This window comes from Arenibacter sp. 6A1 (assembly GCF_012272855.1).
Lineage (GTDB): Bacteria > Bacteroidota > Bacteroidia > Flavobacteriales > Flavobacteriaceae > Arenibacter.
Genome location: NZ_JAAXCQ010000015.1, coordinates 57,672 through 111,384, shown reverse-complemented (window position 1 = coordinate 111,384; position 53,713 = coordinate 57,672). Strand labels below are relative to the sequence as shown.

The window sequence follows — 53,713 nt, the reverse complement described above, 5'->3', positions numbered from 1 at the left end:
AATTACAGCTTTTTAAACAGTTTTCCTATTTTAAATCACCTCAAAACACTAGCAAAATCAATACTTCAACAGTTATTCAACTCTTTTTTCAGGGGATGGCTAAATTATTTTTAAATTATATAAAACAGAAAATAGTTTCCGATACTATTTCAGTTATAATCTATTTGGCAAGCACTTGATTGGAACTTAATATTTCGTCTATCTCATTTAATGAAGATGACCCACCCCGAAATATGACTTTATTGTTCTCATCTAATAAAACTAATGTAGGGTAGCTTTGAATGCGCATTCCCATTACTATACTGCCATTCCTATTACTTCGGTCCACAAAAGCATGATGCCAATCCATTTTATTCTTTTTTACATACTCCTTAACTTCATTAACGTCCGTATCCAAAGCAATACTTAGAAAATTTAGGTTTTCCGAATATTTATTATGAATGCGCTTAAGCTCTGGGGTCAATTCTTTGCATGGAGCACACCAAGTACCCCAGAAATCCAATAACGTGAACTTTTTATCTTTCCCAAGTATATTATATAACTTCACATTTTTCTGGTCTAATAATTTAATTTCATAGTCGGCTACCGTAGTCCCGATCCTATGTCCAAAAAATGAGTCAGGCACGTCTGGTAATTTTTTAAGATACAAGGTGTTTAAGCCCGTTGAAACACCGTCTAATTTGTATAAACCATCAGGGAATTCTATAGTGTCTGTTGCCCTGAAAGTGAAGTTGCGTTGAAACTCTAAATCATCTTTTTCATAAACTATTGTGTCTGGTTTTATCACAATACTCAAATCATTGTTGTAGATGCCTTGGAGCCCAACCGTATAGGTTACATTGTTAATACTAAACCTCCCTTTTCTATAATCCTTTAAATGGAGCATTAAAGTATATTCGTTTGTTAAGTTGTCCAACGTTCCATTTTGAACCAAGTAAGCATGGGGATGGTTTACATGTGGGTATAATTGTATTTTTCTATCAATATCGAAATGTTTATTATTCAGGTAAATACGATAGTTGAAATTCACTATTGGTACATCGATAAGATCTGGAAAGCCCTCATGGGAATATCTGAAATCCTTATTAAACTCGATAGGTACATCATCGCTAAAGTCACCATTGCTGTTGGCATCTATTAGCACCACTTGTTTATCACCAATAAAACCTGAAATTGCATTGATTCCATAATATACACTTGGCTTTTCCAAGGCCAATGTATCAGCTAACAGGTACTCGCTTCTTTCAAGAAATTCTCCTAGGGATAGGTAACCGCTTTTATAAAGTTCGAAAGAATGTCCACCCCATTGCAATGTGCGGGAAACTACTTGAAAACTATCCAATTTAGGAATTCCTGGAATATTAGCTTTGGTATTGTTGTATAGTTTAGGATACCTTGTCGATAACGAATATACCGGGAAGTCACTATAATTTAAGCTTTCAAATTGAATCTCTTCATCTAAAGTAGAATTAAGATTGATTTCTATATCCCCTTCCTTGTTAAAACTATAATCATTTTGAGGTTTGTTTTTACAGCCTAAAAATAGCCCAAAAACGAGTATAATTATAACAATTTGATTTTTTAAACTCATAATAATTAGAATGTGATTTCATTAAAAATGTCCAGAGCAAGTTGGAATTTATTGAATTTCCTTACCTTGGACATTTATTTATTATATGTTCTTAGTCACGCATCTAGCAACAGGTGAATTTATATCCCTGCATGCAGCCACATCAAGGCACATACATTCTTGATTGGTTAAGCAATCTGAATCACTTGAGCACGAATCGGCACAATTCCCAACATAACCACCGCCCATAATCGCCTTTAAACTTCCTCTTTGAAGGACATTATTCTTATCCAATTTAAGTATTTTTAAATCTAATTTTTTCATAATATTATATTTTTCAAGTTTCAATGTATTTTAAGAAAAACTAAGAACGCATCTTTTAGTTATACAACCGTCAGGAAATTTTATGTTAACACAAATTTCATCGGTTTGTGGATAACCGCAATCTGCATTGGAGGAACATTCAGGATGACAACTACCATTTCCGTACCCACCTACAATGGTCTTTAATTGCTCCCTAAGGAGCAGGTCGTTTGTTTTTAAATTCAATTTCTTTAAATTCAGTTTTTTCATAATTTCATAGTTTTAAGATGTATATTTTCCATGGACGATTAAGGACACCCAAGGTTTGTGTCCGTGCTTCGTTAAAGTATTTTAGTTCATCACTAATTTCTCTTATCTACCCATTTTTATTCTCAAATTAGTACTTCATTCAAATCTTCCACACTGTATTACCTTGGAAGTTCATACCCGTTTATGAATATCGTGGGTGTATGGGTAATATTTTCATCATCGCACCATTGTCGCATGGCTGCTATTTTTTTATTTTGTTGCTCCAGTTCGCCATTCTTGGGGTACTTATGGGCAAAAACTTTATAATTCTTATTTTCGACCCGGTACCATTCATCCAATATCAATTGCGTTCTTTTTTTATCTCCCATCTCATCTATGGCTAAAAAATGACGTACTGGTCTTGCCATAAGATCTTTGTTATCTGCTCTTGCAGTGAATAGTATCTGTAAATTAATCTTGCCTTTGTTCAAGAGTTCCTCCAAAATAGGATGCGCTTTTGCACAGGGATCACAATAAGGGTTACAAATTTTGAGAACATTATATTTAGCGTTCTTAGTTTTAAAGGATATACCTAAACCCTCGGTCTTTGAAGTTATTTTTCGGGTCTTGGTCAATAGCCCTTCTAACACAGTAGGGTTATACTTGATTTTTTTAAGATGCCTTCTATATAGGTTCGCTTCCTTTTTTGCTTCTATTAGTGGTTTTGTCAATTTCCATATCAGTACTGGAAGTAGCGACAAGGATAAAAGAATTGGCAATGTTCCCCATATAATGGGTATTTCATAAAACCATCCATAAAATGCCGTTAACATTTCAAGCACTAATACGGCCTGGACAACTATTCATGGCAGTGGCAGTTTATATAGCTTTTCTATATTCACTTTTACTGCAAGGCTCTCAATACCATATTTTTCTAGAGTATCAGAAATACATAATAAGCTCGGGTGCTCCGGGTGGGATAGGATGCAGTCCTCGATAAAATCTTCAGTGATTTTAACCATGAGATGTCCATGAAGTGCCTTTACGGAAATCGTACAATTACCCATTGTATTTTGAAGATTTTTGCAATTACCTATTAAATATATACATTATTGTAGGAGTAAACAAGTTAAGTTCGTAAAAAACGTATACAGAAGTAAGAATTCACCTCCTAGAATGTGGGCTTCAAGGAATCTGGGGGTAGTGACAAGTTCCAGGCCCTACTAAACAAGTGATTGAAGAAGTAAATCGCAATAACATCGTGGATTCAGGCACTGCCAAAAGAATATGACCACTCCAATAGAAGGTGGTTTATAAGGAGAAATAAATGTCAGTTCGTGTTAATATGTCAAACGTTCAATGAATTTTGGAATCTGTTCCCTATAGAACAGTGCGTGGCCTAAAACACATAATCATAATCTATGAAAAATAAATAAACGTATTTTTTAATTGGGCCAACTACTCGTGGTGGAGTATCCAATAAGAAACCAAGATTATCTCGATATGGCCTAATGGAGATGAGCAACCGTTTCTTACTGAAGAAAGGATATAACACGTTTTTTTCAGTGCCTAAATTATTTATTACACTATTACCAATAGTGTAACAGATTTTCCCGAAATTGGGTCTATTCCAAAAACAGGACAAAATTTCCGATATAAACCGGTTATATATTGATTTTCAATATTTTAAACTGTTATCTTTAAGTCAAATACTTTTTGAATATCGAACGGTAATTTTCGTCCCTTAATCTCAAAATTATACTCGCCAAGCATATAAATATGCACGGAGAGTACGATTTCGCCTTATCCAATAAAAAATTATCGTTTGATTTGGACAGAATTATGAAGTTAAGAATTAAATCACAATCAACTGTATTTCAGTTGCATACATCTTATGAGTTGATGATCTAAGTGCTCTGACTCATTTAATATATAAGCATATCAATCCTTACGGGAAAATCGAGATTGATATGGAGAAAAGGATCTCTTTTGATTTGAATTACTTCTAGTTGGCGGTTGGTGACAGCTACCCTTCCACTGGGCCATTAATAACAGGTTCAAAAAACCATTTGCTCAAAAAAGATTCCTTTATGGATAAATCTAATGTTAGTTTTTTTCGCATAGATTTTGTTTTGATTTTCGTGCGGTGTGTACCAAGCGATTTAGAATCACACCTGTTAAATAACTCTAGATAATTTGGAACTCTCGCAAAATCCGGAGATTATTTTCAAAAGGTATGATTCAAGATGCAACGTGCTGTCGATATATATTTTGGTTACTCATTAATCCCCAATTTTATGCGCTTGTTGACCTTAGATATTGTATGTCTAGAGCAACCCAAAAGGTTCTGGATGTAATTGTAGCTCTTACTGTCCCTTAGTAGTCCTTCGATCTTGTTCTGTAATTCGATGTTCTCAGGACGACCTTTATATTTTCCTTGTTGCTTGGCTTTTTGAACCCCTTGTGCCTGTCTGCGCCTCCTGTCCTCGTAATCTTTACGGGCAACCGCAGCTAGCATATCGAGCAACATGGAATTGATTGCCGACAACATCCTTTCGGTAAACTCGTCCGAACTGTCGATAAGCCTATGGCTTGTTGGAAGGTCCAATGAGACAATTTTGATACCCTTGTCCGATATGAGCGATTTCAAGGAATCCCAATCCTTAGCGTTTAATCTACTTATCCTGTCAATCTGTTCTACAAGCAATACATCTCCTGGCTCCGTAATTTCCAACAACCTAAATAGTTCAGGGCGGTTTAATTTGCTACCAGTCTCGTTCTCCATAAACCAGAAAGAGACCTTGATGCCCTTTTCATCGGCAAAGTCAGTAAGTTCGTTCTTTGCCCTTTCCGCATCTTGATGTTTGGTCGATGCCCTCAAATATCCATATATCCTCATAAGTGCACTATAAATGGTTTTGTAATGATAGTGCAATATACATTGTTTTTAAATATTATTGCACCAGCAAATTGATGGTAGCAAAAAGGTATACCCAAAATGCACTCTTTTAAATGATAAGACTTTATTGAAAAAATAACTTAACCATCACCCAATGTCCAATGAAATTTTAACTCAAGAGCAGAAGAAAAATTATGGGAAATTCCCAGAGGTTCTAAACGAAAATCAGATTTCCAAATATTTTACATTGGACAATTTAGATTTAGAATTTATTTCCAAACGAAGAGGTAATGCCAATAAGTTTGGAGTAGCACTACAATTAACCTGTGTTCGGTTTTTAGGAACATTCCTAAACGAGCTTTCTGAAGTTCCAACTGCTATAAAAGAATTTGTTGCAGAACAAGTATCAATGGAAAACATAACAATTTTAAAATCATATGGGAAAAGGGAGACTACCAAACGGGAACACAGAGCATTAATTAAAAAACAATATAACTATCGCGAGTATACCAAAGGCTATTTGTCATTTAGATTGACCAGGCTAATTTATCTTAGGGCATGGATTAGTGATGAAAGACCCAATCTTTTGTTTGATTTGGCAACATCTTGGTTAGTGAAAAACAAAATTTTACTTCCTGGGGCTACAACCCTTACTCGGCTGATAGGGGAAATTCGTCAAAGAGCATTCGAAACCTTATGGGAAAAACTGGCAGACCTTCCTTCTTTATCCCAAAAATCAAGACTAAATGATTTATTGGAAATTTCCGAACCAATGCAAACATCTTGGTTTGATTATTATCGAAAAGGTCCTGTAAGAATAAGTAGCACATCTTTTATAAAAGCGTTGAAACGTTATCAAGGTCTACGTTCCTTTGGAATTGGGGAATTGGATTTTCAAGGAATACCGCCGATAAAAATCAGACAACTTGCAAATCATGCATCTATTACATCTGCTTATAGAATCAGTAGAATGCCAGAGCAAAGGCGTTTAGCAGTTCTTGTAGCCTTTGTGAAAGTATATGAAGTTATGGCATTGGACGACGCATTGGATGTTCTAGAGCTGTTGGCAACTAATATTGTCAATGATGCAAAACGAATAGGCAAAAAGAAAAGACTACGTACTTTAAAGGATTTGGATAGGTCTGCGGTTATTTTGGCCAAAGTAAGCAAGCTTATATTGGACGAAAAAATATCGAATTCGAAACTGAGAAAATCGATATTCAAGATTGCATCTAAAGATTTGATTGCAAATTCGATGGACACGGTTAACGAGCTGGCACGTCCAGAAAACAGCGATTATTTAGAGGAGATGATAGCACAATATGGGAAAATTAAAAAGATACTTCCTAGATTATTCGAGGATATTGAGTTCGAAGCTGCACCTTCTGGTGAAAATCTACTTGATATATTCTTTTTTCTTGCAAGTCTTCAATATGATAAAAACAAATTTCTTGATAACCCTCCAACGGATATCATCACACCTTTATGGAAAAGATTAATTACCGACGAGGAAGGTAATATATCGAAAAAAGGGTATACCATATGTTTTTTAAATCATTTTTTAGATGCTCTCAAACGCAGGGACATCTATATCAAAAATGGAGATCGTTGGGGTGACCCAAGAATGAAATTACTAAAGGAAAATTACTGGAGAAACAATAAAAGTCAAATATGCGCTTCTCTGGGACATATTGAAAACGGAAAGGAGTCTGTAGATAAACTAGTAAAAGAACTTGACACTACTTATAAAAAAGTAGCTTCTAATTTTCAAGACAACGATTCAGTCTGTTTAGATATTTCAGGAAACCAGCCTTCGTTGACAATTAGGAAACTTGATGGACTTGTCGAGCCCGATAGTTTAAAATCTTTAAAAGAATCTATCCGGAGCTTATTACCAAAAGTTGATCTTACAGAACTCCTATTGGAAATTCAGGGTCATACTAATTTTATTGACTCCTTCAGTCATGTGAGTGAGTCCGGTTCCAGAAGTAAAGATCTAACAGTTAGTATATGTGCTGTACTCATTGCCGAGGCATGTAATATAGGAATAGAGCCTTTGGTTAAAGATACTATTCCTGCTTTGACCCGACATCGTTTAAATTGGGTGAAACAAAATTACTTTAGGGAAGAAACGTTGACCATGGCAAATGCAAATCTCGTTGATTACCAGTCCACACTTTCATTGGTCAATAAATGGGGAAGTGGTATGGTAGCATCCGCTGATGGTATGCGTTTTGTAACGCCTGTTCAAACAATCAATTCCGGGTACAATAGAAAGTATTTCGGTGCTAACCGAGGAATAACCTGGTACAACTTTGTATCAGATCAATTTTCGGGATTTCATGGTATTGCCGTCCCAGGAACTTTGAGGGATTCAATGTTTATTTTGGATGGCTTGTTAGAACAGCAAACAAGTTTGGTTCCTACAGAGATTATGACCGATACTGCAGGTGCAAGCGAAATGGTATTTGGTCTGTTTTGGTTGCTTGGCTATCAATTCTCTCCTAGATTGGCAGATGCCGGAGAAGCTGTATTTTGGAGAATTGATAAAGATTCAGACTATGGGCCTCTCGACGATATTTCAAGAGGTATTGCCAAAGCGGCGCCAATAGAAGATAATTGGAACGATATGTTACGTATGGCAGGTTCATTGAAATTAGGAACGGTCAGGGCTTCTGAACTAATGAAGACCCTGCTCAAAAGTGACAGACCTTCAGGTTTGGCCAAGGCCATAAAAGAAGTTGGTCGTATCAACAAAACCCTTTACCTTTTAAATTATATTGATAGCCAAGAGTATAGGCGCAGAATACTTACCCAACTTAATAGAGGGGAAAGTAGGCATAACGTTGCTAGGGCCATTTGCTATGGGCAACGTGGGGAAATTAGAAAACGGTACAAAGAAGGTCAGGAAAATCAACTTGGAGCTCTTGGACTGGTAACGAACGCTGTCATTTTGTGGAATTCCATCTACATGCAAAAATCAATTGAACATCTAGAAACAAAAGGTGTTACATTAAATGATGAGGATTTGGAAAGATTATCTCCACTTATATTTAAACATGTAAATATGTTGGGACATTATTCTTTTGAAATCGAAGAAAAATTCTTGAAAGGGAAATTACGTAATCTAGGAGCTCTTAATGAAAAGTTAAAAATTATTCCTTAGCGTACGTTTTGGTAGCGTTGTAACCTAAATTTCTCCAAATGTGCTGGTTTAGCACCTGTTGATGTGGTTTACAGAGAGAAAAGTTGGTAAAACTAATTAAAATAATATTATTTAAAACATTGATAACTAGTCTAGTAATTCCCTTAGCGTACGTTTTCGCACCGGTGGGCTTCATACCCCTAATAACACGATGACGGCAAGGTCTTTCATGTTTCGAAAATACTGAAGTTAGTTTTGAAGGGAGATTTTTTTAGACAACATCCTATATATCATGAAGGGCTGCAATAGGATGGGAAGGCTTATACGAGGTAATATTTTGGTAAGCGCATAACCAATAATACCCCTGTGATTTTTTATAACTGGAAATTGAGAGTTGATCTTCTGTATTTAATGTAAAAACCTCTTAGTTTCCTATAATAGGGACACTAAGAGGTTTGATAATACCCTTTGCTTTTTTAAGGAATCGGTCTTCAAAGACACCTCAACAAAAGCTTTCTAAAAAATAGATTAAATCTTCTTAGCTATTTCTTTTTTTCTTTTTAGATTTTTCTAATGGTTGGCTAGCAGCCGTAGTTTCTGCAAGGTGATTTGCCAATATTTTCTCTACCAATTCTTCCTTGGTTAGATGATGGAATATGGTGCTTATTTTTTCCTTGAATTCTTTAGAAACAGTGCGGTTTGGTTTTGTCTTAAATATTTTTTTAGCCCAAACCAGACTATTGTTTTCCTCTATGCTTTGTGCATCCGCCTTTTCAAATTTATGGAAAACGATCCCTAATTCTTTTTCAAAATCGGCTATCTCTTCTACTTCTTCTTGTTGTAAAATTGTCAAAGAAAGTCCTTTGGCTCCTGCCCTTGCCGTACGTCCGCTTCTATGGACATAGGTGTCGTAGGTATCTGGCAAATGATAATTGACCACATAGGAGATTTCTTTAACGTCAATACCACGTGCTGCCAAATCGGTAGCCACAAGTACATCGATATACCCCTCTCTAAATTGTCCCATAACCCTATCTCGTATGCCTTGGGTTAAGCTTCCGTGGATAGCTCCTGAAGAGAATTTATTAATGGCTAAGTTCTTGGCCAGTTTATTCACGGCAGCCTTCGTTTTACAAAAAATAATTCCGCGTTCGCCTTCCTTAGAATTCAAAAAATGCAGTAACACCTCTAATTTTTCAATAGGCTCTACAACCATATATTGATGGTCTATGCCTTGGTGTCCAACAGTATCCATATCAGCCTCGACCTGAACTACATGTTTAGACATATAATTTTGCACCAATTGCTTTATGGCCCCAGGCATAGTAGCGGTAAATAATAGTGTTCTTCTAGACTTAGGAGTTTCTTTGATAATGACATCCAAGTCTTCTTTTAAGGCACTAACCATTTCATCGGCTTCATCTAATACTAAATAAGCGATGTTTTTGATGTTAATGGCCTGTCTTTTTACCAAATCGACTAGTCGCCCTGGGGTTGCCACGACAATTTGTGTTGGGCTTTTTAAACGTTCTATTTGAGGTTTTATAGGGATTCCTCCAAATGCAGAGGCTATGGAAATAGCTGGACTATGAGCGCTAAAAGAAGTTAGGTTCGTATAAATTTGTTGCCCTAGTTCTCTTGTGGGCGCTAGTATTACTGCTTGCACCGCTGTATTTTCTTCGTTGATCAATTGCAATAAAGGCAATCCAAAAGCAGCCGTTTTACCGGTTCCTGTTTTTGCCAAACCAACGACATCTTTGTTCTGATTTAGGATTAAGGGAATAGTCTTTTTTTGGATATCTGTGGGTACAGAGATTTGTAATTCGACTAAACTTTGTAGTAGTTGTTCTTTAATTCCTAAATCGGAAAACTGTTTTGACATAAAATAATTTTTGGCAAAGATATGCCCTTTTACAAGGAATACTGCCAATTGTTTTATAATCCTATGGAATAAGCCGCTAAACCCTTGAAAAGTTGAGTTGCGAATAGAGCGTAGCTGCCATATAAGCACTCCTACCTTAATCTCTGTTTATATGATACATCAGATGCGTTGTTTTATCTCCTAGCTTTTAAATAAAAAGAACCTCAACTATACAGCCCCAATGCTGTATCTATAGGACATTGCAAAGGTCTTTTACACTCCTTAAGGAAAGAAGTAATTTTAAAAAACAATAAGAGTAATTTAAGAAATAGTTTGCTTCAAATTCCCTACTTTTGCGGCCTTAATTATCAAGAATCTCAAAAGAGATAGCAACCTGCATTAACAAGCAAGGTGCTAAATAGATAAGCCAAATATCATTGGAACAAATGTTAAACCATATTCCCAACTATTTGCTGTCATTTCTTTTGAGCTTCCAAAAATATTAAAATGGCATATTCAAAAGACAAAAATTCAAGTTTTACGGCACTGATTCCATTATTTGTATTTGTATTCACCTTTTTAGGTGTCGGCATTTATCAAAACGACTTTTATGCTTTGCCTTCTCCTATAGCGGTATTGGCAGGAATTATTGTTGCCTTTCTACTATTTAAACAATCTGTAAATTCAAAAATAAAAACCCTTTTAAAAGGTTGTGGCGATGATAAGATTCTTACAATGTGCCTTATCTATCTACTTGCCGGAGCCTTTGCTGCGATTACCGAGGCCACCGGAAGTGTCGATGCCATCGTCAACCTTGGATTAGATTATATCGCTATAGAGTATATTTATATTGGCGTTTTCCTAATAGCCTCCTTCTTATCTGTATCTACTGGTACTTCTGTGGGCGCTATTGTAGCCCTCGCTCCTATTGTAGTAGGCTTTGCCGATAAAGGCGGAGTTTCCCTGGCAGTGCTGTGCGGTGCCTTGTTAGGGGGCGCTATGTTTGGCGACAACCTTTCCCTTATTTCAGATACCACTATCGCCTCTACACAATCCTTGGAATGTAAAATGAGCGACAAGTTTAAGCAAAATATTAAAATAGCCATTCCCGCAGCGCTGCTGACCATAGGTGTCTTAATCTTTCAGGGTATGGATATTAATAATACCCCAACAGAAACTGTTACCTATTCGTACTCTATTATTAAAATTATGCCGTATCTATTGGTTATTCTATTATCAGTAGTTGGGATTAATGTATTTGTGGTGCTTCTTTTAGGTATTCTTTCCGCTGTGCTATTAGGTGTATTATATGGTGACTTCACCCTCCTTGAATCGACCAAAATAGCCTATGGTGGATTTACCAATATGACCGAGATTTTCTTATTGTCGTTGCTCTCTGGTGGTTTGGCCGCTTTGGTTGCTTTTAATGGAGGGATCGATTATATCCTGAATAAAATAAAAGCCTTGATCAAGAATAAGACCTCGGCTCAATTTGGAATTGCTGCCTTGGTCGGGGGTGTTAACACTGCTATTGCCAATAACACGGTTTCTATCATTATAGTAGGCGCTATCGCTAAAACCATTAATGACGAGTACCAATTGGACAACAAAAAAACCGCTTCTATTCTCGATATATTTGCTTGTATTTCACAAGGTCTCTTACCCTATGGCGCACAGGTATTAATGATTTTAAGTTTTACCAAAGGAAAGATCGATTACCTGGATTTAATGGCTAATACCTCGTATTTATTCCTTTTATTGTTATGGACTATTTTCTTTATTGGCTATAAACCTCTTAAATCAAGGATTTTCAAACCAGCCTTTTAGCGGTTATACCCTTTGCCTACTAATAAAAGATCATGTTTTATAGGTTTTAATTTAAAACACCGCATTTGCCCTCTATACAATAGTCTGGGCTATACGGTGTTTTCCCTTTTGGCTGGGCTTTAGATGCTGGTCCCCTATAAAGAAGGTGCGTGCTTGCCCTTACTTGGGCCGTTGGGGTGCCTATGGCATGAATTACCCGTAAGCCCCGTTATAGTGCCGGAAGAGGTACCGCAATGCTTACAACTATAGCTAGACTTCTCACTGCCCTCATATAGTTTATGCTTTCCTTTCCCTAATGGATGACGGTGACAGCTATTGGCAGTAAGGGTAGTGATAGTAGCGCTTTTGGTTCCGCAATATTCACAATAATAATTGGCCATAATAATAGTATATAAGTGGATTGATTTAATTTAGTAACATACAACTACCTGTATCTGTTCTTAAACTTAAATAAGAATTTACGACCAAATTCTACCACTTCATAACCGTAGGTGTTTTTAGGATTAATGGTGACTCTAATGCTATGGTGTTTAGCAAAATGAAAAACCCGAAAAACAAACAAAGGTTTTAGTGACAATTCATTGTAAACAAGATGTTTATTCACTTGTGACCTGAGAACCTTTTGGAAAAGAGACCTCTATTACCTTATTCCAAACTGCGAGTTGTTTTATGTACATTTTTTATACGAACCTCAAGAATGAAGTAAAAGCGCCTTGCAATAGGTATTGGGGGCTCTCTGCGATGCGACAGGTGTAGTTTTTGTACATAATTGGTGTATATTTACATCAATTATGTGTAATTCTTAATCATGCCACGACAAAGTATTTCCTTAACAAGGCCAAATGATGATTGGTTAAAAAAAATGGTTGAAAGTGAAGAATATTCTAGTAAGAGTGAAGTAATAAATGACTTGATTCGTCGAGAAAGAGAAAAACAGAAAGAAATCGATTGGCTACGTGCTAAACTTATAAAAGCAACGGAAAGTGGTTTTACAGAATTAACAGCTGCAGAAATTTTAAAATAAGCCAAAGGACAAATCATTTCATCGCCCATGTTATGTAGTATTACTATGGCATAGCTGCTCTTGACCTATCTTATTGCGTCTTAAAGCAAATCAAAACCTATTCCCTTATCTTATTAAAGAAAAAAGGGACCGTAATGGCCCCTTTCATTTTATAGTACGCGACAAAAATTGCTTATTTTAAGCCACGTGCTTTTAGCATCGGCTCAATTTTTGGATCACTACCGCGCCATTCCTTATACATTTCTTCCAGTGGCAGTGTATTTCCACGAGAAAGTACCATGTCTCTTATACGCTGTCCGTTTTCACGGGTAAGTCCACCATTGTTCTCAAACCAATTATAGGCATCGTGGTGCAACATCTCTGTCCACAAATACGAATAATACCCGGCTGCATAACCACTTCCAAATACATGGGAGAAGTAAGTAGATCTATAACGTGGCGGTACTGCCGATACCACATCTAATTTTGTTTTACGAAGAGCTTCTTTTTCAAAAGCATTGGCATCATCAATCTTTTTATCAGCACCAATAGTATGCCATTGCATATCTAAATTAGAAGCCGCCAAATTTTCCGTTAGGCTATACCCCTGGTTAAAGGTGCCAGAATTCTTGATCTTATCGATCAAAGCTTGTGGAATTTGTTCTCCTGTTTTATAATGAAGGGCATAGTTCTTAAGGATCTCCGGATACAAGGCCCAGTTTTCATTGAATTGTGATGGGAATTCGACAAAATCGCGTGCTACCGAAGTCCCGGAAAGCGATGGGTATTGCTGATCTGCAAAGAAACCGTGCAAGGCGTGCCCAAACTCATGGAACATCGTTTCCACCTCATCATAGGTCAATAAAGCTGCTTCTCCTTCTGCTGGTTTCGGGTAGTTACACACGTTGTAGATTACCGGCTTCTTGTCGTATAACTTCGATTGAGTCACAAAATTACTCATCCAAGCCCCACCTCTCTTACTAGGACGTGCAAAGAAATCGGCATAAAACAACCCTAGGGCATCGCCATTTTCTTCGAAAAGCTCATATACCAAAACCTCATCGTGGTAAGTAGGAATATCTGTTCTTTCTTTAAAAGTAAGGCCGTATAATTTTTCAGCAGCATAGAAAACCCCTTTTTCCAAGACCGTTTTCATTTCAAAATAAGGCTTGATCTGGTTTTCGTCTAAATCGTACTTAGCTTTACGTACCATTTCTCCATAGTAATTCCAATCCCATGGTTCCAAAGTAAAGTCGCCTCCTTTTTGCTGAATCATTTTCTGAATTTCCTTAGCTTCTACGGCTGCTTTCGCTGTAGCTGCTGGAATAAGTCCGTTAAATAAATTAAAGACATTCTCTGGTATTTTTGCCATGGTATTTTGCAGGCTCCATGATGCATAGTTATCAAATCCTAATAAGGCAGCTTTTTGCGCGCGTAATTCGGCTATTTCGGCAATAATGGCCTTGGTGTCCTGAGCAGTACCATCGGCCCTGTTCCAGGCTGCATTAAATATTTTTTCTCTCGTAGCCCTATTGTCCAAAGATTGCAACAAAGGCTGTTGCGTAGTGTTCAATAGTGGAATTTTCCAACCTTTAGAGGCTGGGTCTTCCAAGGACTTTAATACCCCTTCTGATAAGCCCGCTAAGTCCTCCTTGTCAGTAAACACAATCGCACCACTGTTATTGGCCTCCAATAGCGTTTTGTTAAAAGTATTGATCAAGGTTGCTAAGCGCGAATTATATGATTTTAAAGTTTCCTTGTCTGCCGCAGATAGATTGGCACCGGCAATTTCGAAATCTTCAAAATACTTCTCCAATAATTTAAGGGACTCTGCATCCAATCCCAAGCTCTCCTTAGTTTCGTGCAAGGTTTTTATACGAGCAAATAATTTTTCATTCAAATAAATAGCATCGCGCTGTTCCGAGAACTTAGGCGCCATTTCTTCCTGTATAGCTTGCAAGGTGTCGTTGGTATGGGCTCCGGTAAGACTGTAAAAAACATTTTCTACCCTGTCTAATAAGGCACCGCTCTTTTCTAAGGCCAATACCGTATTTTCAAAGGTAGGAGCTTCACTAGCATTCACTATTTTAATGATAGCCTGTTGTTGCGCTTCCATTCCTTGTAAAAGGGCTGGTTTAAAATGGCTGTTTTTAATTTGTGTAAAATCGGGAGCACCATAAGGCAAGGTACTTTCGACAAGTAAGGGGTTTTCTGTCATATTCTGTGTCATAGCATCCATATCGGATGCCTTGTTTTTGGATTTGGAATCGTTACAAGCTGTAAACAAAACCGTTAGCATTAACATGGAACAAACGTTTTTCATGAAAGATGTTGTTATTATTGTGACTCGTAAAGATAGGGAAATTGCCCTGATTAAGGAAGTCCATTTGCCCACCCATAATTTTAGCCACAAGCTTTCGTAAAACCTTTATAAAGTAGTAACTTGAGTGGTTTCTTTCTTATACGTTTATTTAAATTACCATGGACAGCAATAAACTACACCTTCCAAAAACCAGCCCGCATGAAATCTAATTCTTGGACAGAAAAATTATACGACTATGTAAACAATGAGGAAGACGCCCGCATCTGTAAGGATATCGAAGAGTCGGCCTGTCAGTATACGCCCAAAAACTATTTTCTGATCCTCTTAAGCAACACCTTTTCTAAGTTAGGCGATACCCTTAGTAATCCAAAAACAGTTTTGGCCTGGGTCATGAGTTATGTAAATGCCCCTGTATACCTCATCAGTTTTATTGTTCCTATCCGCGAATCGGGCTCTATGCTTCCACAAATTATTATTGCCAGTTATATCCGCACCAAGGAGAAACGCAAATGGGTCTATGTCATTGGCGCCCTGCTTCAATTTATATCCATGGTAGCTATTGGGTTGGTTACCCTGCACGCTACCGGCAGTACGGCCGGTTGGCTTATTATAGTATTCCTTATTGCCTTTAGCCTATCTCGTGGCCTCTGTTCGGTTGCTTCTAAGGATGTCCTAGGAAAAACAATCCCTAAAACCCGCAGAGGAAGACTCAAAGGGTATACGGTTTCTGTGTCGGGAGTTTTGGTACTGCTAGCCGGACTCTATATGATGTACCAATCTAGAAATGGTGCAGACATTACCTTTTATAGTTATACCATTTTCTTTGCCAGTGCCATGTGGCTAATTTCCGCTTTGATATATGCGGGTATCAAAGAATTCCCGGGGGCTACTGCTGGGGGCCAAAACGGTTGGAAAGAGGCCATAGAGCGTATGAGCCTAGTAAGAACAGACAGCCAGTTTAGACGATTTATAATTGCTAGATCACTACTGCTGTGTTCGGCACTGACCGCTCCTTTTTATGTGGTTTTAGCACAGCGATATTTAGGCAAGGAAGGCTACCTCCTAGGGCTTTTTATTATTGCCAACGGAATAGCATCTATTATCAGTGCCCCCGTTTGGGGCAGAATGGCCGATAAATCGAGTAAAAATGTAATGGGGTTTGCGGCTATTATCGCCTCCGTGTTAGGGGTATTAATGTTTTGCCTAGTAAGCTTTGCCCCCATTGCCAAAAATGCCTACTGGCTTTATCCGCTGGCTTTCTTTATTCTGGGCATTGCCCATAGTGGGGTTCGCTTGGGCCGTAAAACCTATATCGTAGATATGGCCGGCGGAAACAAACGTACCGACTACGTAGCGGTCAGTAATACCATCATAGGGGGTATTCTCTTGGTTACGGGTGGCATCAGTGCTGCCGCCTCCGTAATCTCTACCGAAGGGGTTATTTTGGTCTTGTCCCTTTTCGGAATTGCCGGAGCGTATACCAGTTATAAACTCCCCAACGTTGAGTAATTTACAGATAACCGCTAGCAACAGTAGAATCAGTAGTAGATCCATTCCGTTATTAGGTAGGTTTTTATTCCGGATCTTCGGTAATCAAATGGTCTTTAGGCACTCCCAAGGCATATAATTCTATGGGCAAGGCATCCATCATAGGAGGTGGACCGCAGAGGTACACATAGCCCGAGTTGTCCAAATGATGTTCCTCTAAAAAGGCGCGATTGATATGACCATGGGGGAAATTGCCATTGTCTTCCTTAGACAGTATATGTACCACCTCATCCCCAAGCCAGGTCCTTAGTTTGTTCCTACAAATAATATCCTTTTCCTTCTGATTGGCAAAAAACAACCTATGTCCGCCTAATTTCCCTTTGCGATGTAGGTCTTTTAGGATTGCTATAAAGGGGGTTACTCCAGCGCCCCCGGCAATAAAAACTCCCGGACCTTTGTATTGTATAGCGCCCCAAGCATCGCCAATAAGAAGATGATCACCAACTTTTAGCTGATGCAATTCCTTGGTAACACCGTCATGGGAGGGGTATACTTTTATGGTAAATTCTAAATCCTCATCCCCAGGGAGACTGGTAAAGGTAAATGGTCTTTTCTTGGCGCGAAAGCCTTCCTTATCTATAGACACTTCCGTCGCCTGTCCCGGACTAAACCCATAGCCCTTGGGTTTTTCGGCTATTAAATGTAGAACATTGTGAGTGACATATTCAATTTTCTTAAGTACTATTCTATGCTCCATAATACAGCTGTTTAAAGACAGTTTATAAATTCGGGGACAATAGTTCTATGCCTTCACTTCCATAGCACGCTTAAAATTTTTAGTTTTTTTCAGAAAGGCATCATGAAAATACGAAATAGCAGACTGATACCCAAGTATTTCCACAAGGCATTTCCAAGAAGCGTCTATTTTATAAATAGAATCCTTAAATCTGGATTAGTGATGAACCGCGTTTAAAAGTAGCGGTTTAATGTAATTAAGGCCAGGCAGGATTATTTTCGTATCGTCCTCAGCATAGGTATTTGGGCGTTCCCGCTTAGGGCGGGCGGGCCCTTGGCTGTATCCCTTGCTCCGCTGCGGGGATGCCGCCGCGGTCCCTAACGCGGCATTTAATTAACAATCAGCACTAAACAGTTATCCATGTAAATTAATATCTACAACTAGTGAACCCTATCTGTTCCTGTTTTCAATTTGCTATGCTTTAGTTTCATTGACTCGTCTTGATCCTCGATCCTTTTCCGGTTTTTAGAGGATACATCAGCTATGTAACTAGTTCAATATTCTTTTCCTTAATCGCTGTCTCCTTCCGCCCACTTTTTTAGAAACGCTTCCACGGAAGCCGTAATCGCATCTCTCTCTTCCTTGGTGATTAACTCACGATCCATGCTACTCTTTTCCATGCTATTGATTCTTTTTGAGATAGCTTCTTCGGAAAACCCCATAAAGGTCATTTCGTAAAGACAATGGACAATGATTTCCAATTCTGAAAAAATTTGAGGAACAACCGACTTACAGATGATTTAATTTACCAATCAATAAGGAAGGGAACAGTATTTTTTGAGGCCATAGAACAGACCCTCAAAGGAAAAGAGATACGAATGCCAAATGGACTATCATTCAAGGACAAGGAAAAGATTGAACGTACTGAATTGAGGATTAAATGGTGGGAAGACCCTTCTCTAATGACTTATAAAACCATCAGTCTTCATCCCACAGACGATCTTCCCGAAGAGTCTATCGATTTATCAGGTTTAAAAGAAAACGATTACTACAAAAATAATGACAAGAGTGTATTCTTTGGCCACTATTGGTTAAAAGCTGATCAACCCTCACTATTCAGGCAAAATATTTGCTGTCTAGATTATAGCGTGGCGAATAATGGGTATTTAGTAGCCTATAGACTGGATGATGAACGGATATTGGATGAGCAGAAGTTTATCTATGTGAAAAAAACACCTAAAACATCCTAATTATTGGAAGTTTAAAAAAGTAAAAACTGCCATCGTGTTTATTGTTACTCGCATCTAATAGACTGTTAAAAAAAGAAAGGACCAAATTGGTCCTTTCACTACTGTTTAGATTAGGAAATATCAATGCTTCTCGGAGGTTTCTGTTTCGCCTCTTCCTTTTTCGGTAGATGAATACTCAGAATACCATCGTTATACTTAGCTTTAATTTTATTTTCCTCTATGGTTTCGGGCAGTTTAAAGCTTCTTTTAAAGGAAGAATAACCAAACTCTCTGCGAGAATAATTTTCTTCGTTGTTTTCATTATCTACCTCCATAGTAGTTGCTATTGATAGTAGCTGATTATCCAAATCTATCTGAAAATCGGATTTCTTTAATCCTGGAGCGGCCATCTCTACAAAATAAGCGTCCGCTGTTTCTTTGATATTAACCTTGGGCAAACTGATGCCAGTATTAAAATTTGAATTTAAAAGCGTTGGGTAATCTCTATTGAAAAAATCATCGAATAAAGAAGACCAAAGCGGAAAGTCTGGCCTTTGATTGGAATTTGTCTTTGCCAAACCTTCATTTTTAGGAACATTTACTAAAGTGCTCATAATTCATAAAATTTTAGTTAAACAATAAATTCATCCTATAAAGAACAAATTTAATACCAATCCTAAAAAACTGTCATTTTTACTGCATAAACTCCTTTTTTAAAAAGAAAAATCCTACTTAAAAATCCTTTTAGCGCTATTAAAATGTCAATTTGGCAAGACATAATGCTTCGCTAGGGTCACGCTCGTACTGTAATGCAACACAACCCCCAACCAACCTTCTCGGCCTACACTTCTGTATTAAATAGTTTGCCTATATCGTATCTATAAAATCAGGTACATTATTTGGATCTCCGATGGTTCTCGTTACTTTCAGGATCCAATCGTAGACCCAAGCGGAGCGATTTAATCGATCTATGGGATTTTTAAAAATGTAAACACCTCTCAATTACTTATAAACGTATTTTCCTACTTTATATTAAGTTTACACCTAAAAAAGTTGCTATATTTGGAATTTCAAAACAAAAAATTCATGCGCGATTATTATAAAATATTGGCTGTAGAGCCATCTCAGTCTTTTAATTTCCCGGTTTAAATCGTGCAATTCAATATTAGAACATAATGACACTAGAAAAAACTGCAATACTATATGAGGAATCTGTTCTCCCTGGTTTTAGTGAATTTAGATATTTGACGAGAGCAGGAGTAGATAAAGCTTCCATGGAGGATTTTGATTATGTTTCTGAATCTCGTGCTAGTTTTAATGGATTTGCCCGTAGATTACGTGTTGCAAAGTCCATAGAATCAATCACATTTAATGATTTTGGGGAAGGCACTTCAAAAGGATATGAAGCTCTAAACAGACATTTTTTAATGTTTAGTGCTTTTGAGCGCTATGTGACCGATTGTGAGGGAATTGAAAAAGGCATGTACCATTTAGCATTACAAAAAGTGCCGGCTTCCATGTTTGAGCAAATAAAAGATGCTTTTGATATTGTTGACACCAATGACGCTGTGTTTAATTTTTTATTACAAAACTGCAATTCTTTTGCCCAACGTAGAAGTCTAAAAGAATTTAGAAAAGGAGAAGGTGCTAGAAAAGGATTGTATGTAAGTGCCATGCTAAGAAATTGTTTTGCACATGGTATCTTAACGGCCCATCCAAAAGGTGCTCCAACAGGTGCCATAGAAATGTTGTGTAATTTTATGTCCGATTTTTTATATAACGCACTTTGTTATGATTTTAATCAAAGACTACAAGAGGTAAGACAAAATATGACTTAAAAAAGCGCTTTAAAAAGGATGCTATCCCTTTAAGGGTGTAAGTTTAAAATAACAGGGGTTGGACTTTTATCTAAAGTCTGACCCTTTTTCATAGATCGTCAATACCTCATTTATGATGATTCCTCTACCCTAACCAACCTTCTCGATCTAAGCTTCTGTATTGAATAGCCTCCCCAATATGGTTGCCGTTGACTTCGGTTACATTTTCCAGATCGGCGATGGTTCTCGCTACTTTCAAAATCCTGTCGTAAGCGCGAGCAGAGAGATTTAATCGATCCATGGCATTTTTGAGCAATTCTTTGGAGGAATCGTCCATTTGGCAGTGCTTTCGAATTTGCTTAGTATTCATCTGTGCGTTGTAGTGTACATTCTCGGACTCTAAAAAGCGCTGGGTCTGCAATGCCCGGGCAGCCGTTACCCGTTTGCGAATATCCACACTGCTTTCTCCTTTTCTATCTTCCGATAACTTTTCGAAGGGCACTGGGGTTACTTCTATATGAATATCGATCCTATCTAATAAGGGACCCGATATTTTTCCTAAATAGCGTTGCATTTCTGCCGGGGAGGATGTCACAGGGGCATCGGGATCGTTAAAATACCCGCCGGGACTAGGATTCATACTGGCCACCAGCATAAAACTACTGGGATAGGTAACCGTAAAACGGGCTCTAGAAATTGTAACCTCCCTATCTTCTAAGGGTTGTCGCATTACTTCCAATACTCCCCGTTTAAATTCTGGTAATTCATCTAAAAACAATACTCCGTTATGGGATAGGGAAATTTCCCCAGGCTGTGGATAGGCTCCACCTCCGACCAAGGCTACATCGCTAATAGTGTGGTGTGGACTTCTGAAGGGTCTTTGGTTCATAAGCCCCATATTCTTTATTTTTCCCACCACGCTGTGGATTTTAGTGGTTTCTAAAGCTTCATTGAGGGTCATGGGCGGTAAAATAGATGGCAGGCGTTTCGCTAGCATGGTCTTTCCAGCTCCTGGAGGGCCTATCAGAATAATATTATGGCCACCTGCCGCCGCTATCTCCATACAGCGCTTGATGCTTTCCTGCCCCTTCACATCTGAAAAATCGAATTCGGGAAAATCCAAATTCTTATAAAATTCGGCCTGGGTATCTATCACGGTCTCTTCTAAGGGCGTACCGCTATCAAAAAATTCAATGACCTCTCCAATATTCTCCACCCCATACACCTTTAACCCATCGACAATAGCAGCTTCCTTGGCGTTTTCCATGGGTAAGATAAACCCTAAAAACCCTTCTTCCTTCGCTTTTATAGCGATCGGCAAGGCTCCCTTTATAGGCTGAATACTCCCATCCAAGGACATTTCCCCCATAATAACATAGCGCTCCAGATTCTCGGATTTTATTTGCCCAGAGGCAGTAAGAATTCCCAAGGCCAGGGTAAGGTCATAGGCCGATCCTTCTTTTCGCAGATCGGCTGGCGCCATGTTGATAGTGATTTTCTTGCCAGGAACCTTATAGCCGTTATTTTTTAAGCCGGCCGCAATACGATAGTTGCTCTCTTTGATGGCATTGTCTGGCAAGCCTACCAAATGATAGCCAACACCTTTGTCTATATTAACCTCCACTGTAATGGTCGTTGCTTCCACTCCGAATACAGCACTTCCGAATACTTTTGTAAGCATTTACATCTCTTTTAACTAAAAGTAATTAAATAAAACAAGATATTTAATATATAAGAGACTAGATGTTACAGAATTAGCCAAAAATAGTAAGAAAAAAGACGAACAGCATATGATTGCCTTCCTCGTTTTTACAACTTCGGTTTAAATATGAGCAGGGATTTCTTGGAACTTATAATTTCTTCTTTGTTCATCATCATTTTACGAAAATGCCCCTTGTTAAACATTTTTGCCTGATCCCTATAATGTGGACTAAACGGATTTCCCGATTGCCCGGTAGGTAGAATACTGATGCTATTTTCTATATCCGAAAAATCTATCACCCTTCGGGTCGAAGGTCCCGAAGTAACTGGATATTTCCCTGTTTCATCATAACTAAAAGCCATGTTATTGATAACTTCTCTAGTTCCCATTGCCGGGAAGGGCCCCACATTAAAGAAAGACCTAAGCGCTTTTATACGCCCTATGGGATGCTCGTGCTCTAGTGTATGAACTTTTCCCCAGGTCCACATTACGTTATTATCTCCAAAATCGGCCTTTAAGGATGCCACAGCCAATTTAAAGGACTCGATTACCGCCTGTTGCTTTGTTTCGACAATATCTTTTGTTGTAATGTTATCCCACCAAACAGAAGTTTCTTTTTCGGCTAAAGGCGCTATTAGTCTTTTAAACATATGAGTAGCCAACAGTTCTTGGAACATTTCTGTCCCCAACTCGTCTTCAAAAGCATGTTTTATTAGCTGATACAACCATCGGTGATAAACCGTAGGTTCTATCTTTTCTATTTGGTTGTTCCCATCCCATAAACTTAACTTATCGAGCACATGAATTTCTTGTTCGCTCAACTGTTTTACATCCATTAATTTAACCAAGTTGCTCACAATATCTATATCAACCGGAGCGGTAACATCTAAAATCATTTCGGAAACCTGTTGCTTATCCCAGTCGTCTTTGGGCTCTAACAAGGAGACAATGCGTTTGGCCCTGTTTTCGGGCAAGTAATAGCCTGGATACAGCATTCCGGCAATGGAATCGGGCTGATTGTTGGCAGAGTACACATAGCTCCAAGGAGGATTGACAGCCATTGGGTTTTCTGAAAAATCCAAATAACCAAGGGGCTCGTCCTTACCACTGCTCCCATCTAAAATAAACTTGGTATGACTCTCTTCGGGCATGGTATATAACTTTGCCGTAGCAAACCATGCCACATTCCCAACAGCATCACCATACATGATATTTAAGCCTGGCGCATGAATATCTGGGAGGGCCTTTTTAAAGTCTGACAGATTGTTGGCACGTGACAAACCGTAGAGCGCATCCATTACTTTGTTTTCTACTTTGGTATACACCCATGACATGGCAATGCTTTTGTCGTCGCTAAGCTCTGTCGTTATTCCATGCACTATAGGACCATGTATAGATTCTTTATACTTAAAGGCTACTGCATCCTCATCTTTTACCTTTATAGTATTGTGGACCAACTTGTAAGGAGTATAACCACTCGTGGTTTTATAACTATTGCGATCTAAAGGGTTCTCTTCTTCGAAATAAAAATCTATATCATCGTTTTCGAACATGGTTAGTCCATAAGCCAGCTTTCTATTATGACCTAATAATGGAAATGGTACACCTGCCAAATGGTAGCCATATTTTTCATACGCTGGGGTACTCACATGCGCTTCGTACCATACCGAAGGTTGAGCAAAACCAATATGTGGATCGTTCGCAAAAATAACTTTTCCGTTTTTAGTCTTTTCAGGGGCTATTACCCAGCTATTGCTTCCCTCAAATTGCGCCAACGGAAGCTTGTTTAATATTTCAGATACCTTACTGGTTATTAATTCATTAACAACACTTACCTGGGGTAATGGTTTGTGATTTTTAATCAGTACAGTACTACTATCTACGTCTATTTCTAAATCGACCAAATAGTCTGGCCCAAGCTTATTTTTTATATTGGTCAGCAAGGGGTCTGTTTTATGGGCCATCGCAAAACTAAAGGCCATATACCCCACTGTATTATATACATCTTTTAAGGTGAAAGGTCTTTTTTTTATTCCGGTCAGGTAAAATTCGACTGGCGTTGGCCCTTGGTCGATAAACTGATTGACACCATCGAGATAGGCTTGTGATAATTGTACCATGGGGTCGTTTGGCACTATGTTTTTTATGGTGTTTTCAGAAGCTTCATTGATTCCTAGCGATATAAAGAACTTATCTGTTTCCAACAAATCTGCACCAAAGACTTCAGAAAGCCCACCGCTTCCTATTCGCCGCAACAATTCCATTTGCCACAACCTATCCTGGGCATGCACATACCCTAAAGCTCTAAAAGCATCGGCTTCATTTTCACCATAAATATGGGGAATACCGTAGGCATCGTAATACACCTTTACCTCTTTGGTTAGTTTAGTCAATGTCTTTTCTCCATTATAATCAGGAGAAAGTTGATAAACAATTATAGCGCCGATCATGGCCAAAACAGCGATTACTCCTAAGATAATCAGCAATGCCTTTTTAAATCTTTTCACAAAAATCAATTTAAATTTAAAGGTATATTAATTTTTACTATAAAAAAAAGCACCCTCGTTAGGATGCTTTTTTTATTAGATGTAAGACTTTTATTATTGCTGCAATACAGTAAACTCTATAGCAGATGTATTATACACCTTATGGGTTTGCTTTTGAAAATCTTCAGCTTTGGCTTTAAAAATATTATCGACAAAAGTTTGCGGATTCAAATCTATATAAGGAAACCAAGTGCTTTGTATTTGCACCTGAAGCTTATGGCCTTTTTTAAAGGTGTGAAAAACATCTTGCAGTTTAATATTGACAGCCGTCTCCTGGTTAGGGACAAAAGGTTCTGGTTTAGAGAAATCGTTCCTATACCTCCCTCTAAGCACTTCGCTACGAACCATTTGATGATAATTCCCCATTTTTAAATACGCCTGTGTCTCTTCGTAGTCTTGATGGTCTGCCGGATAAACATCTATGATCTTCACGATCCAATCGGCATCGGTTCCGGTAGTAGCGACCTTTAATTTCGCCAAGATATCACCTGCTAGGGTCAGCGGCGCTTCTAGAGGCTCCGTTTCAAAAACCAACACATCGGGCCTACGCGCGGCAAAACGCTGGTCGTCTGTCATAAATTTTCTTGGTGTAAATACCATTTTTATATCCTCGGAATAGGGCACTGGCTTTTTCGGGTCGCTAACAAACTCCTCAAAAGAGTAGTTCCTAGTTGCTTTTTGCGATAAACGCTGGTTTTGCTGCAAAAAATAACTTTCCTTCTTCGTTTCTTTTGGAGGCCAAGTATCGAATGTTTTCCATGCTTTTATACCGGTGTCAAAAACATATGCCTCGGGCAAGCCAGAAGGTTCATTGCCCTCACCTTTTAAAAAGTGGTTAAAAAATTTGCTCTCTATATGCTCCTGATAAAATTTAGAGATATCGTCTCCAAAATAAACATTGCCTATCGCTTGGCGTTTTTTCTCCCTGGACCAATCTCCATGACTCCAAGGCCCCATCACCAAAGTATTATAGTTGTTGCTATTTTTTTCAATGGCTGCATAGGTATTCAAAGGCCCGTAAAGGTCTTCAGCATCAAACCACCCCCCAACGGTCATTACCGCGGGTTTTATATCTTTTAAATGCTGAATAATGCCTCTTTTTTGCCAAAACTCATCATAATCGGGATGATCCTTTAATTGCTGCCAAAAAACATTATCCTTACCGTAGTAGGCATCTAGGTTTGTTAATGGACCTGCATCTAAAAAAAACTGATACTGATCTTGGGTGCCCAAGTCGGGAAAAGTGTACCAATCTTCTGTCGTAGGCTTGTCCTTCATATATCCGAAAACAGCAGTAGCGCGCCAGTAGCTTAGCAAGTAAGCCCCATTGTGGTGAAAATCGTCAAAATAAAAATCGCCTATAGGGGCTTGTGGAGATACTGCCTTTACTGCCGGATGAGCGTCTAATAAGGAATAGGTAGAATAAAAACCAGGATAGGAAGTCCCCCATATCCCCACCTTGCCATTATTATTCTCCACATGGTTTACTAGCCATTCTATGGTATCATACGTATCGGTAGCCTCATCTATATCACCTTCCTTTTTATTAGGGATATAAGGGCGCATATTATCGTAAACGCCTTCGCTGTTCCATCGCCCCCTCACATCCTGATAAACGATTATATTACCTTCTTCCATCATTTGGCGATTAGGAGCTATTTTGGTTCTAAAATTATCGGGCCCATAAGGCTTACAACTATAGGGAGTTCTAGACAGCAAAATAGGATACTTTTTAGAAGTGTCTTTAGGAGCGTAAATGGTAGTATGCAGTTTTATACCATCCCTCATGGTAATAACTACTTCTTCTTTGGTATAATAATCTTTTACACTATAATTATCTACGACCGATGTGGTGATTTCCCCTGAAGGCAAGTTTTTAGTGCTGCGGCCACATGAGATTATCATAAGGCCGAGGAAAAGAAATAGAAGTTTTTTCATATGTAGATATTTATTGTTTTTAAAGGTCCCATGTAATTCACATAGCTGAATTCCTAGTTGCGACGAGTTTTCAGAAATGCTCATTTCATATTTAATTCTGGTCATTTTGTGATACATTTTAATGAAAAACGCATAGGACACCTTCTTTTTTAGAGTCGTTCCTATGCGTTTTCTATACTTTGTTAATGTTTTAGATTCCGCAATATCGCGATTTTCTCTAAAGTCACCAACTATGATTTTAAAAGCTATTCTTTTAGATGGGTTAATTTACGGAAGCTCGATATTCCTTTCTTTAACCACTCTCTATAAGTGTCCTTATCTGTATATTGTACCGCCGCATTTAGCACTTCCAATTCTGGCGACAACACTACATAATAAGGCTGGGAAGCTGCATTGAAATTTAAGGTCTGGAAGGTTCCCCATTTTTCCCCTATGGTCTTAATAGTTTTTACTCTGCCCGACTCATATTTAAAATCGAATTGCTCTGCTTCGGGAAGTTCTTTCCTATCGTCTATATACAAGGAGATTAAGACATACTCTTCTTTTAAGATTGGATAAATATCGGATTCGCTCCATACATTCTCCTCCATTTTACGACAGTTAACACATGCCCATCCGGTAAAATCGAGTAAAATAGGCTTGTTTACCTTTTTAGCATATGCCAAGCCTTCTTCGAAATCCTTAAAACAATCTATTCCCAGAGGGCAATCGCTTTCCGTTTCTAGTACACTATAAAAGGCAGGAGGCGGAAAACCACTCAACAATTTTAGATCGGTCACCTTAACCAGACCTAATATCAAATACACCGCAAAAGCAGTACTAAGAGCGGCAGAAATTTTTCTTACCAAAGACAATTTCTGTTTAGGTCCGTCGTGCGGGAATTTAAAAATCCCAAAAAGATACAAGGCCAGCAACACAAAAAGCACTACCCAAATCCCTATAAAAATTTCGCGTTTAAAAATCCCCCAATTGGCCACTAAATCGGCATTTGACAAGAATTTAAAGGCAAGTGCCAATTCAAAAAAGCCCAAGGTAACCTTTACAGTAGTCATCCAGCCGCCAGATTTAGGCAGCGAATTTAACCAAGCCGGGAAAAGAGCAAACAAGGCAAAAGGCAAGGCTAATGCTACTCCAAATCCAAGCATTCCAGCGGTAAGATTCGTGGCTACGTCCCCGTCGGCCAAGGCCGTACTTCCCAATAACCCTCCAAGGATAGGACCGGTACAAGAGAAAGAAACGATTGCCAAGGTTACGGCCATAAAAAATATTCCGATACCCCCTCCTACTTTAGACGAGGCCGAATCCATTTTATTGGCCCATGAGCTCGGTAATGTCAGTTCGTAATACCCGAAAAACGAGAATGCAAAAAAGATAAAGATCACAAAGAACCCAACGTTTAACCAAACATTGGTCGCAATTGTGTTCAGAATTTGAGAATCTACGGAGTCGAATAAATGAAATGGTAGACTGAGTAAAAAGTAAATCAGCACAATAAAGAAGCCATATAGCAGAGCATTGATTATCCCTTTAGATTTGGTACCCGATTGTTTGGTAAAAAAGGATACCGTTAAAGGAATCATAGGAAAAACACAGGGTGTCAATAAGGCGATCAGCCCCCCTAAAAACCCAAGGCCAAAAATGGTCCACAAGCTAGTTTTAACATCTACGGAATCGGCACCCCCACTGGCCAAAAGATCTTTGTTCTTCAGGTCCAATACCAAGGCAGCGCTCAGTTCTTTACTGCGATCGTCCACATTTTTATCGACCACTACGGCGGCTTCTCCCGTCAGGGATATATGAAAAACTTCTTCCTTAGGAATACAAACCTCCTTACATATCTGATAAAACAAATTCACTTCAATCTGTTTTAAATCAGGTTTCAGCAATTCTATCCTTTGGGTAAAAACAGCTTTGTTCTTAAAGAAAGTCTCTTCTACTTCAAAAATATCTGAGTATTCAGTATAGGTTTTGCTTTCGGCAGCCTTCCCTTGCAAGGCATAATCCTCTCCCTCTTTTTCAAAGGTCAATTCACTGGGCATGGAGCCATTTTCATCTGTGAATTGCGAATAAATATGCCACCCATCGTATATATCTCCTGTGATGACAATATCGAACTCAGTGTCCGACACCTTTATTGCTTCGTAAGACCACACCGAAGGCTGGTCATCTGACTGGGAAAAGGCAAGGAAAAAGTTAAAAACCAGTAATGATAATGCTACATAATACTTCATTCGATAAAATCAATCTTTAAAATTCTATTAGTATTTCCTGTTACTTTAAAACGGTCGTCGGCCCGTTTGCCGATAACCCAGACAATATCAGCTCCGGAACACAGCAACCACTGGTTTTCCTTTGCAAACATATCTATCTTTTGGTCTTTGAAATATTTGGCTACTTTTTTCTTGCCTTTCATTCCAAAAGGGTAAAAATAATCCCCTTTTTCCCATTTCCGTAGCACCAATGGGTAGTTTAACTTTTCTTTATCTAGGTAGACCGTATTAGCTGATATTGCACTGATTTCCCTAACATCCTCTAACCGAAGGGAAACGGGCAGTTTTATCTCTTTTTGTCCTTCCTGAATGTTAAAAACCTGTGAATCTTCCTGTTCCTTAGGCTTCAATAACAAATATGCTCTATCTTTTAACAGTCTATGGGTGGGTGAATGCACTTCTTTTCCGCTCATGGCGGATAGCAACTCATCTATATCCTCCCATTGGGTAAAACCATAATCTTTAAAGAAATGGAACAAGTAGGTCTTCCTAGGGGTTAAGGACAAAAGCTCGGCTATTGCTATCTTTATACAGTTCGATTCACACTTAAAAACCCTTTGCCTAAGCTCTTGAATATGAACTTGCAATATTTCGAAACTTTGCTGTAAGTACTCCTGGGTCTTTAAAAAATTATCCAAGAAACTAGGATGTAACTCCTTTAAAGACGGAACAATATTGTGACGAATATTATTCCTTAGATATTTGGTATCTTCATTGCTAGCATCGTCCCTCCATGCTATTTGGTGTTGTTTTGCATAGGCCACAATTTGAGCTCTAGAAAACTTAAGTAAAGGCCTAGAAATCTTAGTAGTATGGGCTGGGATACCGCAAAGCCCTTCCAATCCCGTACCTCTTGATAAGTTTATAATAAAAGTCTCTAAGGTATCATCGGCATGATGAGCAGTCACCAAGGTTTTTACACCTTCTTTTTCCATGATTTCTGAAAACCATTGGTAACGAAGTTCCCTAGCCGCTATCTGAATGGATACTTTATGTGTTTCCGCATAAAGAACGGTATCAAAATGAGTTACATAAACATCTAAACCTATAGACTCGGCGAAATCCCTAACAAAAGCTTCATCTCCATCACTCGCTTCTCCTCGTAAATGAAAATTGCAGTGTGCTATAGAAAAGTCCATTTGACTGTTAGCACACAAATGGGTCAACACCATACTATCTATACCTCCACTACTGGCTAATATAAACTTCTGACTACTTAAGTGCGGAAAAAACTCCGCTATATGACGCTTAAAATCTTCTTGCATGTCGCTAAAATAAGGAACAAAAATGATTCCTACGAATAAGGGATATCAAAGGCTAAGAAAACATACAAGGCTTTTTGGATCGGGCGCAGGTATTTTATGATAAAGAATACTACTCCCCTCCCTTTAACCCGCGTTAGGGACCGCGGCGGCATCCCCGCAGCGAAGCAAGGGATATAGCCAAGGGCCCGCCCGACGAAGGAGGGAACGCCCAAATCAATACACTAGAAAACAACAACTTACCCTTTGACAGGAATGGAGCATTTTTTAATCTTCCAACACCTGTCTCATTGCCTTTGCCTTCAACAGGCACTCGTCGTATTCTTTTTCCGGTACAGACTTGGCAGTAATGGCGCTACCTACGGAGAAAGAAAGGTATTTTCTTGTGTGATTGTACAAAATACTGCGAATCACCACATTAAAATCGAAATCGTTTTCTGGCGTAAAGTACCCCACTGCCCCACTGTACAGGCCTCGTTTGCTAGCTTCCAAGTCTTCAATGATTTTCATCGCCGATACCTTAGGAGCCCCCGTCATACTCCCCATAGGAAAGGTCTCTTTAATAAGCTCAACCGGATTTTTGTTCTCAGGCACCTTAGCAGTTATGGTCGAGATCATCTGATGCACCTGATCAAAAGTATACACCTTACACAGCTCCTCCACTGTTACCGTTCCTTTTAACGCACTTTTAGAAAGATCGTTACGAACCAAATCTACGATCATAACATTTTCTGCCCTTTCCTTAATATCGTTCTCTAAGTTGGTCACCAAAAGCCTATCTTCTTCCAAAACTGCAGAACGCTTGGCCGTGCCTTTAATAGGCTGAGAGATAATTTTATTCGCTTCTTTTTTAAGATACCTTTCTGGTGATGCACATAATAAATACTTATCGTTGAGCTTTAAAAATGTGGCAAAAGGCGGGCGCGATATACTGTTGAGCTTTCGATAGGTCTTATGCGGATTTATCTCCACATTTTCGGCATAAAACTCTTGACAAAAATTAGCTTCATAAATATCGCCTCTATGAATATGCTCTAACATTTTTTCTACCTGCCTAAAGTACTCATCCTTAAAGATCCTTAGCTTAATACCTATGTTTGTAGACTGCCGTTGTTGGCTTTGCAAATAATTACACGCCGATATGTCTTTAAAGTCGGTTTCTATTTCGTCATCAACCATTTTTAAGTAGTTAAAAGTAACCCTGTTCTTATTGATAGTGATGATCTTTTTAGGTTGAAAAAAATATAAAGAGGGAAAATGCAGGCCATCATAATTAGAAGAAGTCAGCACCTCAACATCATTTTTCAGATCGTAAGAGAGGTATCCAAAAAGCCAGTCCTTTGTATTGGACTGGTACGTCTTTAAATCTTCAAAAGCGTTGTGCGTATCCGTTTCTACGGCCGTTAGGGCATCTACTGCCAAAACGCTATCGAAAGAACTATAGGTGTTTTGGTGAGCATTGCTATCTAACCAGACAATTTCTTCGAACTGCTGGCCCCATTGCAAAAGCGCTTCTTTGAATTGGGAAATATCGGCTATCGTAAATGTGAGTTTTTTTCGCAAGTGTTTCTAGATTTTGGATAAAAATAATTCCAATGCTTTATTGTGTTCTTCAGAAAGTTCAGCATCTGTAATACCCTTACTCTCGTTAAAAGTATGGTTAAAAGAAGGCAGGGAAAATGTGGCCACCACCTCAGCACCAAACCTAGGAAGAATAGCCTTTATAATGCCCAAAGAACTGCTCGCTCCTCTTTTACCACGAGAGGTAGACATTAAGAATACCTTTTTATGGAGCAAGAAATCCTTATCAAGACGAGACAGCCAATCTATTACATTCTTAAAATAAGCCGAAGGACTGCTATTGTGTTCATTTACCGAAATAATTAGTCCGTCTGCTGGCTTAATTTGTTCCATTAAATCTACCAAAACATCAGAATACCCCTTTTCTCGCTCCAAATCTTCGCTAAACATAGGCAAATTATAGTCCACCATATTCAACAATCGATTCTGATGCTTTTCTACAAGTGACACTGTATACCTTACTAATTTATAGTTAATTGAGGTTGAAGAATTACTTCCTGCAAATGCTACAATATCCGCCATAGTATCGGTTTTAATTTTTATATGACGAAATTACCGCAAATTACATTGAATTGCGAGGATTTTGTATAATTTTGCAGCCTTGAAAAACCAAACATACTGTTAACCAAGTATATAAGGTGTCTTTGATAGATAAAATGGGAAAAAACGAATTTCGGCTTTACTTTATTGATGCCATTAGGGCATGGGCTATTCTGATGATGTTGCAGGGGCATTTTGTAGACGGCTTACTCGATAATGCGTATCGGGTAGACTCCAATGTCGTATATTCGGTTTGGAAATATTTTAGAGGCATTACTGCTCCGGTGTTTTTTACGGTGTCCGGATTTATATTTACGTATCTGCTTATTAAGGGTGATGCTTTTGGTTTTAACAACCCCAGAGTCCATAAAGGTATTAAAAGAGGATTAACTCTTTTGCTTATCGGCTACCTTCTAAGGTTAAATTTCTTTGGTCTTTTAAAACTGCAGATTTACAACTCCTTTTACCTTGTAGATGTCTTACATTGTATTGGACTATCCCTATTGGGAATCATTGGTATTTATCTATTAACAGCCAAAAGATCCTTGTATGTGTTTGGAACAACCCTTATTAGTCTCAGTGTTTTTCTTTTTGTTTTTGAACCCTATTACAAGCAGTTTTCTTTTAACTATTTGCCATCATTTCTAGCTAATTATTTTACCAAGAGCAACGGCTCTGTATTCACTATATTTCCATGGTTTGGCTATGCTGGGATCGGCGCTTTTATTTCGGTTATATTCAACAGGTTTAAAACACATCGATATCTATATCCGGTTACGATTAGCAGTTTTATAGCATTGGGCCTGTCCCTGATATTTTTCTCTTCTGATCTCTTTGCTTTCTTATCCCAAAAAACTGGGATGGAGATATTTGCCTTAATTTATTTCAACAATTACCTATTTATTCGCTTGGGTGATGTTTTGTTGGTTTTTGCAATCTTCATGTTGTTCAGGAAATTCATGACCAATGCCAAGATGCTACAAATAGGCCAAAGCACCTTATCTATTTACGTGGTGCATTATGTACTTCTTTACGGTAGTTTCACTGGTTTAGGGTTGTATTATTTTCTCCACCACACCTTGCCGCCAAGTATCGTTGTTCCGGGCGCCTTGATATTTATTTCGTTAACCACAGTGCTAGCTTTGAGGTATGAAAAAAACAAAGTACAGATTAAAGCTGCGATTGCGAAACCCGTGAAGTTAATATCCCCGAATGCAAGGCTGGGAATTCACCAAGAATCGCTAAGTTTTTTAAAGGCTGTTGCTATAAAATCCAAAGGAACCTTGTTAAGGTTATTTAGACTAGTAAAGAATTAGGGGTCGCTATGTTTTTCTTGTTCTGATTAGCTTATTTTCGCAAGCAAAATTATAATCATGAACGATACGAATCAGCGTTTTTCACCTATAGCGGTGGAATTAGAAAAGGATAAAAAATATTCTTGGTGTACTTGCAGTCATAGCAGCAATCAGCCATTATGCGATGGATCGCACCGGGCAGAAAAGGCAACACCGCCATTATCTTTTATTGCCGAAGAGGACAAAAAAGCTTTTCTATGCACTTGTAAACTTACCAAGAACCCTCCATACTGTGATGGGTCACATAAAAACTAGCGTATCTATTGGCTTTATCTCTTTACACTTATAAAAGTCAATATTATTAGAAAGTAAAAGACCTGTTGCTAAATTAGCAACAGGTCTTTTTTTTATCTATGTATCGCCACATGTAAAGCGATTTCAGGTCTTTTAGATATGCAGTGCCCTATCTGCTGTAGCAGCCAGTGCAGCTTCTTTTACCGCCTCGGCATAGGTAGGATGGGCATGGCTCATTCTAGAGATATCTTCTGCCGATGCTCTAAACTCCATTGCAGTTACCGCTTCCGCGATCAAATCGGCTACACGAGCTCCGATCATATGCACTCCCAATACTTCGTCAGTAGTTTTATCGGCTAATATTTTCACAAAACCATCGATATCCATACTAGCACGGGCACGTCCCAAAGCACGCATAGGAAACTGGCCAGTTTTGTACTCTACACCAGCTTCTTTTAGCTCTTCTTCGGTTTTACCTACTGCAGCAACTTCTGGCCATGTATAGACTACCCCTGGGATTAAGTTATAGTCGATATGTGGTTTTTGTCCCGCCAATATTTCAGCAACCATGGTACCTTCTTCTTCAGCCTTATGAGCTAGCATAGCACCACGGACAACATCTCCTATAGCGTACACATTAGCAACATTAGTCTGTAAATGGTCATTAACGGCAATTGTCCCGTTTTTTTCCATAGTTATTCCGGCAGCCTCCAGGTTAAGACCGTCGGTATACGGACGACGCCCTACACTTACCAGGCAATAATCTCCTTTAAAAGTTACCTCTTGCCCTTTTTTATCGTCAGCTACTACCACAACCTCGTCTCCGTTAGTAGTTACCGATTTCACCTTGTGCGAAAGATTAAATTTCACCTTTTGTTTCTTCAAGACTTTTAGCAACTCTTTAGAAAGCGCTCCGTCCATTCCTGGCACAATACGATCCATAAACTCCACAACTGTTACATCTGCGCCCAAACGCTTGTAAACCTGCCCTAATTCTAAACCGATAACACCACCACCGATTACGATAAGATGCTTCGGGATTTCTTTTAGTTTTAAAGCCTCCGTAGAAGTAATAACGCGTTTTTTATCAATATTGATAAAAGGCAAGCTCGATGGCTTAGAACCGGTAGCGATAATGATATTCTTAGCCTCAATAGTTTCTGTTGACCCGTCCTTCTTTGCAATATTTACATGGGTGGCATCTTTAAAACTTCCCAAGCCCTCGTAGACTTCTATCTTGTTTTTATCCATTAAGAACTTTACTCCGGCACAGGTCTGATCTACGACAGTTTGTTTTCTGCCGATCATTTTCTCCAAGTTTACCTTTATTTCTCCTGGAATTTCTATTCCGTGATCGCTAAAGTGCTTAACAGCATCTTCATAATGGTGAGAAGAATCTAATAGCGCTTTAGAAGGAATACAACCTACATTAAGACAAGTACCTCCTAAAGTGGAATATTTTTCAATGATTGCGGTTTTCATTCCTAATTGTGCGCAACGGATTGCTGCTACATATCCGCCAGGACCAGAGCCTATTATGGCTACATCGTATTGGGTCATATTACTTTTTTATTATGAATATTAGTGTGTCGGTAAAATTAATGCAATAATTAACGTAGCAAAAGTACAAATGTTTTATTATTTGACAACAATGCGTTTTTTTGCTCAAAATATAACATGTAAACAGATAAACCCCAAAAAACTCATAAGGCCACTACCGTAGAGTTTTTTAATTCCTTGATCACAAAGGCGCTTTGGGTACTCCCAATATGCTGGATTGTCGTAAGCTTTGTCACCATAAACTCCCGGTACTCTTCCATATCACTCACATATATTTTTAATATATAGTCGTAATCTCCACTGATATGATAGCAATCTACCACCTCTTTAAGCTTTAAAACCTCCCGCTCAAACTGCATTAAAAACTCCTTATTATGTTGCGCTAGTTTTACATGACAAATCACAACATGCGATTTGTTTACCTTTTTCTTATCGACCAAGGCAACATATTTAGTAATAACCCCTGTTTATTCTAATCGCTTTATCCGCTCATAAACAGCGGTTACGGAAAGACCTAAATTATTCGCGTATTCCTTGGTCGTTAGTTTTGCATTGTTTTGCAGCATCCCTAACAACTTAATATCGACCTCATCAAACACCATATGATATATTTTCGTTTAAATAACCCTAAACCTGTTCAGCAACAAATCACAATCTACTAATATACAGATTTATAGTTTTATTTTCTATTGATTTTGGTTTACATTGATTTATCTCCTGATTATCCTTAATTTTAAAAGAAACTAAAACAACATTATGGATTCTAAAGCACCTGACAACTTACAAGACTTGCATTATTTTGGGGAATACGGAGGCGTTAACCCGTCGATCTCAGATTCATCTACCTACACCTTTTTATCGGCAAAAACCATGTTCGATACCTTTGAAGGAAACACAGAGGGCTGTTATTTATACTCCAGACACTCTTCGCCTTCTAATCTGTATTTAGGCGAAGCCTTGGCGGCTTTAGAAGGTACGGAGACCGCTAATGTTACCGCTAGCGGTATGGGTGCTATTACAGCCGTAATCTTGCAACTTTGCGATGCCGGAGACCATATTGTGAGCAGTAGAACCATTTATGGAGGTACCTACGCCTTCATGAAAAATTTTTTAAAAAAATTCAACATCGAGATCTCCTTTGTAGATATCACTAAATCTTCTACGGTTGCAGAGGCGATAACACCTAAAACCAAGATGATTTATTGTGAATCGGTAAGTAATCCGCTGTTGGAAATTGCGGACCTGGAATCCCTTTCTAGCTTGGCTAAAAACCACCATATCCCATTAGTGGTAGACAACACTTTTTCTCCTTTATCAATTTCTCCAGTTAATTTTGGTGCCGACATTGTTATTCATAGTCTCACTAAATTTATCAATGGCACCAGTGATTGTGTTGCCGGGGCTGTTTGTGGCACCAAAGAATTCTGTCTTAGCCTTAAAGATGTCAATAATGGCGCCGGAATGCTTTTGGGAAGCACTTTAGACAGTTTGCGAGCAGCTTCTATCCTAAAAAACATGCGCACCCTTCATATACGGATAAAAAAACACAGCGAGAACGCCCTGTATTTAGCAGAAAACTTGGAAAAGGACGGGCTTAAAGTAGTATACCCTGGTTTAAAATCGCATCCTGGACACGAGGTAATGAAAAAGCAATACAATGCCGAATTTGGATACGGAGGCATCATGACCCTGGACGCAGGTTCCTTGGAAAACGCCAATGCCCTGATGGAATTGATGCAAGAAAGGCATTTGGGCTATTTAGCGGTGAGTTTAGGATTCTATAAAACTCTTTTTAGTGCTCCAGGATCCTCTACATCCTCAGAAATCCCTTTGGAAGAACAAAAAGAAATGGGACTTTCCGATGGCTTGATCAGATTTTCCATAGGCTTAGACAACGATATCTCTAGAACTTATACTTCTATAAAAACCTGCATGTTAGAATTAGGGATCTTAAAAAGCAACGACCAGATCCATTTAAACAAAATTTAAAACACTTGCACAAAAGGTGTCAAAATTGTAATATTACCACCTAACTAATCAAGAATACATGCAGAATCAAGATCTTAATTCCTTAGAACCGCAAACTGAGAATATAGTAGAGAATAAAGAATTAAGTATCTGGGAAGCTTTAATACCAGTGATAGCACTGGTAGCTATGTTGGCATATAATGTGTTTGTTTTTGGGGACGATGCTTTAAGCGGCTCCAATCAGTTTATTCTTCTCTTAGGAGGTGCTGTGGCTGCCATTGTAGGGGTTTTCAACAAGATATCCTATACCAAAATGATGTCTGAGGTTGCCGAAAACGTAAAATCGACTACCGGGGCACTGCTAATTCTTTTAATGGTAGGAGCCCTTTCGGGTACTTGGCTAATTAGCGGTATTATTCCTACCATGATTTATTACGGTCTTCAAATTTTAAACCCAACAATTTTCTTAATGGCCTCCGTCATTATCTGTGCCATCATATCTATAGCCACGGGGAGTTCATGGACCACCTCTGCAACAGTCGGTATTGCATTAATAGGAATTGGAAATGCCTTAGGAATCCCTTTAGGAATGACGGCCGGAGCCATCCTTTCTGGCGCCTATTTTGGTGACAAGATGTCTCCTCTTAGCGACACCACTAATTTAGCCGCCGCAATGGCCGGTAGCGATTTGTTTTCTCATATAAAATACATGTCCTTAACTACAATCCCTACCATCTTGGTCACTTTAACGGTATTTGTTGTTTTAGGCTTTACCATAGATACCACAGGATCGACGGACACTCAAGCCCTTCTAAGCGCTATTAGCGAAACCTTTCAAATTAACGGCTGGTTATTCTTAGTCCCTGTTGCTGTTGTTCTATTAATTTTAAAAAAGGCTCCTCCTTTACTAGCTTTATTGATCGGTACTCTTTTAGGCGGTTTGTTTGCTTTAATATTTCAACCAGAAGTTGTTATGGGGATAACGGAAGCAAAAGAATTAACCTTCCGTTCTGGTTATGAAGGAGTCATAAAAGCAATTACACAAAGTACTTCTATTCCTACTGAAAGCGCCGTTTTAAGCGATTTGTTTTCATCTAAAGGGATGAGCGGGATGCTTGGCACCATATGGCTTATTCTTTGCGCCATGGTCTTTGGTGGCATCATGGACGGTATTGGCGCACTATCTAGGATAAGCGCTGCCTTATTAAGCATGGCCAAGTCTACCTTTGGTCTTTTCAGCAGTACTGTCGCTAGCTGTCTAGCTTTAAACGTTACGGCTTCTGACCAATATTTAGCAATCGTTGTTCCTGGGAAAATGTTTTCTAAAGCCTACCAGGAAAAAGGACTTGCTCCGGAAAACTTAAGTAGGACTTTAGAAGATTCTGGTACGGTGACCTCTGTTCTTATTCCATGGAACACCTGTGGAGCCTATCACAGCGGTGTGTTAGGTGTTAGTGTGGCAGATTATTTTTTCTACGCCATATTTAACTGGCTGAGCCCGTTTATGACCTTAATTTTCGCAGCCTTGAGGATTAAAATTAAAATGTTGGCTACCGCTACGGTGAGCGCCAGGTAATACCCCTAAATTCCATTAAAAGAGCACACCTAAATTAAACAGCAGAACAATAAAACCATCGTCCTAAAACAAGGCAATCTGTTTTCTCAAAAAAAAGGAATCAAGTTTAAAAAACACTAATAAATACGGCTAATCCCCTGAACAATAGCCTTCATTTTTTACAGCATATAGATTAGCTATAAGACTATAAGTTTTTTAGATCGACATTCTTACTTAACATTGATAATAAGCTGTATTTTTGAATCAGAAATTAATTGATAAAAGAATAAATATGGCTTTAGTAGGAAAAAAATTCCCGAATCTTAGTGTTAATGCAATGAATGATTTAGGAGACACTTTTAAAATTAACGTTTTAGAAGAAGCACAAAAGAACAACAAGAAAGTAATTTTATTTTGGTACCCAAAAGATTTCACTTTTGTTTGCCCAACAGAATTACACGCTTTTCAAGCAGCTTTAAAAGAGTTCGAAAGCAGAAACACTATTGTTATCGGCGCTTCTTGTGATACTGCGGAAGTACATTTTGCATGGTTGAACACTGCAAAGGACAACGGAGGAATCGAAGGTGTTACTTACCCTCTTTTGGCAGACAGCAACAGAAACCTAGCATCTACTTTGGGGATTTTAGACATCACCAATGAAGAGTACAATGACGAAACTGGAGTTGTTACTGTAGAAGGAGACAATGTAACATACAGAGCTACTTATTTAATTGATGAGGAAGGTACCGTATTCCATGAAGGAATCAACCACATGCCTTTAGGAAGAAACGTAAACGAATTTCTTCGTTTAATTGACGCTTACACTCACGTTCAGGAAAAAGGAGAGGTTTGTCCTGCTAACTGGGAAGAAGGAAAAGAGGCTATGACCGCTGACAGAAAAGGGGTTGCTTCTTACCTATCGGCTCACGCAAACTAAGCACCCAACAACACAAATAAGGAGTCAATATTTATCACAATAGTTGGCTCCTTTTTTTATATTATAATTTTAAAAACTGAGGAATATGTTATTAGAATTGGAAAACGACAATTTAAGAGAAATTATCAGCCAAAACCCAAAGGTAGTGGTACAATTTTCTGCTACCTGGTGCGGTAACTGCCGTATCATGAAGCCAAAGTTCAAAAAAGAGGCTACTCAAAACGAGGATATCACTTTTGTACTTGCCGATGCGGAAAAGTTCCCTGAATCTAGAAAACTGGCCAATGTAGACAATCTTCCTACTTTTGCCACCTTTACCGATGGAGAATTCAAAAACCAGGTTCAAACGAACAAATATGATGTACTAAAAGACTTGATAAGTGAAATTACCAGTAATTAAACACCTGACCAACTTCATTGAGGAAAACGATGAAGATTTCGTAATAGAAACCATTGAAACCTTAGAAGCCTTAACGGAGGTCCCTTCGTTAAAGGACGAGGAATTAGATGTCATTGGAGAATTGATCTCTAATATGTATGGCGCCATAGAGGTACACAAGTCCATTAAAGAAGGTAGCTCTCAAAAAGACGCATTAAACAGTTTTATGCAACGCGTTGTTGGCTCCATTGATAAATAGCGACTTACATTAAATTTAAAAATAGGCTCATAAAAGATAATTTTTTGATCCTATTTTTTTTGTAGTCGAATTCTAAAAATCACCTATATATTCGTTATTTTCACCCAAAAATTTAAAAATCTTATTTATGGCTATTGTAACATTAAAAGGAAATACTTTAAATACTATAGGCGACTTGCCAGAAATTGGCAACAAGGCTCCAAATTTTGAATTGACAAAAGGAGACCTTTCTGCTGCAACCCTAGAAGACTACAAAGGAAAAAAGTTAGTACTTAACATATTCCCAAGTGTAGACACAGGAACCTGTGCCCAGTCGGTTAGACAGTTTAACAAAGTGGTGGCAGAATTACCTAACACAAAGGTATTATGTGTTTCTAAAGACCTTCCGTTTGCACAAGGGCGTTTTTGTGGAGCAGAAGGAATAGAGAACGTAGAAATGCTATCGGATTTTAAAGACGGTAACTTTGGAAAGACGTATGGGGTAGAATTTAAAGATGGCCCATTAAAGTCTTTGCTTTCTAGATCTGTAGTTGTTCTTAATGAAGAAGGAGTAATCCTTTATAATGAGCAAGTTGCCGAAACGGTAGACGAGCCAAACTACAAAGCAGCATTGCAAGCCTTAATAGATGCCTAAGGAAAGTTTTATAATCAACAGAATTAGAAGTGTTGGATTTGCAGCGAAAGGAGCACTACTTTTAATAAAAACCGAACCTAGTATTAAGATTCAAGTTTTTATTACGGTAGTGGTCACTGCCGCTGGTTTTTATTTTGATATTTCCAATATCGAATGGGCTCTTCAAACAATCGCTATTGCGATGGTATTGGGCACTGAAGGAATGAATACCGCCGTAGAAAAACTGGCAGATTTTATTCATCCAGACCACGATCCTAAGATTGGCTTTATTAAGGATGTTTCCGCAGGAGCAGTGATGTTGGTATCTATTGCCGCAAGTATTGTGGGACTTATCATCTATATTCCTAGATTACTATAAAAAAAACCATCTTCCTCTTCTAACTCATAGATGAACAAACAGATAGGGATCTTTATTGAATCGTTGGTTAAGACAATGCAATTCTAAGGAAGGAGTAAATTAGATGGCGTAAGCTAATAGAGGGTCAACGAATTTTAGGGCGAATCAAAAAAGTTCGAATGAGTTCCTGAGTAAATTTGTAATTTAGCTCCAAGAATATAAGATTTAATGGCAAAGAAAACAAAAAAACCAAGGTCTTCGGGAATCAAAAAAGACTTTACCATACAATTATCCAAGCAAAATAAAATTATTACCGGAAGCTTGTTAATGCTCTTCAGCATTGCTTTGTTTTTCTCTTTTGTATCTTATTATTTCACCTGGCAAGAAGACCAAAGTCTACTTACCGAATTCGCCAACAGAAATGAATTGGCAAAAAACTTATTGAACAAGTTTGGGGCCAGTGTCAGCCATTTCTTTATCTATAAGGGCTTTGGACCAGCTTCTGTCATATTCACCTACCTCTTATTTATCAGTGGTTTTCATTTATTTATAAGCAAACCCGCCGATGGTTTGTTACGAAAATGGATTTGGGGCTTGGTACTCATTATATGGTTTTCTATAGCTTTCGGATGTTTTGCTCCTAGCCAACCTTTATTAGGTGGCTTAATAGGCTATGAACTGAATGATTTTATGCAAGATTACACTGGTAAATTAGGTGTGATTCTTTTGCTTTTATTTGGGTTGACCATAATTTTAGTCAGACTCTTTAAGCTTAGTCCAGATGTCGTAGCGGTGTTTTTAAAGGCCAAGATAGCAGCTATTCGTGCAGAATTAAAAACAAAAGCCTCCTCTGCCAACACTGTGACTAATGATGAGTTTTCTTCTGAAGAAGACCGTGAACAAGAGCATACAGATACCGAGGAGACCACAAATATAATAGACACCTATACCCATAAACAAGACATTCCTCCTATCCAGCCAGAAAAGACAGAGGACGAGTTTGAAGTAGCCATTGCCCCCGAAGAAGATCTTGCCGAAGAGGAGAATATTGCTATGGAGGTTGCCAAATTAGCCGAGGAAAAGGAAGAAAAGGATAATATTTCCGAAAAGCTAGTAGATGATTTCGGAGAATTCGATCCTACTTTGGAATTGGGCAACTACAAGTTCCCTTCTCTAGATTTATTGGACAACCACGGTACCACTGGCGGAATAACCATCAATCAGGAAGAATTAGAGGAAAACAAAAATAAAATTGTAGAGACTTTAAAAAACTACAAAATCGGCATCGCTCAAATAAAAGCTACCATAGGACCTACCGTAACTCTTTATGAAATTGTTCCGGATGCAGGAGTACGTATTTCTAAGATTAAAAATCTTGAGGACGACATTGCACTTTCCTTAGCAGCCTTAGGGATCCGTATCATTGCACCGATACCAGGAAAGGGTACCATTGGTATAGAAGTCCCCAATAAGAACGCCACCATGGTTTCTATGCGTTCGGTCATTGCTTCCAGTAAATTCCAAAAGGCCGAAATGCAATTGCCTATTGCCTTTGGAAAAACAATTAGCAACGAGACTTTTGTCGTTGATTTAGCCAAAATGCCCCATATGTTAATGGCAGGGGCTACCGGACAGGGTAAATCGGTGGGATTGAATGCGGTATTAACCTCCTTACTGTACAAAAAACACCCGGCCGAAGTAAAGTTCGTTCTTATCGACCCGAAAAAGGTAGAACTTACCTTGTTCAATAAAATTGAAAGACATTTCTTGGCCAAGCTTCCCGATTCGGAAGAAGCCATTATAACAGACAATGCCAAGGTTATCAACACCCTTAATTCGCTTTGTATAGAAATGGATAACCGCTACGAGCTTCTAAAGCTTGCTATGGTTAGAAATATAAAGGAATACAATACAAAATTTAAGGCCCGAAAATTAAACCCTAACGACGGCCACGTATTCTTGCCTTATATTGTCTTGGTCATCGATGAATTCGCCGATTTAATCATGACTGCCGGAAAAGAAGTAGAAACCCCTATTGCACGACTGGCACAGTTGGCAAGGGCTATTGGTATTCATTTAATTATTGCCACCCAAAGACCGTCGGTAAATGTTATTACCGGTATTATTAAGGCTAACTTCCCTGCAAGAATAGCCTTTAGGGTTACGTCTAAGATAGATTCTAGGACCATTTTAGATACACAAGGAGCCGATCAGCTAATTGGTCGTGGAGATATGCTCTTTACACAGGGTAATGATGTGACCAGGATTCAATGTGCCTTTGTAGACACCCCAGAAGTTGATAGGATTACCGATTTTATAGGCTCTCAAAGAGCTTACCCTGATGCTCATTTACTTCCAGAATATGTCGGGAATGACGATTCTGGCACAAGTATTGATTACAATATCTCTGATAGGGACAGTATGTTCCGCGAGGCGGCCGAAGTAATTGTCATTGCACAACAAGGTTCTGCTTCCTTAATACAACGTAAATTAAAATTAGGATATAATAGGGCCGGAAGAATCGTAGATCAATTAGAAGCTGCTGGTATTGTAGGCCCCTTTGAAGGTAGTAAAGCCAGGCAGGTTTTAATACCAGATATGATTGCCTTAGAACAATTTTTCACCAATGAATCAAATAAATAACATGAAAAGAATACTTTTAATAGCATTAACACTAATTCCATTTTTATCCATAGCGCAAGATGCTGAAAAAGCTAAATCGCTGTTAGATGAAGTTTACAACAAAGTTAAAAGCTATGATAATATACATGTAGACTTTAAATACACCCTAAACAATAAGGAGGCCAACATAAACCAAGAAACCAGAGGAGATGTTACCATGCAGGGTGAAAAATACCTTTTTAATTACTTGGGCTCCCAACAATTGTTCGACGGAAAAAAAGTCTACACTATTGTTCCCGAAAACGAAGAGGTAACCATTGAAGCCAAGTCGGAAGACGAAAACACTATTACTCCTTCTAAAATGTTGACTTTCTATAGGGACGGGCATAGGTATTCTTGGGATGTGTTACAAAATATACAGGGACGAAAAATACAATTTGTCAAGTTGGTACCCATTGATTCCAAATCAGAGATAAAGTCTATTTTATTAGGAGTCGATGTAGAGACCAAACATATTTACAAACTAATAGAAACAGGTAAAAATGGCACCAAAACCACTATTACCGTGAATTCTTTTAAAATAGATCAGCCTTTATCCAAAACCTTATTTACTTTTGATGAAAGCAGATACAAAAATGACGGGTATTATATTATAAGAAATTAGGCTTTGAGAATATTAGATCGATATATATTATCCAGTTTCCTTTACAATTTTTTCAGTTCGTTTTTTATATTGATGTTTATCTTTATATTCCAAACGATCTGGCTCTTTATTGATGATTTTGCGGGCAAAGGCCTAGACATCTTTATTATAGGGAAGTTCATGTTTTATTTGATGCCGAATTTAATGGAACGGGTTATTCCCTTGACGGTGCTTTTATCGTCGATCCTTACTTTTGGTTCTTTTGCAGAAAACTATGAGTTTGCGGCAATGAAGGCTTCTGGTATTTCCTTGCAGAGATCTATGTTGAGCCTGATAATTTTTGTGACATTTTTAGGAGGCGTAACCTTTTATTTTGCCAATAATATAATTCCTTTATCCGAACAGAAAATCTACAACCTAAGGCGTAATATAGCAAAGGTAAAACCTGCAGCTATTATTTCTGAGGGTGTTTTTAGCGATTTAGAGGGTACCGACATGAATATGAAGGTAGATCGCAAACACGGGGAAAAAGATCGGTTTTTGGAGAATGTCATTATCCATCAAAAATCTAGGACCAATGTCAATACCACGGTTATAAAAGCCGAATCTGGAGAGCTTATCAGTAGCGAGGACTCGGACCTGCTACAATTGGTATTAAAGGATGGCCATTATTATAAGGAAATGGAATCTAAAAGCAATAAGGATAAGAACAAGCACCCTTTTACCAAGGCCGATTTTAGAACCTATACCATTAATAAAGATTTGTCCGATCTTAATAATGTGGACATGAACGAGGAACGCGATGTTAGCACCGATAAAATGAAAAACATTTCGCGTTTATCCAAGGATATAGATTCCCTAAAGGAGGACAATATAAAAGTAGTCAATGCTTTCTCTAAAAACATTGTCAATAGAATGGGAGCTTTTATGGTAGTCGAAAAACCCGACTCCATAACAATGGCGCGTATAGAAGAAAAAAGAGTCCAAAAGCCCAGTCCTCGCTTTTCCGATCTTGCCCAAATCCCTACCGACAGTATTGTTGCATTATTTCCAGAATGGCAAACCGCACAGATTATAGGTTCGGCAAAAACGGCTACTTCCAATATCTTAACAACCATTAAGGGAAAGAAAAAAGAACTTCAATTAAAATATAAGATTTATAACCTGCACATTTTATCCTTGCATAAAAAATATGCATTGGCCTTATCGTGTATTATATTGTTTTTTGTAGGAGCTCCATTAGGCGCCATAATTAGGAAAGGTGGACTAGGATTGCCTATGGTTATTGCTATAGTTTTATTCCTTACCTATTACTTTATTGGTGTTTTTGCCGGTAACTACGCTAAGGAAGGTAATATTGATCCTATTCTAGGAGCATGGCTTTCTACCTGTATTATGTTACCTTTGGGGATATTCTTAACAAGAAGAGCTACCGCGGATAAAGGGTTAATTTCCATAGGGAGCATGATAGATTATATTAAGAAATTAATTATAAAGAAAAGAAAAATTTCTACGACATGACAACGAAGATTGATAAGCCTGTTGCGCTGAATACCATAGAAGAAGCTATTGAGGATATTAGACAGGGCAAGGTAATTATTGTGGTAGATGACGAGAACAGGGAAAACGAAGGCGATTTTTTAGCTGCAGCAGAAATGGTTACTCCAGAATTGATCAATTTTATGGCTACACATGGAAAAGGTCTTATTTGTGCCCCCCTTACCGAAGGGCGTTGCAAGGAGCTAGGCCTTCATATGATGGTTCATAACAATACCGATCCCATGGAGACCGCCTTTACCGTATCGGTTGATTTAAGAGGGCGTGGGGTTACCACAGGAATATCTGCTTCGGATCGTTCCAAAACTATATTGGCCTTAACCGACGAAAGTACCAAGCCCCACGATTTAGCAAGGCCTGGACATATTTTTCCGCTTGTAGCCAAGGAAGGTGGCGTTTTAAGAAGAACAGGGCATACCGAAGCTGCGATAGACTTTGCAAGATTAGCTGGCTTTCAGCCTGCTGGGGTCATCGTAGAGATTATGAACGACGATGGTTCTATGGCCAGGTTACCGCAATTGATGAAGGTTGCCAAAACCTTTGACCTTAAAATAGTTTCTATAGAGTCGTTGGTGGCCTACAGAATGGAACATGATAGCCTGATCCAGAAAAAGGAAGATTTTAATATTGTTACTAGGTTTGGCGAATTTAGGTTACGTGCATATCAGCAGACGACCAATAACCAGATTCATATTGCCTTGACCAAGGGGACGTGGAAAAAAGACGAAAAGGTTCTTACCCGCATCAATTCTACCTTAATCAACAATGATATTTTAGGTACGCTTACGAACAATCCGGACAAAAAATTGGAGGAGATGTTCAATGCCATTAACAAAGAAGGTAAAGGCGCCTTTGTTTTTATCAATCAGGAAACCGAATCTTTAAACTTATTGGGAAGGTTGGCTGAATTGAAGCAATTACAGAAAAAAGGTGTTTTTAAGGCGCCAAAAATAGATATGGACGCCAAAGATTTTGGTGTAGGGGCACAAATTTTACACGATTTAGACATTGCCAAGATCCGATTATTATCTAATTCTACACAGACCAAACGAGTGGGGTTAGTAGGATACGGCTTAGAGATTACAGAATACGTATCTTATTAAGAAATAAGACATACACACTTTACACACAAAAAAAGGATAGCCTAACGCTATCCTTTTTTTGTGATGTATTTTATACGTAAAATATCTTATCCCTTCATTTTAGATTCCGCTACGCTATGATCTTCTATTAAGGTCTTTATAACAGCAGCCATTTTCTGAGCTCTTTCTTCCACTTCCTCAAGACTCCAGTTTAGTTTGATCAGACAAGAAATATTTCGTCCTACCCAATGATCAGATTTTGAAAAATCGGCATTATGGTAATCGGGTAGGCCTTTTATTACCTGGTCCGATACTGGTCCTAGACTTTTTAAATCCTTTAAATGTTCCCATTTCTTATAGTAATGCCAATTATTATCGAACCAATAAAAGCAACCATCTACGCCTGCTCCCGACAAATCTGTCGCGGCTTTTCTGGCCATGTTCTCAGAAGGAAGGTAAAAATTCAAAAAGGAATAATTTTCCACTCCACCTTCGGGGATTCTTCTAAAGCCAAGCCCGGTGATTTGTTCCAAAGCCGTTTTTAGAATGGTATAATTTCTTTTTTGTATTGCTAGAATATCGTCAAGCCGACTGATCTGTGCCAGACCAACGGCAGCATGAAGCTCGGAAATTCGGTAGTTATATCCCAAAATTGGGTGACTCTCCGCTCCCCTATCCTTTCCTATATGGTCGTGCCCATGATCGGAAAATTGGTCTGCACGTATCGCATAGGTTTCATTATTGGTAATTACAGCTCCCCCTTCGCCACAAGTAATGGTCTTTACATAATCAAACGAAAAGCATCCTAAATCTCCATAGCTCCCTAGGGATTTCCCCTGATAAGAACCTCCTATTGCCTGACAAGCATCTTCTAGCAATATCAGGCCGTGTGTATCACAAAGGGCTTTTAAAGGCGCCATATCGGCCATAGAGCCGCACATATGGACAGGCATAATCACCTTGGTTTTTTTGGTAATTGCCTTTTCTACCGCCTCCGGATCCAAGGTCAGGGTATCGTCTACATCTACCAAAATAGGAATGGCCCCAACGGACAACACCGCTTCAAAACTAGCTACAAAGGTAAAAGTAGGAAGTATCACCTCGTCCCCCGCCCCTACCTTGGCAACACTTAAGGCAACCGTTAAAGCGGCAGTACCACTACTGACCAATTGGGCATGGTTTACCTGCATCCGCTTCTCCAAGGCCTGCTCTAACTCCTTGGCTTTCCAATGGCCTTGGCGCATACCATCAAATCCGTATCGCATCAGCACCCCTGAATCTAGAACATCGTTTACTTGAGCGCGTTCCTTATCTCCAAAAAGTTCAAAACCTGGCATATATATTATATTTTTTTATTAATGAATGGTGGGTTATTAAAATTAGGGGATTATTCAGAAATACGAATAACACTTTCGTCTAATTCCTTCCGAACCTTCTTTAAGGTAGCAAACATATCATCTTGAGCCCTATATCCTACCGGCAGTGCCAATACCGAGGTTAACTCCTTTTCTTTAAGACCTAAGGCTATATCGTAGGACGCAGGATCAAAGCCCTCCATTGGGCATGCGTCAATATCCTCAATAGCACAAACAGTCATCAAGGTACCGAGAGCCAAATAAGCTTGGTTAGTGGCCCAGTTTCGAACCTCGTTGATTTCCTTTTTAGAAAAACTCTCAATCAAAGCTCCTTTAAAAGGATTTAGAATTTCATCCTCGGTATTTCGAAGCTGCTTAACCCTGTTAAAATAGTTATGGATATACTCCGCGTTGATATGTTTTTCTATACAGATCACAAAGACGTGAGAAGCCTGTGCCACCTGTTGTTGCCCAAAAGAATGGGTCATTAATTTTTTTTGCAGCTCTTTATTCTGAACTACCAATAGCTTAATAGGTTGTAAACCATAGGAAGTTGCCGTTAAATTAAAAGCCTGTATAAGCTTATTCAATTTTTCTTCGGACAATAATTTGTCTTCATCAAATTTTTTTACCGCGTACCGCCATTCCAGTTTTTTTATGACATCCAATGTAAATCCCTTTTTTTAATTAACACATAATTTATATAACCTCTAAAAAATAACATTATTGTTTATAGTGGTTATCAGGCATCACTACCTTGACCTTATTGCTGTTAGCAAGCTGAATCAGCAACTGCAATAAGTCTGATAGCCAAAGTTAAGTTTATTTCCTTGTTTCATGCCCTATTCCCCCCTTAAAAGTACTAAGACATCTCGCACTAGAAACTGTTCTTAGCAGATTTTTCAACAACCACAGATTCATTTTCCCATAATCTATAAGAAAAAAAAGGACCAACAACAGTAAACTATCTTTATAGTTCTTATAAGTAATCAGATGCACATCCCTTATACATGCCCTGCTTTCATTATTATAAATAACTGCTCCTTTACCTTTTAAATTTTCAAAACAACCGCACTAGGTCTAGGTACTCGTAAACGATGTGCAGAAGAGCTCCTATTTAAATGTTAAAGTTAGCGCTTATTGATATTTGTCATTTCATAAAACACTAACTATAAAGACCTTAAGCAAACAATAAAATTAAAAGACAATGACACAAGCAGAAATATTTAATAGACATGTTGAAGAATACGAAAAATGGTACGATGACCATTCCGAGGTATATGAATCAGAGCTTATTGCTATTAGGGAGCAATTATCCAAACTACCTGAAAATATAAAAGGCATTGAGGTAGGCCTAGGAACCGGAAAATTTTCCGTCCCTTTAGGAATTAAAGAAGGTGTGGAGCCTTCAAGGGCCATGGCACAAAAGGCTATAAAAAGAGGGGTCGAAGTTATCGAAGGAACCGCGGAGCGACTTAAGTATGGTGATCTTCAATTCGACTTTGTACTTTTTGTCACTATTTGCCATTTAAATGACATAAAAGACGCCCTATCGGAAGCCTATAGGGTATTAAAGCACAAAGGCGCTGTTTTGATCGGATTTTTGGATAAAGAAAGAAGCGTAGCCACACAGTATATCGAAAAACGGAAACAAAGCACCTTCTATGCAAAGGCTAATTTTTATACTGTAGATCGCATCCAGACCTTGTTGAAGGAAGCGGGGTTCAAAGATCTAGAGTTCAACCAGACACTTTTTGGCGATTTAGAGGAAATAGAAAATGTACAAATGCCGAAACCCGGCCATGGAGAAGGATCTTTTGTTGTGGTGAAAGCGACCAAAAAATGAAAGTAGAATACCTTCCCCATACTGCCGACATACGGATGAGGATTACAGCTGTTCATTTACAGGAACTTTTTCATGTGGGAATTATAGGAATGGGGAATATTTTAAAGGAAAAGTTTTGCCTTCAGGACATCCCTTACGATCGAAAGTTAAAAATTGAAATTACAGCTTCGGATCCTACTTGCTTGCTTATTGATTTCTTGTCCGAAGTGCTTTCTGTTTCCTATACCGAAAAAGGGATATTTTGCAAAGTGACTTTTATAGAATTTACCCCTACAAAAACAATTGCCGAAATATACGGGAAGCATGTCTATGGTTTTGATGAGGAAATAAAAGCAGTAACCTACCACGAGGCCGATATATTTAAAAATAAGGATGGGCATTGGGAAACTATGGTCGTTTTTGATATTTAAAAAATGAAAATTTACAAAACAGACATCAATAAGATCACCGATTATATATGGGAGATCCCAAAATCTTTCAGGCCAGCAATGCGAGTCCCTGCAAGGGTGCTGGCTTCCGAACCCTTGCTCGATGACATCATGGGAGATAGGTCATTGGCACAGTTAGTCAATGTTGCCTCCTTGCCGGGAATAAAAGGCACCTCTCTAGTGATGCCCGATGTTCACGAAGGTTATGGTTTTCCCATCGGTGGCGTCGCGGCCACTATATTCCCTGAGGGAGCTATATCTCCCGGCGGTATCGGTTATGACATTAATTGCGGGGTGCGTTTGTTGACATCGAACCTAAAAAGGGATGACATTAAAGGTAAAACGGAAGCCCTGTCTAAAGAATTGTACGCACAGATTCCTTCAGGAATGGGAAAAGGCGGCCAAATAAGAATTTCTGATCAAGAAATGGACCAAGTATTACTTAAGGGCGCTGAATGGGCTGTAGAGAAGGGATATGGGAAAAAAGAAGAGCTGGAATATATGGAAAGTAATGGGAGACTTGTAAATGCCGATCCTTCCTTAGTCTCAGCAATGGCAAAAAAAAGAGGTGCCGATCAACTGGGGACTATTGGTTCTGGAAACCATTTTGTTGAGGTCGATTATGTAGAGGAGGTATATGATGAAACGATCGCCCAGGCATACGGACTTTTCAAAGACCAATTGGTGGTCATGATACACACCGGGTCCCGTGGATTGGGACACCAAATAGCCACAGACGCTATTAAGCAAATAATCTCGGCCATGCCGAAATATGATATGCAAGTGCCCGATAGAGAACTTGCATGTGTCCCCTTCAACTCCATAGAAGGTCAGAATTATTTTAAGGCCATGTGTGCGGCAGCCAACTATGCCTGGTGTAATAGAGAAATCATTTCATGGGAGGCAAGAAAAGCATGGACAAACATCTTTAGTTCCAATACTGAGCCTTTAAAATTAATGTACGACCTAGCCCACAATATCGCCAAAATTGAAACACATGTGGTCCATGGAGCGCAAGCACAACTTATTGTTCATCGCAAAGGGGCAACTAGAGCCTTTGGCCCAGGATTTAAAGAATTGCCTCAAGACTATAAAACCGTAGGGCAACCCGTTATAATCCCTGGCAGTATGGGCACTTGTTCTTATGTATTGGCTGGCACCCCAAAAAGCGAAGAATTGACCTTTGGCTCTTGTTGCCATGGTGCTGGAAGACGATTATCCCGTACTGCCGCCAAGAAGCAAGTGAATGCACCTGTACTACAGGAACAACTTAAAGAAAAAGGCATTTTTGTAACTGCAGGTTCCTATAAAGGAATTGCCGAAGAAGCACCAATAGCCTACAAAGATGTCAATATGGTAGTCCAGACAGTTAGCGATTCAGGTATCGCAAAGAAAGTGGCTAAATTGCATCCGATCGCAGTCATCAAAGGATAGCCCTATTTTATATTATGCAATAACCACTAATGAACACAAGAATACCCGCCATAATTGCAACTACCCCTACGGACATCTAAGATATAGTTGACTCAAAGGCTAACATTACAGCTATATTTTCGGGAATATAGTGACTCAAGTCGGCCAGTATTTTGTAATTACATAGGTGAGATTCAATAAAGCTAAAAACGACCACAAAAACTAGGGGCATATTATTGTTTTATACACTTTTCAAAGTGTGAAAACATTAAACCAAACCTCCCTTGCTCCTGCATTTTATTGGGAGTTAGCCAAATTAATCAATGAGACAAATTTTTATAGTCTGTATATCAGTACACTATATATTTTTTTCAAAAAAAGCTATAAAAATGCTTTGTGATTCAGAAAAGGTCCCTATATTTGCACCCGCAATCAGCGCATAGTTGATGAGACACTCAAGGAGAAATGGCAGAGTGGTCGAATGCGGCAGTCTTGAAAACTGTTGAGGGTCACACCTCCGGGGGTTCGAATCCCTCTTTCTCCGCTTAGAGCAAAGCCCGATTTCTGAAAAGAAATTGGGCTTTTTTTATTTCAAGATATGTCGTGAACAACGTTCACGTAAATGATTTGAAATAAAAAAAACTAAAATTGCCTTAGCAATTTTGGGCTTTATTGTCAGGTGAGGTGATGGAGGGATCACGATTTAGAGGTACGAGAAATCGTAATCCTAGAAATCAAGACCCTACCAACATACCAAGCGGGTTATTGCTACCATGCTTGCTAAGGAATGCTTTTTTGGATCACGATTTAGAGGTACGAGAAATCGTAATCCTAGAAATCAAGAACCTACCAACATACCAAGCGGGTTATTGCTACCATGCTTGCTAAGGAATGCTTTTTTGGTTCACGATTTAGAGGTACGAGAAATCGTAATCCTAGAAATCAAGATCCAAATAACAAGCCAAGCAAATTGTGGTTTCCATACTTCCCAAGGATTGCACATTTGAGATAAGCGAACCGAATTAAGTGAATCCCATTCTTTTTGAAAACAAAAAGGATCATGTCAAATACTTCCAGGATTTTCGGTTTAAGCAAAAATATTCGAGAATCTAAATAGGAAGAATTCTATATTTCCTATTCATCTTAACGACTAGGCATTAAACATCCTAAATTTAAATAAAAAAATGGCTCCCAAAATTATTTCGGAAGCCATTTTATAGGTGTTTTAAAGCGTGGGATCCCTAGAATAAAATTGGAATA

The 53,713-nt window shown here is 38.6% G+C and carries 44 protein-coding genes, 1 tRNA gene, 1 pseudogene and 1 riboswitch (1 of these 47 running past the window's edge); of the genes and pseudogenes, 23 read left to right on the top strand and 23 right to left on the bottom strand.

What is annotated here, in order from left to right:
• Positions 1-160 precede the first annotated feature (160 nt).
• The 5 genes from HCG49_RS13910 to HCG49_RS13890 all read right to left on the bottom strand — a co-directional run bounded on the left by HCG49_RS13910 (position 161) and on the right by HCG49_RS13890 (position 5,021).
• Positions 161-1,591: a TlpA family protein disulfide reductase gene (locus tag HCG49_RS13910; protein ID WP_168470139.1), complete on the bottom strand. Its 1,431-nt coding sequence runs from the start codon at positions 1,589-1,591 to the stop codon at positions 161-163.
• An 81-nt stretch (positions 1,592-1,672) separates the two neighbouring features.
• Positions 1,673-1,894 carry a hypothetical protein gene (locus HCG49_RS13905; protein ID WP_168470138.1) on the bottom strand — a complete coding sequence of 74 codons (222 nt, stop codon included), beginning with the start codon at positions 1,892-1,894 and terminating at the stop codon, positions 1,673-1,675.
• 30 nt (positions 1,895-1,924) lie between these two features.
• The gene (locus HCG49_RS13900; RefSeq protein ID WP_168470137.1) at positions 1,925-2,143 is read right to left on the bottom strand and encodes a hypothetical protein; all 219 of its coding nucleotides are present in this window, start codon (positions 2,141-2,143) and stop codon (positions 1,925-1,927) included.
• 158 nt (positions 2,144-2,301) lie between these two features.
• Positions 2,302-2,955, bottom strand: a complete 654-nt coding sequence (locus HCG49_RS13895; RefSeq protein WP_168470136.1) for a DsbA family protein — start codon at positions 2,953-2,955, stop codon at positions 2,302-2,304.
• A gap of 1,442 nt (positions 2,956-4,397) precedes the next feature.
• Positions 4,398-5,021, bottom strand: coding sequence for a recombinase family protein (locus HCG49_RS13890; protein ID WP_168470135.1), 624 nt, complete (start codon positions 5,019-5,021; stop codon positions 4,398-4,400).
• Between the two features lie 154 nt (positions 5,022-5,175).
• On the opposite strand from HCG49_RS13890, the gene HCG49_RS13885 reads away from it, so the two are divergent.
• Complete coding sequence (locus tag HCG49_RS13885; RefSeq protein WP_168470134.1) at positions 5,176-8,187, top strand: Tn3 family transposase; 3,012 nt, start codon at positions 5,176-5,178, stop codon at positions 8,185-8,187.
• A gap of 517 nt (positions 8,188-8,704) precedes the next feature.
• Here the strand turns inward: HCG49_RS13885 and HCG49_RS13880 are convergent.
• Positions 8,705-10,048, bottom strand: a complete 1,344-nt coding sequence (locus HCG49_RS13880; RefSeq protein WP_168470133.1) for a DEAD/DEAH box helicase — start codon at positions 10,046-10,048, stop codon at positions 8,705-8,707.
• Between the two features lie 339 nt (positions 10,049-10,387).
• A riboswitch (SAM-I-IV-variant riboswitch) is annotated at positions 10,388-10,484 on the top strand.
• 50 nt (positions 10,485-10,534) lie between these two features.
• Here HCG49_RS13880 and HCG49_RS13875 point away from each other — a divergent pair.
• On the top strand, positions 10,535-11,854 hold the full coding sequence (locus tag HCG49_RS13875; RefSeq protein WP_168470132.1) for a Na+/H+ antiporter NhaC family protein: 1,320 nt from the start codon (positions 10,535-10,537) through the stop codon (positions 11,852-11,854).
• A 134-nt stretch (positions 11,855-11,988) separates the two neighbouring features.
• Here HCG49_RS13875 and HCG49_RS13870 read toward each other — a convergent pair whose 3' ends face one another.
• Complete coding sequence (locus HCG49_RS13870) at positions 11,989-12,234, bottom strand: hypothetical protein (RefSeq protein WP_205764406.1); 246 nt, start codon at positions 12,232-12,234, stop codon at positions 11,989-11,991.
• 428 nt (positions 12,235-12,662) lie between these two features.
• Here HCG49_RS13870 and HCG49_RS13865 point away from each other — a divergent pair, with 428 nt between their 5' ends.
• Positions 12,663-12,878: a type II toxin-antitoxin system ParD family antitoxin gene (locus HCG49_RS13865; RefSeq protein ID WP_168470131.1), complete on the top strand. Its 216-nt coding sequence runs from the start codon at positions 12,663-12,665 to the stop codon at positions 12,876-12,878.
• A 172-nt stretch (positions 12,879-13,050) separates the two neighbouring features.
• Here HCG49_RS13865 and HCG49_RS13860 read toward each other — a convergent pair whose 3' ends face one another.
• A complete protein-coding gene (locus tag HCG49_RS13860) occupies positions 13,051-15,180 on the bottom strand; it encodes a M3 family metallopeptidase (protein ID WP_410488997.1) in 2,130 nt (709 codons plus the stop codon).
• A 198-nt stretch (positions 15,181-15,378) separates the two neighbouring features.
• Between HCG49_RS13860 and HCG49_RS13855 the strand changes: the two genes are divergently transcribed.
• Positions 15,379-16,689: an MFS transporter gene (locus HCG49_RS13855; RefSeq protein WP_168470130.1), complete on the top strand. Its 1,311-nt coding sequence runs from the start codon at positions 15,379-15,381 to the stop codon at positions 16,687-16,689.
• A 64-nt stretch (positions 16,690-16,753) separates the two neighbouring features.
• On the opposite strand, the gene HCG49_RS13850 is transcribed toward HCG49_RS13855, so the two are convergent.
• Together HCG49_RS13850 and HCG49_RS13845 are read right to left on the bottom strand one after the other, a co-directional pair.
• Complete coding sequence (locus HCG49_RS13850; RefSeq protein ID WP_168470129.1) at positions 16,754-17,425, bottom strand: flavodoxin reductase; 672 nt, start codon at positions 17,423-17,425, stop codon at positions 16,754-16,756.
• A gap of 548 nt (positions 17,426-17,973) precedes the next feature.
• The gene (locus HCG49_RS13845) at positions 17,974-18,165 is read right to left on the bottom strand and encodes a DUF6557 family protein (RefSeq protein ID WP_168470128.1); all 192 of its coding nucleotides are present in this window, start codon (positions 18,163-18,165) and stop codon (positions 17,974-17,976) included.
• Positions 18,166-18,177: 12 nt separating this feature from the next.
• Here HCG49_RS13845 and HCG49_RS13840 point away from each other — a divergent pair, with 12 nt between their 5' ends.
• Positions 18,178-18,654: a hypothetical protein gene (locus tag HCG49_RS13840; RefSeq protein ID WP_168470127.1), complete on the top strand. Its 477-nt coding sequence runs from the start codon at positions 18,178-18,180 to the stop codon at positions 18,652-18,654.
• A 110-nt stretch (positions 18,655-18,764) separates the two neighbouring features.
• Here the strand turns inward: HCG49_RS13840 and HCG49_RS13835 are convergent, their stop codons facing one another.
• On the bottom strand, positions 18,765-19,247 hold the full coding sequence (locus HCG49_RS13835) for an Hsp20/alpha crystallin family protein (protein WP_168470126.1): 483 nt from the start codon (positions 19,245-19,247) through the stop codon (positions 18,765-18,767).
• A 561-nt stretch (positions 19,248-19,808) separates the two neighbouring features.
• Between HCG49_RS13835 and HCG49_RS13830 the strand changes: the two genes are divergently transcribed.
• Positions 19,809-20,471, top strand: a complete 663-nt coding sequence (locus HCG49_RS13830; protein WP_168470125.1) for a hypothetical protein — start codon at positions 19,809-19,811, stop codon at positions 20,469-20,471.
• A gap of 124 nt (positions 20,472-20,595) precedes the next feature.
• Here the strand turns inward: HCG49_RS13830 and HCG49_RS13825 are convergent, their stop codons facing one another.
• The 7 genes from HCG49_RS13825 to HCG49_RS13795 form a co-directional block, all read right to left on the bottom strand.
• Positions 20,596-22,131, bottom strand: a complete 1,536-nt coding sequence (locus HCG49_RS13825) for a YifB family Mg chelatase-like AAA ATPase (RefSeq protein ID WP_168470124.1) — start codon at positions 22,129-22,131, stop codon at positions 20,596-20,598.
• A 128-nt stretch (positions 22,132-22,259) separates the two neighbouring features.
• Positions 22,260-24,659, bottom strand: coding sequence for a penicillin acylase family protein (locus tag HCG49_RS13820; RefSeq protein ID WP_168470123.1), 2,400 nt, complete (start codon positions 24,657-24,659; stop codon positions 22,260-22,262).
• A gap of 93 nt (positions 24,660-24,752) precedes the next feature.
• A complete protein-coding gene (locus tag HCG49_RS13815) occupies positions 24,753-26,636 on the bottom strand; it encodes a CocE/NonD family hydrolase (RefSeq protein WP_168470145.1) in 1,884 nt (627 codons plus the stop codon).
• Between the two features lie 245 nt (positions 26,637-26,881).
• Entirely contained in the window at positions 26,882-28,867 is a 1,986-nt protein-coding gene (locus HCG49_RS13810; RefSeq protein WP_168470122.1) for a protein-disulfide reductase DsbD family protein, read from the bottom strand.
• The gene (gene tilS / locus HCG49_RS13805) at positions 28,864-30,171 is read right to left on the bottom strand and encodes a tRNA lysidine(34) synthetase TilS (RefSeq protein WP_168470121.1); all 1,308 of its coding nucleotides are present in this window, start codon (positions 30,169-30,171) and stop codon (positions 28,864-28,866) included. The genes HCG49_RS13810 and tilS overlap by 4 nt, the downstream gene beginning before the upstream one ends.
• Before the next feature lie 264 nt (positions 30,172-30,435).
• The gene (locus HCG49_RS13800) at positions 30,436-31,731 is read right to left on the bottom strand and encodes an anthranilate synthase component I family protein (RefSeq protein WP_168470120.1); all 1,296 of its coding nucleotides are present in this window, start codon (positions 31,729-31,731) and stop codon (positions 30,436-30,438) included.
• A gap of 6 nt (positions 31,732-31,737) precedes the next feature.
• A complete protein-coding gene (locus HCG49_RS13795) occupies positions 31,738-32,271 on the bottom strand; it encodes an NADPH-dependent FMN reductase (RefSeq protein WP_168470119.1) in 534 nt (177 codons plus the stop codon).
• A gap of 122 nt (positions 32,272-32,393) precedes the next feature.
• Between HCG49_RS13795 and HCG49_RS13790 the strand changes: the two genes are divergently transcribed.
• Both HCG49_RS13790 and HCG49_RS13785 read left to right on the top strand, forming a co-directional pair.
• Positions 32,394-33,605 carry a heparan-alpha-glucosaminide N-acetyltransferase domain-containing protein gene (locus tag HCG49_RS13790; protein WP_240938703.1) on the top strand — a complete coding sequence of 404 codons (1,212 nt, stop codon included), beginning with the start codon at positions 32,394-32,396 and terminating at the stop codon, positions 33,603-33,605.
• A gap of 57 nt (positions 33,606-33,662) precedes the next feature.
• Positions 33,663-33,899, top strand: a complete 237-nt coding sequence (locus HCG49_RS13785; RefSeq protein ID WP_168470118.1) for a CDGSH iron-sulfur domain-containing protein — start codon at positions 33,663-33,665, stop codon at positions 33,897-33,899.
• Between the two features lie 132 nt (positions 33,900-34,031).
• Here HCG49_RS13785 and lpdA read toward each other — a convergent pair whose 3' ends face one another.
• The gene (gene lpdA, locus HCG49_RS13780) at positions 34,032-35,438 is read right to left on the bottom strand and encodes a dihydrolipoyl dehydrogenase (protein ID WP_168470117.1); all 1,407 of its coding nucleotides are present in this window, start codon (positions 35,436-35,438) and stop codon (positions 34,032-34,034) included.
• A gap of 143 nt (positions 35,439-35,581) precedes the next feature.
• A pseudogene (locus HCG49_RS13775) lies at positions 35,582-36,040 on the bottom strand (Lrp/AsnC family transcriptional regulator).
• A gap of 154 nt (positions 36,041-36,194) precedes the next feature.
• On the opposite strand from HCG49_RS13775, the gene HCG49_RS13770 reads away from it, so the two are divergent.
• From HCG49_RS13770 to ribB, 11 genes are all read left to right on the top strand, one after another.
• Positions 36,195-37,427, top strand: coding sequence for an aminotransferase class I/II-fold pyridoxal phosphate-dependent enzyme (locus HCG49_RS13770; protein ID WP_168470116.1), 1,233 nt, complete (start codon positions 36,195-36,197; stop codon positions 37,425-37,427).
• A gap of 58 nt (positions 37,428-37,485) precedes the next feature.
• Positions 37,486-38,982: a Na+/H+ antiporter NhaC gene (gene nhaC, locus HCG49_RS13765; protein ID WP_168470115.1), complete on the top strand. Its 1,497-nt coding sequence runs from the start codon at positions 37,486-37,488 to the stop codon at positions 38,980-38,982.
• 271 nt (positions 38,983-39,253) lie between these two features.
• Positions 39,254-39,898, top strand: a complete 645-nt coding sequence (locus HCG49_RS13760) for a peroxiredoxin (protein ID WP_168470114.1) — start codon at positions 39,254-39,256, stop codon at positions 39,896-39,898.
• Between the two features lie 85 nt (positions 39,899-39,983).
• Positions 39,984-40,298, top strand: coding sequence for a thioredoxin family protein (locus HCG49_RS13755; RefSeq protein ID WP_168470113.1), 315 nt, complete (start codon positions 39,984-39,986; stop codon positions 40,296-40,298).
• On the top strand, positions 40,279-40,536 hold the full coding sequence (locus HCG49_RS13750; RefSeq protein WP_168470112.1) for a DUF6952 family protein: 258 nt from the start codon (positions 40,279-40,281) through the stop codon (positions 40,534-40,536). The genes HCG49_RS13755 and HCG49_RS13750 overlap by 20 nt, the downstream gene beginning before the upstream one ends.
• A gap of 127 nt (positions 40,537-40,663) precedes the next feature.
• The gene (gene tpx, locus HCG49_RS13745; protein ID WP_168470111.1) at positions 40,664-41,170 is read left to right on the top strand and encodes a thiol peroxidase; all 507 of its coding nucleotides are present in this window, start codon (positions 40,664-40,666) and stop codon (positions 41,168-41,170) included.
• A complete protein-coding gene (locus HCG49_RS13740) occupies positions 41,163-41,528 on the top strand; it encodes a diacylglycerol kinase family protein (protein ID WP_168470110.1) in 366 nt (121 codons plus the stop codon). Before tpx ends, HCG49_RS13740 begins: the two co-directional genes overlap by 8 nt.
• 207 nt (positions 41,529-41,735) lie before the next feature.
• Positions 41,736-44,150, top strand: coding sequence for a DNA translocase FtsK (locus tag HCG49_RS13735; RefSeq protein WP_168470109.1), 2,415 nt, complete (start codon positions 41,736-41,738; stop codon positions 44,148-44,150).
• 1 nt (position 44,151) lies between these two features.
• Positions 44,152-44,793: a LolA family protein gene (locus HCG49_RS13730; RefSeq protein ID WP_168470108.1), complete on the top strand. Its 642-nt coding sequence runs from the start codon at positions 44,152-44,154 to the stop codon at positions 44,791-44,793.
• Positions 44,794-44,865: 72 nt separating this feature from the next.
• Positions 44,866-46,293, top strand: a complete 1,428-nt coding sequence (locus tag HCG49_RS13725; RefSeq protein WP_240938702.1) for an LptF/LptG family permease — start codon at positions 44,866-44,868, stop codon at positions 46,291-46,293.
• Entirely contained in the window at positions 46,290-47,432 is a 1,143-nt protein-coding gene (gene ribB / locus HCG49_RS13720) for a 3,4-dihydroxy-2-butanone-4-phosphate synthase (protein ID WP_168470106.1), read from the top strand. The genes HCG49_RS13725 and ribB overlap by 4 nt, the downstream gene beginning before the upstream one ends.
• Positions 47,433-47,518: 86 nt before the next feature.
• Here ribB and HCG49_RS13715 read toward each other — a convergent pair whose 3' ends face one another.
• Together HCG49_RS13715 and HCG49_RS13710 are read right to left on the bottom strand one after the other, a co-directional pair.
• Positions 47,519-48,748: a DegT/DnrJ/EryC1/StrS family aminotransferase gene (locus HCG49_RS13715; RefSeq protein ID WP_168470105.1), complete on the bottom strand. Its 1,230-nt coding sequence runs from the start codon at positions 48,746-48,748 to the stop codon at positions 47,519-47,521.
• 50 nt (positions 48,749-48,798) lie between these two features.
• Positions 48,799-49,434, bottom strand: a complete 636-nt coding sequence (locus HCG49_RS13710) for an NAD(P)H-dependent oxidoreductase (RefSeq protein ID WP_168470104.1) — start codon at positions 49,432-49,434, stop codon at positions 48,799-48,801.
• A 539-nt stretch (positions 49,435-49,973) separates the two neighbouring features.
• Between HCG49_RS13710 and HCG49_RS13705 the strand changes: the two genes are divergently transcribed.
• From HCG49_RS13705 to HCG49_RS13690, 4 genes are all read left to right on the top strand, one after another.
• On the top strand, positions 49,974-50,612 hold the full coding sequence (locus HCG49_RS13705) for a class I SAM-dependent methyltransferase (RefSeq protein WP_168470103.1): 639 nt from the start codon (positions 49,974-49,976) through the stop codon (positions 50,610-50,612).
• Complete coding sequence (locus tag HCG49_RS13700; protein WP_168470102.1) at positions 50,609-51,022, top strand: archease; 414 nt, start codon at positions 50,609-50,611, stop codon at positions 51,020-51,022. Before HCG49_RS13705 ends, HCG49_RS13700 begins: the two co-directional genes overlap by 4 nt.
• A gap of 3 nt (positions 51,023-51,025) precedes the next feature.
• Entirely contained in the window at positions 51,026-52,474 is a 1,449-nt protein-coding gene (locus tag HCG49_RS13695) for an RtcB family protein (RefSeq protein WP_168470101.1), read from the top strand.
• 438 nt (positions 52,475-52,912) lie between these two features.
• Positions 52,913-52,997, top strand: a tRNA-Ser gene (locus HCG49_RS13690).
• 697 nt (positions 52,998-53,694) lie between these two features.
• On the opposite strand, the gene asnA is transcribed toward HCG49_RS13690, so the two are convergent.
• Positions 53,695-53,713 carry the 3' end of an aspartate--ammonia ligase gene (gene asnA, locus HCG49_RS13685; protein WP_168470100.1) on the bottom strand. The gene runs 1,025 nt beyond the window's last position, so only the last 19 of its 1,044 coding nucleotides appear in the window; its start codon lies off the right edge, out of view; the stop codon is at positions 53,695-53,697.

Coding starts and splice junctions, on each gene's coding strand:
- HCG49_RS13910 (WP_168470139.1), bottom strand. CDS start 1,591: ATGAGTTTAAAAAATCAAATTGTTATAATTATACTCGTTTTTGGGCTA.
- HCG49_RS13905 (WP_168470138.1), bottom strand. CDS start 1,894: ATGAAAAAATTAGATTTAAAAATACTTAAATTGGATAAGAATAATGTC.
- HCG49_RS13900 (WP_168470137.1), bottom strand. CDS start 2,143: ATGAAAAAACTGAATTTAAAGAAATTGAATTTAAAAACAAACGACCTG.
- HCG49_RS13895 (WP_168470136.1), bottom strand. CDS start 2,955: ATGTTAACGGCATTTTATGGATGGTTTTATGAAATACCCATTATATGG.
- HCG49_RS13890 (WP_168470135.1), bottom strand. CDS start 5,021: ATGAGGATATATGGATATTTGAGGGCATCGACCAAACATCAAGATGCG.
- HCG49_RS13885 (WP_168470134.1), top strand. CDS start 5,176: ATGTCCAATGAAATTTTAACTCAAGAGCAGAAGAAAAATTATGGGAAA.
- HCG49_RS13880 (WP_168470133.1), bottom strand. CDS start 10,048: ATGTCAAAACAGTTTTCCGATTTAGGAATTAAAGAACAACTACTACAA.
- HCG49_RS13875 (WP_168470132.1), top strand. CDS start 10,535: ATGGCATATTCAAAAGACAAAAATTCAAGTTTTACGGCACTGATTCCA.
- HCG49_RS13870 (WP_205764406.1), bottom strand. CDS start 12,234: ATGGCCAATTATTATTGTGAATATTGCGGAACCAAAAGCGCTACTATC.
- HCG49_RS13865 (WP_168470131.1), top strand. CDS start 12,663: ATGCCACGACAAAGTATTTCCTTAACAAGGCCAAATGATGATTGGTTA.
- HCG49_RS13860 (WP_410488997.1), bottom strand. CDS start 15,180: ATGAAAAACGTTTGTTCCATGTTAATGCTAACGGTTTTGTTTACAGCT.
- HCG49_RS13855 (WP_168470130.1), top strand. CDS start 15,379: ATGAAATCTAATTCTTGGACAGAAAAATTATACGACTATGTAAACAAT.
- HCG49_RS13850 (WP_168470129.1), bottom strand. CDS start 17,425: ATGGAGCATAGAATAGTACTTAAGAAAATTGAATATGTCACTCACAAT.
- HCG49_RS13835 (WP_168470126.1), bottom strand. CDS start 19,247: ATGAGCACTTTAGTAAATGTTCCTAAAAATGAAGGTTTGGCAAAGACA.
- HCG49_RS13830 (WP_168470125.1), top strand. CDS start 19,809: ATGACACTAGAAAAAACTGCAATACTATATGAGGAATCTGTTCTCCCT.
- HCG49_RS13825 (WP_168470124.1), bottom strand. CDS start 22,131: ATGCTTACAAAAGTATTCGGAAGTGCTGTATTCGGAGTGGAAGCAACG.
- HCG49_RS13815 (WP_168470145.1), bottom strand. CDS start 26,636: ATGAAAAAACTTCTATTTCTTTTCCTCGGCCTTATGATAATCTCATGT.
- HCG49_RS13810 (WP_168470122.1), bottom strand. CDS start 28,867: ATGAAGTATTATGTAGCATTATCATTACTGGTTTTTAACTTTTTCCTT.
- tilS (WP_168470121.1), bottom strand. CDS start 30,171: ATGCAAGAAGATTTTAAGCGTCATATAGCGGAGTTTTTTCCGCACTTA.
- HCG49_RS13795 (WP_168470119.1), bottom strand. CDS start 32,271: ATGGCGGATATTGTAGCATTTGCAGGAAGTAATTCTTCAACCTCAATT.
- HCG49_RS13785 (WP_168470118.1), top strand. CDS start 33,663: ATGAACGATACGAATCAGCGTTTTTCACCTATAGCGGTGGAATTAGAA.
- lpdA (WP_168470117.1), bottom strand. CDS start 35,438: ATGACCCAATACGATGTAGCCATAATAGGCTCTGGTCCTGGCGGATAT.
- HCG49_RS13770 (WP_168470116.1), top strand. CDS start 36,195: ATGGATTCTAAAGCACCTGACAACTTACAAGACTTGCATTATTTTGGG.
- nhaC (WP_168470115.1), top strand. CDS start 37,486: ATGCAGAATCAAGATCTTAATTCCTTAGAACCGCAAACTGAGAATATA.
- HCG49_RS13760 (WP_168470114.1), top strand. CDS start 39,254: ATGGCTTTAGTAGGAAAAAAATTCCCGAATCTTAGTGTTAATGCAATG.
- HCG49_RS13755 (WP_168470113.1), top strand. CDS start 39,984: ATGTTATTAGAATTGGAAAACGACAATTTAAGAGAAATTATCAGCCAA.
- tpx (WP_168470111.1), top strand. CDS start 40,664: ATGGCTATTGTAACATTAAAAGGAAATACTTTAAATACTATAGGCGAC.
- HCG49_RS13740 (WP_168470110.1), top strand. CDS start 41,163: ATGCCTAAGGAAAGTTTTATAATCAACAGAATTAGAAGTGTTGGATTT.
- HCG49_RS13735 (WP_168470109.1), top strand. CDS start 41,736: ATGGCAAAGAAAACAAAAAAACCAAGGTCTTCGGGAATCAAAAAAGAC.
- HCG49_RS13730 (WP_168470108.1), top strand. CDS start 44,152: ATGAAAAGAATACTTTTAATAGCATTAACACTAATTCCATTTTTATCC.
- HCG49_RS13725 (WP_240938702.1), top strand. CDS start 44,866: ATGTTTATCTTTATATTCCAAACGATCTGGCTCTTTATTGATGATTTT.
- ribB (WP_168470106.1), top strand. CDS start 46,290: ATGACAACGAAGATTGATAAGCCTGTTGCGCTGAATACCATAGAAGAA.
- HCG49_RS13715 (WP_168470105.1), bottom strand. CDS start 48,748: ATGCCAGGTTTTGAACTTTTTGGAGATAAGGAACGCGCTCAAGTAAAC.
- HCG49_RS13705 (WP_168470103.1), top strand. CDS start 49,974: ATGACACAAGCAGAAATATTTAATAGACATGTTGAAGAATACGAAAAA.
- HCG49_RS13700 (WP_168470102.1), top strand. CDS start 50,609: ATGAAAGTAGAATACCTTCCCCATACTGCCGACATACGGATGAGGATT.
- HCG49_RS13695 (WP_168470101.1), top strand. CDS start 51,026: ATGAAAATTTACAAAACAGACATCAATAAGATCACCGATTATATATGG.